The sequence below is a fragment of the Pseudomonas sp. LjRoot71 genome (assembly GCF_964253255.1).
GTDB lineage: Bacteria > Pseudomonadota > Gammaproteobacteria > Pseudomonadales > Pseudomonadaceae > Aquipseudomonas.
On sequence record NZ_CAXURA020000001.1, the window covers coordinates 1,478,529 to 1,530,000 of the forward strand.

Sequence of the window (51,472 nt, forward strand, 5' to 3'; positions counted from 1 at the left end):
GGTTACCGCGCCGGTCATCGGCCAGCAACAGCGGTTCATCATGCGCAGCGCGGGTGAGAAAACGCCCGAGCAGGCCGTTGGCGCTGTCATCCAGCAACCAGCCGAAGCGCAGCAGCACATGCCGCGGACAGGTCGCCCGCACCCGCTGCTCAAAGCGCCACAACGCCTGCCCACGCACACCCAGCGGCAGCGGCTCTTCCTTCTCGCTGTAGGCCGTTGCCCGCACACCATCGAAGACGCGGTAGCTGGACGGCTGCAACAAGCGGATCTGGTGGTGCTGGCAAAGCTCGGCCAGGCGTTCAACGGCACGCTCCTGAGCAGCAAACTGCGCCTCGCTGACCACTTCGGCCTGGAACCAGTCGAAATAGTAGGCAAGGTTGATCAGGGCATCGGGACGGGTGTCATCGAGCAGCTGGGTCAGGCTGGCGGGATCCCAGCCTGACTCCGGCGGTTTCGGCGCGAGAAAACCAATGTCTTCTTCGGCGCCGAGGCGGATCAGGGCCTGCCCCAACGCATTACCGCCACCCAGCAGCATCAGCCGCATACGCATGATAGAGCGCTAACTCAGCGAGTCAGAACGGGATATCGTCGTCAAAGCTGTCGAAATCCGGCGCAGGCTGAGCCGCCTGCTGCGGAGCCGGACGCGGGGCCGACTGCTGCTCACGCTGCGGCGCAGGGCGTTGTTGACGAGGCGCGGAATCGCCACCGGCGTTATCCGGACGACCGCCGAGCAGCTGCATGGTGCCCTGCATGTCGACAATGATTTCGGTGGTGTAGCGCTTGATGCCGTCTTTTTCCCACTCGCGGGTTTGCAGTTTGCCTTCGATGTACACCTGCGAACCTTTACGCAGGTATTCGCCGGCAATCTCGGCGACCTTGCCGAACAGCGACACACGGTGCCACTCGGTTTTTTCGACCTTCTGGCCGGTCTGTTTGTCAGTCCACTGCTCGCTGGTCGCCAGGCTCAGGTTGGTAACCGCGTTGCCGCTCGGCAGGTAGCGGGTTTCCGGGTCCTGTCCGCAGGTACCGACCAGAATGACTTTGTTAACCCCACGGGCCATAACGTTCTCCTAGGCTTTCAGCACGCCACCGGCGCCGACTCTATGAGGCGCTCAAGGGACGTGCGGTCCAATTGTTGGGTATCCACTTTGATATAGATGGCCGCTTCATCGCGCACCACTACGGCATCCGCCACTCCGGGCACAGCCTGTAAACGCTCGGCCAACCCCGTCTCTTGCAAGGCCGCAGCTGAAAGCGGCAGACGCAGGCTGGTGACATACGGCGGTTCGCGCATAGTAACAGCAAAGGCCAGCCAAAAAAGCGCCAGCAGGGCACAGCCCGCAAACACACCCGACAGGCTGTAGTGCTGATACAGCCAGCCGCCGAGGATGCCACCGACGGCCGCGCCGAGGAACTGACTGGTGGAATACACCCCCATTGCCGTGCCCTTGCCGCCGGCCGGCGCGACCTTGCTGACCAGCGATGGCAACGAAGCCTCCAGCAGGTTGAAGGCGGTAAAAAACACCACAGTACCGAGCACCAGAGCACGCAGGCTGCTGCCGAACCACCAGAAGAACAGCTCACAGAGCAGCAGCACGCTGACCGCACCCAGCAGCACCTGTTTCATCCGCCGCTTTTTCTCGCCGTAGATGATAAACGGCACCATGCCGAAGAAACCCACCAACAGCGCCGTCAGGTAGACCCACCAATGCTCTTCCTTGGCCAGCCCGCCCTGCTCCACCAGCGCCAACGGCAAGGCAATAAAGCTGGCCATCAGAATCGCGTGCAGCACCAGAATGCCGAAATCCAGGCGTAACAGATCCGCATGCCTGAGCGTTGGCCACAACGCCTGCCGGGCCACACCCGACTCGCGATGCTGCAACGGCCCAGCAGCGCGCGGCACCAGGCCGGCAACGATAACAATCCCCAGCAACGCCATGGCTGCCGTGGCGAGAAACAGCCCGGACAACCCGAACGCACGGGTCAGCAGCGGACCGACCACCATCGCCACGGCAAAGGACAAACCAATACTCATGCCGATCATCGCCATGGCCTTGGTGCGATGCTGCTCGCGGGTCAGGTCGGAGAGCAGCGCCATCACCGCCGCAGAAATCGCCCCAGCACCTTGCAGAATGCGCCCGGCAATCACCCCGTAGATGGAGTCGGCGTTGGCTGCCAGCAGGCTGCCGGCGGCGAAGATCAGCAGCCCGACATAGATCACCGGACGCCGGCCGATGCGGTCACTGAGCATGCCAAACGGAATCTGCAGAAACGCCTGGGTCAGGCCATAGGCCCCAATGGCCAGGCCGATCAGCGCGGGCGTGCTGCCTTGCAGGTCCATGCCATAGGTCGCCAGTACCGGCAGCACCATAAACATACCGAGCATGCGGAACGCGAACACCAGCGCCAAGCCACCGGCCGCACGGGTTTCACTGCCGCTCATGCGCTCGCTGTGCGGATCATGCATGGGAAAGGCCCTGTCGAAATAGGCGGCGATTCTAGCAGCACTCAAACCATGCGGCACAGCAGTGACGCTTTGCCGCGCCCGCCTCCAGAGCCGTATACTCGGTGGTTTTCCGCCCGCCATGCGAGGCCGTTGTTAGGGAGCCTCTAAAAGCGTTGGCGAGGCCGCCAGCGCGAGGCGCAACGACCAACGGGAGTAACAGCCGGAGGCTGGCCCGAAGGGTGAGCGCCAGCGAATCAAGCAGGCGAAGAAGCGCAGTTTACAAGTAGTAAATGAGCATTTGAGCCTGTTTTTAACGAAGCGATGGCAACGCAGACAGCTATTAGAGGTTCCCTAAGTGGACAAGATTCTGATTCGGGGGGCTCGTACCCATAACCTGAAAAACATCGACCTGACCCTGCCGCGCGACAAGCTGATCGTGATCACCGGCCTGTCCGGTTCCGGCAAGTCATCCCTGGCCTTCGACACCCTCTACGCCGAGGGTCAGCGCCGCTACGTGGAGTCGCTGTCGGCCTATGCCCGGCAGTTCCTGTCGATGATGGAAAAGCCCGATGTCGACACCATCGAGGGCCTGTCGCCGGCGATTTCCATCGAACAGAAATCCACCTCGCACAACCCGCGCTCCACCGTCGGCACGATCACCGAGATCTACGACTACCTGCGTCTGCTCTACGCCCGCGCCGGTATTCCACGCTGCCCGGATCATGACCTGCCGCTGGAAGCGCAAACCGTCAGCCAGATGGTTGATCAGGTACTGGCCTTGCCTGAGGGCAGCAAACTGATGCTGCTGGCCCCGGTGATTCGTGAACGCAAAGGCGAACACCTGGCGATCTTCGATGAGCTACGCGCCCAGGGTTTTGTCCGTGTGCGAGTCAACGGCAAACTCTACGAGCTGGACGAACTGCCGAAGCTCGACAAGCAGAAGAAACACAGCATCGACGCCGTAGTCGACCGCTTCAAAGCGCGCGGAGACTTGCAGCAGCGCCTGGCCGAATCCTTCGAGACCGCCCTCAAGTTGGCCGACGGCCTGGCTCTGATCGCCCCCATGGAAGGTGAGGAAGGCGAAGAAATCATCTTCTCCGCGCGCTTTGCCTGCCCGACTTGCGGCCACTCGATCAGCGAGCTGGAACCCAAGCTGTTCTCCTTCAACAACCCGGCCGGTGCCTGCCCGACCTGCGACGGCTTGGGTGTTAAGCAGTTCTTCGACACCAAGCGCCTGGTCAATGGCGAGCTGACCCTGGCCGAGGGCGCGATCCGCGGCTGGGACCGGCGCAACGTCTATTACTTCCAGATGCTTGGCTCCCTCGCCGCACATTACGGCTTCAGCCTGGAAGTGCCATTCGATGAGCTCAGCGCCGAACACCAGAAATGCATCCTGTTTGGCAGCGGTACGCAGAACGTCGACTTCAAATACCTCAACGACCGTGGCGATATCGTCAAACGCTCGCACCCCTTCGAAGGCATCGTGCCGAACCTAGAGCGGCGCTACCGCGAAACCGAATCCACCAGCGTGCGTGAAGAGCTGGCCAAGTTCCTCAGCACCCAGGCTTGCCAGGATTGCCGCGGCACCCGCCTGCGCCGGGAAGCGCGGCACGTCTGGGTTGGTGAGAAAACCTTGCCGGCGGTCAGCGGCCTACCGATTGGCGACGCTACCGAGTATTTCGGCAGCCTCAACCTGCCCGGGCGCCGCGGTGAAATCGCCGAGAAGATCCTCAAGGAAATCCGCGAGCGCCTGCAGTTCCTGGTCAACGTCGGCCTCGACTACCTGACCCTGGACCGCAGCGCCGACACCCTGTCCGGCGGTGAGGCCCAGCGCATTCGCCTGGCCAGCCAGATCGGCGCTGGCCTGGTCGGTGTCATGTACATCCTCGACGAACCGAGCATCGGCCTTCATCAACGCGACAATGAACGCCTGCTCGGCACCCTGAAACACCTGCGTGACATCGGCAACACGGTGATAGTGGTGGAGCACGACGAGGATGCCATCCGTCTGGCCGACTATGTAGTGGATATCGGTCCGGGTGCCGGCGTGCATGGCGGACAGATCGTCGCCCAGGGCACTGCAGCCGAGGTCATGGCTCACCCGGACTCGCTGACCGGCAAGTACCTGTCTGGCCGGGTGAAGATCGCTGTACCTGCCAAGCGCACGCCACGCGACAAGAAGCTCTCGCTGAAAATCAAAGGGGCGCGTGGCAACAACCTGCGCAATGTCGACCTGGAAATTCCGATTGGTCTGCTCACCTGCGTCACCGGCGTGTCCGGCTCGGGCAAGTCGACGCTGATCAACAACACCCTGTTCCCGCTCAGCGCCACAGCACTGAATGGCGCGACCACCCTGGAAGCCGCTGCTCACGACAGCATCGACGGCCTGCAACACCTGGATAAGGTGGTCGATATCGACCAGAGCCCGATTGGCCGCACACCGCGCTCGAATCCGGCGACCTACACCGGGCTGTTCACCCCGATCCGCGAGCTGTTTGCCGGCGTGCCGGAAGCACGCTCGCGCGGTTATGGCCCGGGGCGCTTTAGCTTCAACGTCAAGGGCGGTCGCTGCGAAGCCTGCCAGGGCGACGGCCTGATCAAGGTGGAAATGCACTTCCTGCCGGACATCTACGTGCCCTGCGACGTGTGCAAGAGCAAACGCTATAACCGCGAAACCCTGGAAGTGAAGTACAAGGGAAAGAGCATCACCGAAGTGCTCGACATGACCATCGAAGAAGCCCGCACCTTCTTCGATGCCGTACCAGCCCTGGCGCGCAAGCTGCAAACGCTAATGGACGTAGGCCTGTCCTATATCAAGCTCGGCCAAAGTGCTACCACCCTGTCCGGTGGCGAGGCGCAACGGGTAAAGCTAAGCCGTGAGCTGAGCAAGCGCGACACCGGCAAGACCCTGTATATCCTCGACGAGCCGACCACAGGCCTGCACTTCGCCGATATCCAGCAACTGCTCGAGGTGCTGCACCGCCTACGTGACCATGGCAACACCGTGGTGGTAATCGAGCACAACTTGGACGTGATCAAGACCGCTGACTGGCTGGTGGACCTCGGCCCTGAGGGCGGCTCCAAAGGTGGCCAGATCATCGCCTTTGGCACACCGGAAGAAGTCGCCGAGATGCCGCAATCGCATACCGGTTACTTCCTCAAGCCGCTGCTGGAACGTGATCGGGCTTAATCGCTCGCGCAATAAAAAGCCCCGCACATGCGGGGCTTTTTATGACAGCAGGCTGACTTACATCTGCGTCTGCAGGTAATTTTCCAGCCCCAGCTTGTCGATCAGGCCCAGCTGAATCTCCAGCCAGTAGGCGTGATCCTCTTCGGTATCCTTCAGCTGTACCAGCAGAATGTCGCGGGTCTGGTAATCCTGATGCTGCTCGCACAGGGCAATGCCTTTGCTCAGCGCTGCACGTACGTGATACTCCAGCGCCAGATCAAGCTTGAGCATTTCCGGCACGCTTTGGCCAAAGCGGAAACTGTCGGGCACCATATCGGGCGTGCCTTCCAGAAACAGAATGCGCTTTAGGATCGCATCAGCGTGTTGCGTCTCCTCTTCCATCTCGTGATTGATCCGAGTGTAGAGCTTGCTGAAGCCCCAGTCTTCATACAGACGCGAATGCACGAAGTACTGATCACGCGCGGCCAGCTCGCCCTTGAGCAGAACCTTCAGGTAATCGATGACTTCTACATGGCCTTTCATGGGCATTTTCCTTGGCAAGCGACAAACAAGCGCTAATGCTGGCTGGCTGTAGCCAATGGGTCAAGCGCAGCGAATACAGCCATCGAGCAGGCATAGATGAACGGTGTTGCAGGCATAAAAAAACCGGGCCAAGGCCCGGTTTTTTCATACAACCTACGACTTACTCAGCGTCTACAGCTGCACCAGCGACCGGACGGTCAACCAGTTCAACATAGGCCATTGGAGCATTGTCGCCAGCGCGGAAACCGCACTTGAGGATACGCAGGTAACCGCCCTGACGGGTGGCGTAGCGCTTGCCCAGGTCGTTGAACAGCTTGCCGACGATGGCTTTCGAACGAGTACGGTCGAAGGCCAGACGACGGTTGGCAACGCTGTCTTCTTTAGCCAGAGTGATCAGCGGCTCGGCAACGCGACGCAGTTCTTTGGCTTTCGGCAGAGTAGTTTTGATCAGCTCATGCTCGAACAGCGATACCGCCATGTTCTGGAACATGGCCTTGCGGTGTGCGCTGGTGCGGCTGAGGTGACGGCCACTTTTACGATGACGCATGGTTCAATTCCTTACCAAACTCACGTTCGGTGATGATGACGATCAGGCAGTCGCCTTATCGTCTTTCTTCAGACTTGCCGGCGGCCAGTTGTCGAGGCGCATACCGAGGGACAGACCGCGAGAAGCCAGAACATCCTTGATTTCGGTCAGGGATTTCTTGCCCAGGTTCGGGGTTTTCAACAGTTCTACTTCGGTGCGCTGAATCAGATCACCGATGTAGTAAATGTTTTCTGCCTTGAGGCAGTTAGCCGAACGTACAGTCAGTTCCAGGTCATCAACCGGACGCAACAGGATCGGATCGATCTCGTCTTCCTGCTCGATAACAACAGGCTCACTGTCACCTTTGAGGTCGACGAACGCAGCCAACTGCTGTTGCAGGATGGTTGCGGCGCGGCGAATAGCCTCTTCAGGGTCCAGAGTACCGTTGGTCTCCAGGTCGATAACCAGTTTGTCCAGGTTGGTACGCTGCTCAACACGAGCGTTTTCCACCACGTACGACACACGGCGTACCGGGCTGAACGAAGCGTCAAGCTGCAAGCGACCAATGCTGCGGCTTTCGTCTTCATCGCTCTGACGAGCGTCAGCCGGCTCATAGCCGCGACCACGAGCTATGGTGAGCTTCATGTTCAGCGCGCCAGTGGACGCCAGGTTGGCGATTACGTGGTCGCCATTGACGATTTCGACATCGTGATCCAGCTGAATATCGGCAGCGGTAACTACGCCCGAGCCATTCTTCGCCAGAGTCAGAGTCACTTCGTCACGACCGTGCAGTTTGACAGCCAGACCTTTCAGGTTGAGCAGGATTTCAATGACGTCTTCCTGAACACCTTCGATGGCGGAGTACTCATGGAGTACACCATCAATCTCGGCCTCGACTACTGCACAGCCAGGCATGGAGGACAACAAGATGCGACGCAGCGCGTTGCCCAGGGTATGGCCAAAACCACGCTCGAGAGGCTCGAGAGTGATCTTCGCACGGGTCGAACTGACCACCTGCACATCAATGTGACGGGGGGTCAGGAACTCATTTACCGAAATCTGCATGGATGCACCTATTTTCTAGCCCTTACTTGGAGTAGAGCTCGACAATCAGGCTTTCGTTGATGTCAGCGGAGAGATCACTGCGCGCCGGGACGTTTTTGAACACGCCAGACTTTTTCTCAGTGTCTACATCTACCCATTCAACGCGGCCACGCTGGGCACACAGCTCAAGAGCTTGAACAATGCGCAGCTGATTCTTCGATTTCTCGCGGACTGCAACCACGTCACCAGCTTTAACCTGGTAGGACGGTACGTTGACAGTTTTACCGTTTACGCTGATCGACTTGTGCGATACCAGCTGACGGGATTCAGCGCGGGTAGCACCGAAGCCCATGCGATAAACCACGTTATCCAGACGGCACTCGAGCAGTTGCAGCAGGTTCTCACCAGTAGCGCCTTTCTTGCCGGCAGCTTCTTTGTAATAACCACTGAATTGACGCTCAAGCACACCGTAGATACGACGAACTTTTTGCTTTTCACGCAGCTGGGTGCCGTAGTCGGACTGACGGCCACGGCGCTGACCGTGAATACCTGGGGCTGCTTCGATGTTGCACTTCGATTCCAGAGCGCGAACGCCGCTTTTCAGGAAAAGATCAGTGCCTTCACGACGAGACAGTTTGCATTTGGGACCAATGTAACGAGCCATTTCTCACTGTCTCCTGATTACACGCGACGCTTCTTCGAAGGACGGCACCCGTTGTGCGGGATTGGCGTCACATCGGTGATGCTGGCGATCTTGTAACCGCAGCCGTTCAAAGCACGGACAGCGGACTCACGACCCGGACCGGGACCCTTGACGTTAACGTCGAGGTTCTTCAGGCCGTATTCCAGCGCAGCTTGACCAGCACGCTCAGCAGCCACCTGGGCAGCGAACGGGGTGCTTTTACGCGAGCCGCGGAAACCCGAACCACCCGAGGTAGCCCAGGACAAAGCATTGCCCTGACGGTCAGTAATGGTCACGATTGTGTTGTTGAAAGAAGCGTGGATGTGGGCGATGCCATCAACCACCGTCTTTTTGACTTTCTTACGAGTACGAGCAGCAGGTTTTGCCATGACTAGATTCCTGTCGATGCGCGAATGCGATTACTTGCGGATCGGCTTACGCGGGCCCTTACGGGTACGCGCGTTGGTCTTGGTACGCTGACCGCGAACCGGCAGACCACGACGATGACGCAGGCCGCGGTAGCAACCCAGGTCCATCAAGCGCTTGATTTTCATGTTCACTTCACGACGCAGGTCGCCTTCGGTATTCACCTTGGCCACTTCGCCACGCAGCTGCTCGATCTGCTCATCAGAGAGATCTTTGATTTTTGCTGCCGGATTTACACCGGTAGCAGCACAGATTTTCTGTGCAGTGGTGCGACCAACACCGAAGATGTAGGTCAGCGAGATAACAGTGTGCTTGTTATCCGGAATGTTAACGCCTGCAATACGGGCCATTCAGTGGAACTCCAATTGACAGCTACCTACGCCCCGGAAGCCAAGAAATAGGGCGCGAGATATTAACGCTGTAATAACAAATAATCAACCCGGCAGCGCACTAGCTGCCGGGCTTGTAACGCTCAATCACACTCAGCCTTGGCGCTGTTTGTGACGCGGTTCCGCGCTGCAAATCACTCGCACAACACCTTCACGGCGAATAATTTTGCAGTTACGGCACAGCTTTTTCACCGATGCACGAACTTTCATCACCAACTCCTCGAACCTTATGGACTTCAGCGCAGCATGCCGCTGCCGTAGCCCTTCAGGTTGGCTTTCTTCATCAGGGATTCGTACTGGTGCGAAACGAGGTGCGATTGTACTTGCGACATAAAGTCCATAACAACCACGACCACGATCAGCAACGAGGTCCCGCCAAGATAGAACGGTACGTTGGCAGCCACCACCAGGAACTGGGGCAACAAGCATACGGCCGTCATGTACAGAGCACCGAACATGGTCAAGCGGGTCAACACGCCATCGATATAGCGCGCCGATTGCTCGCCGGGACGGATACCCGGAATAAAGGCACCGGACTTCTTCAGGTTTTCCGCTACGTCTTTCGGGTTGAACATCAGCGCTGTGTAGAAGAAGCAGAAGAAAACGATCCCTGCACTAAACAGCAAAATGTTCAACGGCTGACCAGGAGCGATAGCCTGTGAAATATCCTGCAGCCAGCCCATACCTTCGGACTGACCAAACCAGGCACCCAGCGAAGCCGGGAATAACAGAAGGCTGCTGGCGAAAATAGCCGGGATAACCCCTGCCATGTTCACCTTCAACGGCAAGTGGCTGGTCTGCGCCGCGAAGACCTTACGGCCCTGCTGACGCTTGGCGTAGTGCACCGCAATGCGACGCTGACCACGCTCAATGAACACCACGAAACCGATAATCGCTACTGCCAGCAAACCGATGGCGATCAGGGCAAAGATATTGATATCACCCTGGCGAGCAGACTCGAAAGACTGCCCGATCGCCGACGGCAGACCGGCCACGATGCCTGCAAAGATCAGCATCGAAATACCGTTGCCAACACCACGCTCGGTGATTTGCTCGCCCAGCCACATCATAAACATCGCACCCGCCACAAACGTGGTGACTGCAACGAAGTGGAAGCCGAAATCGACCGAAAACGCTACGCCCTGACTGGCCAGACCGACGGACATGCCGACAGCTTGGACAATAGCCAGGACGAGGGTGCCGTAGCGGGTGTACTGGCTAATCTTGCGACGGCCAGCCTCACCTTCCTTCTTCAACTGCTCCAGCTGCGGGCTGACAGCGGTCATGAGCTGCATGATGATCGACGCCGAGATGTACGGCATGATCCCCAGTGCAAAAATACTCATACGCTCCAGCGCGCCGCCGGAAAACATGTTGAACAAGCTAAGAATGGTCCCCTCATTCTGTCGAAACAGGTCCGCCAGCCGATCCGGGTTGATGCCAGGAACCGGGATGTGTGCACCTATCCGATAGACGATGATCGCCATGAACAGAAAGCGCAAACGAGCCCAGAGCTCGGATAACCCGCCATTGCTGAGCGCTGAGAGAGCACCTTGCTTAGCCATTTATTCCTCGAACTTACCGCCAGCTGCTTCGATAGCCGCGCGCGCACCCTTGGTGGCGGCGATACCTTTAAGGGTGACCGCTTGAGTAACCTCACCGGACAGCATGACTTTCACACGCTGCACGTTTTGGTTAATCAGGTTGGCATCCTTCAGCGACTGCAGAGTAACAATGCCGCCTTCGATTTTATTCAGCTCGGAAGTACGCACTTCTGCGCGATCCATAGCCTTCAAAGAAACGAAACCGAACTTAGGCAGACGACGGTGCAGAGGCTGCTGGCCGCCCTCGAAACCCGGAGCAATGGTGCCACCGGAACGGGAGGTCTGACCTTTGTGGCCACGGCCACCAGTCTTACCCAAACCGCTACCGATACCACGGCCCGGACGGTGCTTCTCGCGACGGGAACCCGGCGCAGGACTCAAATCGTTCAGGTACATGTATTAACCCTCCACACGGAGAAGGTAGTAAGCCTTGTTGATCATGCCGCGGTTTTCCGGAGTATCCAGAACTTCCACGGTGTGATTGATGCGACGCAGGCCGAGACCCTTGACGCAGGCTTTATGGTTGGCCAGACGGCCATTGGTGCTCTTGATCAGAGTCACTTTGACGGTATTAGCCATGATTAGAGAATCTCCTCGACGCTCTTGCCACGCTTGGCCGCAACAGACACTGGGGATTGCATGGCTTTCAAACCTTTGAAGGTGGCATAAACCACGTTCACCGGGTTAGTCGAGCCGTAGCATTTAGCCAGAACGTTCTGAACGCCAGCCACTTCCAGAACAGCACGCATGGCGCCGCCGGCGATGATACCGGTACCTTCGGAAGCAGGCTGCATGTACACCTTGGAAGCGCCGTGAGCGGACTTCATTGCGTACTGCAGAGTAGTGCCATTGAGATCAACCTGGATCATGTTGCGACGTGCAGCTTCCATCGCTTTCTGGATGGCCGCAGGCACTTCACGGGACTTACCACGGCCGAAACCGACGCGACCCTTACCATCACCTACCACGGTCAACGCGGTGAAAGTGAAGATACGGCCACCCTTAACGGTCTTGGCAACGCGGTTAACCTGTACCAGCTTCTCGATATAGCCTTCGTCGCGCTTTTGGTCGTTATTTGCCATAACTTAGAACTCCAGCCCGCCTTCACGAGCAGCATCAGCCAGCGCCTTGACGCGGCCGTGGTACTTGAAGCCAGAACGGTCGAATGCAACCTGAGTTACACCAGCGGCTTTCGCACGCTCGGCAACCAGCTCACCAACTTTCTTGGCCGCGTCGACATTGCCAGTGGCGCCGTCACGCAGTGCTTTGTCCAAGGTAGAGGCGCTGGCCAGAACCTTGCTGCCGTCGGCCGAAATGACCTGGGCATAGATGTGCTGCGAAGAGCGGTACACGCACAGACGCACGGCTTCGAGCTCGTGCATTTTCAGGCGTGCTTTGCGAGCGCGACGCAGTCGAGTAACTTTTTTGTCGGTCATTTGCTATGCCCTACTTCTTCTTGGCTTCTTTACGGCGGACGACTTCGTCTGCGTAACGAACACCTTTGCCCTTGTAAGGTTCAGGACGACGGAAATCACGAATTTCCGCAGCGACCTGACCAACCAGTTGCTTGTCGACACCCTTGATCAGGATCTCGGTCTGGTTCGGGGTTTCAGCCACTACACCTTCCGGCAACTCATAGTCGATCGGATGGGAGAAGCCGAGAGCGAGGTTCAGCACCTGACCTTTGGCTTGCGCTTTGTAACCAACACCAACCAGCTGCAGCTTACGCTCGAAGCCTGCGCTAACACCGATCACCATGTTGTTGACCAGGGCGCGAGTGGTACCGGCCATTGCACGAGTCTGCTGATCGCCATTGCGAGCAGCGAAACGCAGCTCACCGGCTTCTTGCAGGACTTCAACGGACGAGTGAACGTTCAGTTCGAGAGTGCCCTTGGCACCCTTTACCGAAAGCTGTTGGCCGGCGAGTTTGACCTCAACACCAGCTGGCAGCTTAACGGGGTTCTTAGCAACGCGAGACATGCTTATCCCCCCTTAGAACACTGTGCAGAGCACTTCGCCGCCGACACCGGCAGCGCGCGCAGCGCGGTCCGTCATCACACCCTTGTTGGTGGAGACGATGGATACACCGAGACCGCCACGAACTTTCGGCAGATCATCGACGGATTTGTACTGGCGAAGGCCTGGACGGCTCACGCGCTTAACTTCTTCGATAACCGGACGGCCTTCGAAGTATTTCAGCTCGATGGACAGCTGCGGCTTAACTTCACCGCTGATCTGATAACCCGCAATATAACCTTCGTCTTTCAGAACTTTGGCTACAGCCACCTTCAACGTGGAAGACGGCATGCTTACGACGGACTTTTCAGCCATCTGGGCATTACGGATACGAGTTAGCATGTCCGCTAACGGGTCCTGCATACTCATGGGCTAGACGCTCCTGATACAAAAAGAATTAGCCTTGCGGCTACAGTCGCTGAGAATTCCGGGAAATTTGACCCAGGCTCAGGCGAGCCGAGCATTCTAGAGACTGATCAAAAATGAATCAAGCCCCAAAGGGGCCTGATTCACACATAAGACAAAGCCGGCACTAGGCCGGCTTTGTTTTTACCAGCTGGCTTTAACCAGCCCTGGTACATCACCACGCATTGCAGCTTCACGCAGCTTGATACGCGACAGACCGAACTTGCGATAAACGCCGTGCGGACGACCGGTAATGCGGCAACGGTTACGCAGGCGCGAAGCGCTGGCGTCGCGAGGCTGCTTCTGCAGAGCAACTTGAGCTTCCCAACGCGCTTCCGGACTGGTGTTCGGATTGGCGATGGTAGCTTTCAGCTCGGCACGCTTTTTAGCGTACTTAGCTACCGTTTGCTGACGCTTCAGCTCGCGGTTTTTCATGCTGGTTTTGGCCATGATCCAACTCCAATCAGTTACGGAACGGGAAGTTGAAAGCACGCAGCAGAGCGCGGCCTTCATCATCGTTACGGGCAGTGGTAGTCAGGGTAATGTCCAGACCACGCAGGGCATCGATCTTGTCGTAGTCGATTTCCGGGAAGATGATCTGCTCTTTAACGCCCATGCTGTAGTTGCCACGACCATCGAAGGACTTGGCATTCAGGCCGCGGAAGTCACGCACGCGCGGCAGGGAGATGGACAGCAGACGATCCAGGAACTCGTACATACGCTCACGGCGCAGAGTCACTTTAACGCCAATCGGCCAGCCCTCACGAACCTTGAAGCCTGCAATCGACTTACGGGCATGAGTCACGACGACTTTCTGACCGGTGATCTTTTCCAGGTCGGCAACAGCGTGCTCGATGACTTTTTTGTCACCGATCGCTTCGCCCAGGCCCATGTTCAGGGTGATCTTGGTGATGCGCGGAACTTCCATCACGTTGGCGAGCTTAAGTTCTTCCTTAAGCTTCGGCGCGATTTCTTTCCGGTAAATCTCTTTTAGTCGTGCCATGGTCTTCTACCTAGCAGTGTTCAAGCATCAACCGCTTTTTGGGTCGACTTGAAGACACGAATTTTTTTACCGTCTTCGATTTTGAAACCAACGCGATCAGCCTTGTTGGTTTCGCCATTGAAGATGGCCACGTTAGAAGCGTGCAGAGGCGCTTCTTTCTCGACGATACCGCCCTGAACGCCCGACATCGGGTTCGGCTTGGTATGGCGCTTCACCAGGTTGATCCCACCAACGACCAGACGGTCGTCAGCGAGAACCTTGAGCACCTTGCCACGCTTACCTTTGTCTTTGCCGGCGATCACGATGATCTCGTCGTCACGACGAATCTTTTGCATGTCGGATCTCCTTAGAGCACTTCAGGTGCGAGCGAGACGATCTTCATGAACTTCTCAGAGCGAAGTTCACGAGTCACTGGCCCAAAAATACGGGTGCCGATCGGCTCTTGCTTGTTGTTCAGCAGAACAGCAGCGTTGCCATCGAAGCGGATGATCGAGCCATCAGGGCGACGAACGCCGTGACGCGTGCGGACTACAACAGCAGTCATCACTTGGCCTTTCTTCACCTTGCCGCGCGGAATTGCTTCCTTGACGGTCACTTTGATGATGTCGCCGATGCCAGCGTAGCGGCGATGCGAGCCACCCAGCACCTTGATGCACATAACGCGACGAGCACCGCTGTTGTCAGCGACGTCGAGCATGGATTGAGTCTGAATCATATAATTTCTCCGACCCTTAGCCCTTAGACTTCCACTGCGCGTTCGAGGATCTCAACCAGCGCCCAAGACTTGGTCTTGGCAACGGGACGAGTTTCGCGAATGGAAACTTTGTCACCGATCTTGCTCTGGTTGGTTTCGTCGTGCGCGTGCAGCTTGGTCGAACGCTTGACATATTTGCCGTAGATCGGGTGCTTAACGCGACGCTCGATCAGTACGGTGATGGTCTTGTCCATCTTGTCGCTGACGACACGGCCGGTCAGCGTACGGACTGTTTTTTCGGCTTCAGCCATGATCACTTACCTGCCTGCTGGTTGAGCACAGTTTTCACACGAGCGATGTCGCGCTTAACTTGCGAGAGCAGGTGAGACTGCCCCAACTGGCCAGTTGCTTTCTGCATACGCAGATTGAACTGGTCGCGCAGCAGGCCGAGCAGTTGCTCGTTCAGCTGCTGTGCTGATTTTTCACGAAGTTCATTCGCTTTCATCACATCACCGTCCGCTTAACAAAAGTGGTGGCGAGCGGCAGCTTTGCAGCAGCCAGGGCAAAAGCCTCACGCGCCAACTCTTCGGAAACGCCTTCGATCTCGTACAGGACTTTGCCTGGCTGGATCTGGGCTACCCAATATTCAACGCTACCCTTCCCTTTACCCATCCGCACTTCAAGAGGCTTCTTGGAGATCGGCTTGTCCGGGAAAACGCGAATCCAGATTTTCCCGCCACGCTTAACGTGACGAGTCAGAGCACGACGAGCGGACTCAATCTGACGGGCGGTGAGACGACCGCGGGCAACAGACTTCAGCGCAAACTCGCCGAAGCTGACTTTGCTACCGCGCTGAGCCAGACCACGGTTGTGGCCGGTCATCTGCTTGCGGAACTTCGTACGCTTTGGTTGCAACATTTTGCGTACTCCTTACTTAGCAGCTTTTTTACGAGGCGCAGGCGCTTGAGGTTTCAGTTCTTCTTTCAGGCCACCAATCACTTCGCCTTTGAAGATCCAAACCTTGACACCGATCACACCGTAAGTGGTGTGCGCTTCGTACGTGGCATAGTCGATATCGGCACGCAGGGTGTGCAACGGCACACGACCTTCGCGATACCATTCGGTACGTGCAATTTCAGCACCGCCGAGACGACCGCTCACTTGGATTTTGATGCCCTTGGCACCAATACGCATGGCGTTCTGTACAGCGCGCTTCATGGCGCGACGGAACATCACACGACGCTCCAGCTGCTGAGCTACGCTCTGCGCAACCAGCATACCGTCGAGCTCCGGCTTGCGGATCTCTTCGATATTGATGTGCACCGGCACACCCATTTGCTTGGTCAGGTCCTGACGCAGCTTCTCAACATCCTCACCTTTCTTCCCGATAACGATACCTGGACGAGCGGTGTGAATGGTGATGCGTGCGGTTTGAGCCGGGCGAGCAATGTCGATACGGCTTACGGACGCGCTTTTTAGTTTGTCTTGGAGATACTCACGCACCTTCAGATCAGCGAACAAATAGTCCGCATAAGTCCGACCGTCTGCGTACCAGACGGAGGTGTGCTCCTTGACGATTCCCAGGCGGATGCCAACGGGATGTACTTTCTGACCCATCTGATCGACTCCGTTACTTGTCCGCAACCTTGACAGTGATATGGCAAGACCGCTTGACGATGCGATCAGCGCGGCCTTTGGCACGCGGCATGATGCGCTTAAGCGAACGCCCCTCGTTGACGAAAACAGTGCTGACTTTCAGGTCATCAACGTCTGCGCCTTCGTTGTGCTCGGCGTTGGCTACAGCCGACTCCAGCACTTTCTTCATGATTTCCGCGGCTTTCTTGCTGCTGAAAGCCAGCAGGTTGAGCGCTTCGCCCACCTTCTTCCCGCGGATCTGGTCGGCGACCAAGCGGGCTTTCTGGGCGGAGATGCGAGCGCCCGACAACTTAGCGGCTACTTCCATTTCCTTACCCCTTAACGCTTGGCTTTCTTGTCAGCCACGTGCCCACGATAGGTACGAGTGCCGGCAAATTCGCCCAGTTTGTGGCCGACCATGTCTTCGTTCACCAGAACTGGGACATGTTGACGACCGTTGTGTACAGCGATGGTCAGACCGACCATTTGTGGCAGGATCATCGAACGGCGCGACCAGGTTTTCACTGGTTTGCGATCGTTCTTTTCCACCGCCACTTCGATCTTCTTCAGTAGGTGAAGATCAATAAAAGGACCTTTTTTCAGAGAACGTGGCACTGTCGTATCCCTCTATTTACTTGCGACGACGGACGATCATGTTGTCGGTGCGTTTGTTACCACGAGTCTTCGCGCCCTTCGTCGGGAAGCCCCATGGAGACACCGGATGACGACCACCAGAGGTACGACCTTCACCACCACCGTGTGGGTGATCAACCGGGTTCATGGCTACACCACGAACGGTTGGGCGAACGCCACGCCAGCGTTTGGCACCGGCCTTACCCAGCGAACGCAGGCTGTGCTCGGAGTTCGAGACTTCGCCCAGGGTCGCACGGCACTCAGCCAGCACTTTACGCATTTCACCGGAACGCAGACGCAGGGTCACGTAGACACCTTCACGCGCAATCAGCTGAGCCGAAGCACCAGCGGAACGAGCGATCTGAGCACCTTTACCCGGCTTCAGTTCGATACCGTGAACAGTGCTACCAACTGGAATGTTGCGCAGTTGCAGACTGTTGCCCGGCTTGATCGGAGCCATGATGCCAGCTACCAGCTGATCGCCAGCACTCACGCCTTTAGGGGCGATGATGTAGCGACGCTCGCCGTCTGCATACATCAGCAGAGCGATGTGTGCGGTACGGTTCGGATCGTATTCGATACGCTCGACAGTGGCTGGAATGCCATCTTTGTCGTTGCGTCGAAAATCGACCAGACGGTAATGCTGCTTGTGGCCACCACCGATATGACGGGTGGTGATACGACCATTGTTGTTACGACCGCCAGTCTTCGACTTTTTCTCGAGCAGCGGAGCGTAAGGAGCGCCTTTGTGCAGCTCCTGATTGACCACCTTGACCACAAAACGGCGGCCAGCGGAAGTCGGTTTGCATTTAACGATTGCCATGATGCACCCCTTCCTTACTCAGCACTGCTGGCGAAATCGAGATCTTGGCCTGGCTGAAGGGAGATGATCGCCTTCTTCCAGTCGTTACGCTTGCCCAGGCCGCGAGCGTTGCGCTTGGTCTTACCGAGAACATTCACGGTATTAACAGCAGCAACATTCACGTTGAACAGGCTTTCGACGGCCTTCTTGATTTCCAGCTTGGTTGCATCGGTTGCAACCTTGAAAACGAACTGACTTTTCTTGTCAGCGAGAACCGTGGCCTTCTCGGAGATGTGCGGGCCAAGCAGCACTTTAAATACGCGTTCCTGGTTCATCCCAGCAGCTCCTCGAATTTCTTCACGGCAGAAACGGTGACCAGCACCTTTTCGTACGCGATCAGACTGACCGGGTCGGAACCTTGCACGTCACGAACATCAACGTGTGGCAGGTTGCGCGCAGCCAGGTACAGATTCTCATCAATAGCATCAGACACGATGAGCACATCGGTCAGACCCATGCCATTCAACTTGCCCAACAGTTCTTTAGTCTTCGGCGCTTCAACGCTGAAGTCTTCGACAACGATCAGACGGTCAGTACGGACCAGCTCAGCAAGAATCGAACGGATAGCCGCGCGATACATCTTCTTGTTCAGCTTTTGATCGTGATTCTGCGGGCGAGCCGCGAAGGTCACACCACCGCCACGCCAGATCGGACCACGAGTGGTACCAGCACGAGCACGACCAGTGCCTTTCTGACGCCATGGGCGCTTACCGCCACCGGATACGTCGGAACGGGTCTTTTGTTGCTTGCTGCCCTGACGGCCGCCGGCCATGTAGGCCACAACAGCTTGGTGAACCAGGGTCTCGTTGTATGCGCCGCCAAAAGTGGCTTCGGATACTTCGATCGCTTGAGCGCCATTTACATTTAATTGCATGTCAGCTTCCCCTTAACCGCGAGCCTTGGCTGCCGGACGGACAACCAGGTTGCCGCCAGTAGCGCCAGGAACGGCACCCTTGACCAGCAGCAGGTTGCGTTCAGCATCGACGCGCACTACTTCCAGGGACTGCACAGTCACGCGCTCAGCACCCATGTGACCGGACATTTTCTTGCCCTTGAATACGCGACCCGGAGTCTGGCACTGGCCAATCGAACCCGGAACACGGTGGGACACGGAGTTACCGTGAGTATTGTCTTGGCCGCGGAAGTTCCAACGCTTGATGGTACCGGCAAAGCCTTTACCCTTGGACTGACCGGTCACATCGACCAGTTGACCAGCTTGGAAAATTTCAGCGTTGATCAGATCACCAGCCTGGTATTCGCCGTCTTCGAGACGGAACTCCAGAACGGTACGACCTGCCGCGACATTCGCCTTAGCGAAGTGACCGGCTTGCGCCTTGCTGACACGAGAAGCACGACGCTCACCGACAGTGACTTGCACTGCACGATAGCCATCGGACTCTTCAGTTTTGAACTGAGTGACGCGATTCGGCTCGATCTCAATGACCGTAACCGGAATGGAGACACCTTCTTCGGTGAAAATACGGGTCATGCCCGCTTTCCGACCGACTACACCAATAGTCATGTTGTAACCTCATGAGTGTACGGGGCTTTCACCCGCTATGGCCGCCCATTTCAGAGCGTTACACGACTAAAACCTAAACGGTCTTAGCCGAGGCTGATCTGCACTTCCACGCCAGCCGCAAGGTCGAGCTTCATCAGCGCGTCAACGGTTTTATCCGTTGGCTGGACGATGTCCAGAACACGCTTATGAGTACGGATCTCGTACTGATCACGCGCGTCTTTGTTGACGTGCGGGGAAGTCAGTACAGTGAACCGCTCTTTGCGGGTAGGCAGAGGAATCGGACCACGCACCTGAGCACCAGTACGTTTCGCGGTTTCCACGATTTCCTGGGTTGATTGATCGATCAGGCGATGGTCAAAAGCCTTCAACCGAATACGGATTTGTTGGTTTTGCATTTTGACCTCAGATTCCAAGCTGCTATTCCCAACGGACGCAATACGCCCGTTAAAAGGAGGCGTGATTCTATAGACGCCCCTAGCAGGTGTCAACCCAATAAAAAAGCCCCCGCAAGCGGGGGCTTTTTCTCAAACCATCACTTACGCGATGATTTTGGCTACGACGCCAGCGCCGACGGTACGACCGCCTTCACGGATGGCGAAACGCAGGCCTTCTTCCATTGCGATGGTTTTGATCAGAGTGACAGTCATCTGGATGTTGTCACCTGGCATTACCATCTCAACGCCTTCCGGCAGTTCGCAGTTACCAGTTACGTCAGTAGTACGGAAGTAGAACTGAGGACGGTAGCCTTTGAAGAACGGAGTGTGACGACCGCCTTCTTCTTTGCTCAGCACATACACTTCTGCAGTGAAGGTGGTGTGCGGCTTAACCGAACCCGGCTTGACCAGAACCTGGCCACGCTCAACGTCGTCACGCTTAGTGCCGCGCAGCAGAACGCCGCAGTTCTCGCCCGCACGACCTTCGTCGAGCAGCTTGCGGAACATTTCAACACCGGTGCAGGTGGTCTTGGTGGTGTCACGCAGACCAACGATCTCGATTTCTTCCTGGATCTTGACGATACCGCGCTCGATACGACCAGTTACCACGGTGCCACGGCCGGAGATCGAGAATACGTCTTCGATTGGCATCAGGAACGGCTTGTCGATAGCACGAACCGGCTCTGGGATGTAGCTGTCCAGAGTTTCAACCAGCTTCTTAACAGCGCTGGTGCCCATTTCGTTGTCGTCTTGGCCGTTCAGAGCCATCAGCGCGGAGCCGATGATGATCGGAGTGTCGTCGCCCGGGAAATCGTAAGTGCTGAGCAGGTCACGCACTTCCATTTCAACCAGCTCCAGCAGCTCAGCGTCGTCAACCATGTCGGCCTTGTTCAGGAACACGACGATGTACGGAACGCCTACCTGACGGGACAGCAGGATGTGCTCACGGGTTTGCGGCATCGGACCATCAGCGGCCGAGCAAACCAGGATAGCACCGTCCATCTGCGCAGCACCGGTGATCATGTTTTTTACGTAGTCGGCGTGACCTGGGCAGTCAACGTGTGCGTAGTGACGCACGGACGAATCGTATTCAACGTGAGCGGTGTTGATGGTGATACCGCGAGCTTTTTCTTCTGGGGCGCTGTCGATCTTGTCGAAGTCAACCTTGGCCGAACCGAATACTTCGGAGCAGACGCGGGTCAGAGCAGCAGTCAGAGTGGTTTTACCGTGGTCAACGTGACCGATAGTGCCTACGTTGACGTGCGGTTTGTTACGTTCAAATTTTTCTTTAGCCACGACAATTAACTCCTTGCCTAAAGGGCTGAATCAGCCTTGTTTTTTAACCAGAGCTTCGACGATGTTCGCCGGAGCCTCGGAGTATTTGGAGAATTCCATGGAGTAGCTTGCGCGACCCTGAGACATGGAACGGACGTCGGTCGCGTAACCGAACATCTCACCCAGCGGAACCTCAGCACGGATCACTTTGCCCGATACCGAATCTTCCATACCCTGGATCAGACCACGACGACGGTTCAGGTCACCCATCACGTCACCCATGTAGTCCTCAGGGGTTACTACTTCCACCTTCATGATCGGCTCAAGCACAACACCGCCACCCTTCTGGGCCAGCTGCTTGGTCGCCATGGAAGCCGCCACCTTGAACGCCATCTCATTGGAGTCGACGTCGTGGTAGGAACCATCGAACACGGTTGCCTTCAGGCCGATCAGCGGATAGCCGGCAACAACGCCGTTCTTCATCTGCTCTTCGATACCCTTCTGGATCGCCGGGATGTATTCCTTCGGAACCACACCACCTACGACCTCGTTGACGAAGACCAGACCTTCCTGACCTTCATCAGCAGGTGCGAAGCGAATCCAGCAATGACCAAACTGGCCACGACCACCGGATTGACGCACGAACTTGCCTTCGATTTCGCAGTTCTTGGTGATTTTCTCGCGGTAGGAAACCTGAGGCTTACCAATGTTGGCCTCAACGTTGAACTCGCGCTTCATGCGGTCAACGAGGATGTCCAGGTGCAGCTCACCCATACCGGAGATGATGGTCTGACCGGTTTCTTCGTCAGTCTTGACGCGGAACGACGGGTCTTCCTGAGCCAGTTTGCCCAGAGCAATACCCATCTTCTCCTGGTCAGCCTTGGTTTTCGGCTCTACCGCCACCGAAATTACCGGCTCCGGGAAGTCCATACGCTCAAGAATGATCGGCTTCTCGATCGAGCACAGGGTGTCACCAGTGGTGACGTCCTTCATGCCAATCAGAGCAGCGATGTCGCCTGCACGTACTTCCTTGATTTCGTCACGCTGGTTGGCGTGCATCTGCACCATACGACCAACGCGCTCTTTCTTGCCCTTGACCGAGTTGATCACGGAGTCACCGGAACTGAGGAAGCCCGAGTACACGCGAACGAAGGTCAGAGTACCCACGAATGGGTCAGTGGCGATTTTGAAGGCCAGCGCCGAGAACGGCTCTGCATCGTCAGCGTGACGCTCATCGTAGTCAGCATCGACCAGCGTCTCTTTCGGCTTGTCGATGATGTCCGGATGGATACCCTTGATTGCAGGGATCTCGGTCGGAGCCGGCAGGTAGTCGATAACAGCATCGAGCACCAGCGGAACGCCCTTGTTCTTGAACGAGGAACCGCAAACAGCAGGAACAATTTCACCAGCCAGGGTACGCGAACGCAGGCCTGCCTTGATTTCCTCGACAGTCAGCTCACCGCCTTCGAGGTACTTGTTCATCAGCTCTTCGCTGGCTTCGGCAGCCGCCTCGATCATGTTCGAGCGCCACTCGTCAGCCAGATCCTGCAGCTCAGCCGGGATCTCCTCCTCGCGGTAGGTAGTACCCTTGTCGTCATCGTTCCAGTAGATGGCCTTCATCTTGATCAGATCGATCTGACCTTCGAAGTTCTCTTCGGAGCCGATAGCCAGCTGAACCGGAACCGGGGTGTGACCCAGGCGGTTTTTGATCTGACCGACAACGCGCAGGAAGTTGGCGCCAGCACGGTCCATCTTGTTCACGTAGACAACACGTGGAACGCCGTACTTGTTGGCTTGACGCCATACGGTTTCGGACTGCGGCTCAACGCCGGAAGTACCACAGAACACCACGACAGCGCCGTCGAGTACGCGCAGCGAACGCTCTACTTCAATGGTGAAGTCTACGTGACCGGGGGTATCGATAACGTTTACACGGTAGTTGTCGTACTGACCACGCGAACCTTTCCAGAAGGTGGTTACAGCAGCGGAGGTAATGGTGATACCACGCTCCTGCTCCTGCACCATCCAGTCGGTAGTTGCCGCGCCGTCATGCACCTCACCCATTTTGTGGCTGAGACCTGTGTAGAACAGGATCCGCTCGGTAGTGGTGGTCTTGCCCGCATCAACGTGCGCGCAGATACCAATATTACGGTAGCGGTTAATCGGTGTAGTACGAGCCATAAAGCCCTCGCAAATATTGAGATGCCAGATTTAGAAGCGGTAGTGCGAGAAAGCCTTGTTGGCTTCTGCCATGCGGTGCACGTCTTCACGCTTCTTAACTGCAGCACCTTTGCCTTCTGCAGCATCCAACAGCTCGCCAGCCAAACGCAGGGCCATGGATTTCTCGCCACGCTTACGGGCGAAATCTACCAGCCAGCGCATGGCAAGAGCGTTACGACGGGACGGGCGAACTTCGACCGGAACCTGGTAAGTAGCACCGCCTACACGGCGCGACTTCACTTCGACCAGCGGAGCGATGGCGTCGAGAGCTTTCTCGAAGATTTCCAGGGGATCGCTGTTCTTACGCTCTTTAACCTTATCCAGGGCGCCATAAACGATACGTTCGGCAACGGCTTTCTTACCGCTTTCCATTACGTGGTTCATGAACTTGGCCAGGATTTGGCTTCCGTATTTTGGATCGTCAAGCACTTCGCGCTTGGCTGCTACACGACGTCTTGGCATTTGATAAGCCCTCAAACGGTCTTCAGGTTAGCCCGGGACTGCACCCTGAGGTGGATGCCCGACCTTACTCTTATCGACTCAGAAAAATAGAAACTCGCAATTCAGTACAGAGCGCCGATTACTTCGGACGCTTAGTACCGTACTTCGAACGACCCTGCTTACGGTCTTTAACGCCGGAGGTATCCAGCGAACCGCGCACGGTGTGATAACGCACACCTGGCAAGTCTTTTACACGGCCGCCACGAATCAGAACGACGCTGTGCTCTTGCAGGTTGTGGCCTTCACCGCCGATGTACGAGGAAACCTCGAAACCGTTGGTCAGGCGTACACGGCAAACTTTACGCAGTGCCGAGTTAGGTTTTTTCGGCGTAGTGGTATACACGCGAGTGCACACACCACGACGCTGCGGGCAGTTCTGCAGCGCAGGCACGTCGGATTTCTCGACGATACGCTTACGCGGCTGACGTACCAGCTGGTTGATAGTTGCCATCTTAAGCTCCACTGTTGTCTTGCGACGCTATTGCCCTACAAACAAAATGACAGAGCACGTGCCCTGCCAAATTTAGGGGTGCATGAGTCTAAAGAGACTCACCGCCCCAGTCAAGGCAAAGCCCCGCTACCGGAATAGCGAGGCCCTACACTTAATTACCGCTGGAGTTCAGCGCTTCGGTCAGTGCGGCTTCCACTTCACTGGCGCTGACACGTACTGGTTGGGCAGCTTCACGCTTGCGCTTGCGCTCGCTGTGATAGGCCAGACCGGTACCGGCCGGGATCAGACGACCCACGACCACGTTTTCTTTCAGACCACGCAGGTAGTCGCGCTTGCCAGTAACCGCCGCCTCGGTAAGAACGCGAGTGGTTTCCTGGAAGGAGGCCGCCGAGATGAACGACTCGGTGGACAGCGACGCCTTGGTGATACCCAGCAACACGCGGGTGTACTTGGCGACGAACTTGTCTTCTGCCGCCAGACGCTCGTTTTCACCCAGTACTGCGGTCAGTTCCATCTGGTCGCCCTTGATGAAGCTGGAATCACCCGACTCAGCCACTTCAACCTTACGCAGCATCTGGCGCAGGATGGTTTCGATGTGCTTGTCGTTGATCTTCACGCCCTGCAGGCGGTAAACGTCCTGAATCTCGTTGACGATGTACTTGGCCAGCGCGCTGACGCCCAGCAGACGCAGGATGTCGTGCGGATCGCTCGGACCGTCGGAGATAACCTCACCCTTGTTGACCTGCTCACCCTCGAACACGTTCAGGTGACGCCATTTCGGGATCAGCTCTTCGTACGGGTCGCTACCATCGGTCGGCGTGATGACCAGACGGCGCTTGCCTTTGGTCTCCTTACCGAACGAGATGGTGCCGCTGATTTCCGCTAGGATCGACGCTTCTTTCGGACGACGGGCTTCGAACAAGTCGGCAACGCGCGGCAGACCACCGGTGATGTCGCGAGTCTTCGAGGTTTCTTGCGGGATACGGGCAATAACATCACCCACGCCCACCTGAGCACCATTCGCCACACCCACCAGGGCGTTGGCTGGCAGGAAGTACTGAGCCGGTACGTCGGTACCTGGCAGCAGCAGATCCTTGCCATCTTCGCCCACCATCTTAACGGCAGGACGAATTTCCTTGCCGGCAGCCGGACGATCTTTCGGATCGAGGACTTCGATGTTGGTCAGACCGGTCAGTTCGTCGGTCTGGCGCTTGATGGTGATGCCTTCTTCCATGCCCACATAGGTCACGGTACCTTTCATTTCGGTCACGATCGGGTGGGTGTGCGGGTCCCACTTGGCAACGATGGCGCCAGCGTCGACCTTGTCACCTTCCTTCACGGAGATAACAGCACCGTAAGGCAGCTTGTAGCGCTCACGCTCACGACCGAACTCGTCAGCAATCGCCAGCTCGCCGGAACGCGATACCGCGACCAGGTTGCCGTCCAGACGCTCGACGTGCTTCAGGTTGTGCAGACGCACCGCGCCGCCGTTCTTCACCTGGACGCTGTCGGCAGCCGAAGTACGGCTTGCCGCACCACCGATGTGGAACGTACGCATGGTCAGCTGGGTACCCGGCTCACCGATCGACTGGGCAGCGATAACGCCGACTGCTTCACCGATGTTGATCTGGTGACCACGAGCCAGGTCGCGACCGTAGCACTTGGCGCAGATGCCGTAACGGGTTTCGCAGGTGATCGGCGAACGCACGATCACTTCGTCGATGCTGTTGCGCTCGATGAACTCAACCCACTGCTCGTCAACCAGGGTACCGGCCGGAACGATGATTTCATCGCTGCCTGGCTTCGGTACATCCTTGGCGATAACACGACCCAGTACGCGCTCACCCAGCGGCTCTACCACGTCACCGCCTTCAATGTGCGGCGTCATCAGCAGACCATGCTCGGTACCGCAATCGATTGCAGTCACGACCAGATCCTGCGCCACGTCCACCAGACGACGCGTCAGGTAACCGGAGTTCGCGGTCTTCAGTGCGGTATCCGCCAGACCTTTACGCGCACCGTGAGTGGAGATGAAGTACTGCAGAACCGACAGACCTTCGCGGAAGTTCGCGGTGATCGGCGTTTCGATGATCGAGCCGTCCGGCTTGGCCATCAGACCACGCATACCGGCGAGCTGACGGATCTGCGCAGCAGAACCCCGCGCACCGGAGTCGGCCATCATGTACATCGAGTTGAAGGACTCTTGCTCGACAGTCTTGCCTTCGCGATCAACAACCGCCTCTTTCGAGAGGTTGGCCATCATCGCCTTGGAGACTTCATCGTTGGCCTTGGACCAGAGGTCGATCACCTTGTTGTACTTCTCGCCCTGGGTGACCAGGCCGGAGGCGTACTGCGATTCGATCTCTTTAACTTCGTCGGTGGCGGCGTCAATGATGCGCGCCTTCTCATCCGGGATAACGAAGTCGTTCACACCGATCGACACACCCGAGATGGTCGAATAGGCAAAACCGGTGTACATCAGTTGGTCAGCGAAGATCACGGTGTCTTTCAAGCCAACGGTGCGGTAGCACTGGTTGATCAGCTTGGAGATAGCCTTCTTCTTCATCGACTGGTTGACCACGTCATACGACAGGCCGGCCGGTACGATCTGGAACAGCAGCGCGCGGCCGACAGTGGTGTCGACGATGCGGGTGTTCTTGGTGATCGAGCCGTCTTTTTCCTTGATGGTTTCGTTGATGCGCACTTTTACCCGCGCATGCAGCGAGGCTTCACCGCCACGGAACACCCGGTCAACTTCCTGCAGGTCAGCAAATACACGACCTTCGCCCTTGGCGTTCACGGCTTCACGGGTCATGTAGTACAGACCCAGAACCACGTCCTGGGACGGTACGATGATCGGCTCACCGTTGGCAGGCGAAAGGATGTTGTTGGTCGACATCATCAGCGCGCGTGCTTCCAGCTGAGCCTCGAGGGTCAGCGGAACGTGCACGGCCATCTGGTCACCGTCGAAGTCGGCGTTGTACGCGGCGCAGACCAGCGGGTGCAGCTGAATCGCTTTACCTTCGATCAGAACCGGCTCAAACGCCTGGATGCCCAGACGGTGCAGAGTGGGTGCACGGTTGAGCAGTACGGGGTGTTCGCGAATCACTTCGGCGAGAACGTCCCAAACCTCTGGCAGCTCGCGCTCGACCATCTTCTTGGCAGCCTTGATGGTGGTCGCCAGACCACGCATTTCCAGCTTGCCGAAAATGAACGGCTTGAACAGCTCGAGAGCCATCTTCTTCGGCAGACCGCACTGGTGCAGACGCAGGGTCGGACCCACAGTAATAACGGAACGACCGGAGTAGTCCACGCGCTTACCGAGCAGGTTCTGACGGAAGCGACCTTGCTTACCTTTGATCATGTCGGCCAGCGACTTCAGCGGACGCTTGTTCGAGCCAGTGATGGCGCGACCGCGACGGCCGTTGTCGAGCAGGGCGTCGACCGCTTCCTGAAGCATGCGCTTTTCGTTGCGCACGATGATGTCCGGCGCGGACAGATCGAGCAGGCGCTTGAGGCGGTTGTTACGGTTGATCACGCGGCGATACAGATCGTTCAGATCCGAAGTCGCGAAGCGGCCGCCGTCGAGCGGAACCAGCGGACGCAGGTCTGGCGGCAGAACCGGCAGAACGGTCAACACCATCCACTCAGGCAGGTTGCCGGAGCCGAGGAAAGCTTCCATCAGCTTCAGACGCTTGGACAGCTTCTTGATCTTGGTTTCCGAGTTGGTTTGCGGAATTTCTTCGCGCAGACGGCCAATCTCGTGCTCCAGGTCGATCGCGTGCAGCAGTTCGCGAACGGCTTCAGCACCCATGCGGGCGTCGAAGTCATCACCGAACTCTTCGAGGGCTTCGAAGTACTGCTCGTCGTTAAGCAGTTGGCCTTTTTCCAGGGTGGTCATGCCTGGATCGATAACGACATAGCTCTCGAAGTAGAGAACGCGTTCGATATCACGCAGGGTCATGTCCATCAGCAAACCGATACGGCTCGGCAGCGATTTCAGGAACCAGATGTGGGCAACCGGCGAAGCCAGTTCGATGTGCGCCATGCGCTCACGACGAACCTTAGCCAGTGCTACTTCAACGCCGCACTTCTCGCAGATCACGCCGCGATGCTTCAAGCGCTTGTACTTACCGCACAGGCACTCGTAATCCTTAACCGGGCCAAAGATCTTGGCGCAGAACAGGCCGTCACGCTCAGGTTTGAACGTACGGTAGTTGATGGTTTCCGGCTTTTTAACTTCACCGAACGACCACGAACGGATCATCTCAGGCGAAGCCAGACCGATGCGAATGGCATCGAACTCTTCGACTTGACCCTGGTTTTTCAGCAAATTCAGTAGGTCTTTCAAGGCCTTTCCTCCTGGCGGAGCAGAGAGCGGGCTAGGCAGCCCCGCTCTCGATTCGCGTCACGTGTTATTCGGTTTCCAGATCGATATCGATACCCAGCGAACGGATCTCTTTGATCAGTACGTTGAAGGACTCGGGCATGCCCGGCTCCATACGGTGATCACCGTCCACGATGTTTTTGTACATCTTGGTACGGCCGTTCACGTCGTCCGACTTCACGGTCAGCATTTCCTGCAGGGTGTAGGCGGCGCCGTAGGCTTCCAGTGCCCAGACCTCCATCTCACCGAAGCGCTGACCACCGAACTGCGCCTTACCACCCAGCGGCTGCTGGGTAACCAGGCTGTAGGAACCCGTGGAACGCGCGTGCATCTTGTCGTCCACCAGGTGGTTCAGTTTCAGCATGTACATGTAGCCAACGGTAGTCGGGCGCTCGAACTGGTTGCCGGTACGGCCGTCGATCAGGCGCATCTGGCCGCTTTCTGGCAAGTCTGCCAGTTTCAGCATGGCCTTGATTTCGCTTTCCTTGGCACCGTCGAACACCGGGGTGGCCATCGGCACACCGCCTTTGAGGTTGTGCGCCAGTTTCAGGATTTCCTGATCGCTCAGCTCATCCAGGCTTTCCTGACGACCACCGATCTCGTTGTAGATCTGCTGCATGAACTTGCGCAGCTCGGCGACCTTGCGCTGCTCTTCGAGCATGCGGTTGATCTTCTCGCCCAGACCTTTGGCCGCGAGGCCCAGATGGGTTTCAAGGATCTGACCGACGTTCATACGCGACGGTACGCCCAGCGGGTTGAGAACGATGTCGACCGGCGTGCCGTTGACGTCGTGCGGCATATCTTCAACCGGCATGATCACCGAGACCACACCCTTGTTACCGTGACGACCGGCCATCTTGTCACCCGGCTGGATGCGACGGCGGATGGCCAGGTAAACCTTGACGATCTTCAGTACGCCTGGAGCCAGGTCATCGCCCTGCTGCAGCTTGCGCTTCTTGTCTTCGAACTTGTCGTCGAGCAGCTGACGGCGGTCGGAGATATAGGCCTGGGCCTTTTCCAACTGCTCGTTCAGTGCATCGTCCGCCATGCGCAGCTTGAACCACTGACCGCGCTCGAGGCCGTCGAGGAACTCGTCGGTAACTTCCGCACCTTTCTTCAGGCCAGCGCCGCCTTCGGCTTTCTTACCAACCAGGGCGGAACGCAGACGCTCGAAGGTTGCACCTTCAACGATACGGAACTCTTCGTTGAGGTCCTTACGGATCTCGTCGAGCTGGCTCTTCTCGATCGACAGGGCACGCGCATCGCGCTCCACGCCATCGCGAGTGAAGACCTGTACGTCGATAACGGTACCTTTGGTGCCAGTCGGCACACGCAGGGAGGTGTCCTTAACGTCGGACGCCTTCTCACCGAAGATCGCACGCAGCAGCTTCTCTTCCGGAGTCAGTTGGGTCTCGCCTTTTGGCGTGACTTTACCCACCAGGATGTCGCCAGGGCCGACTTCAGCGCCGACATACACGATGCCCGCTTCGTCCAGCTTGTTCAGTGCCGATTCACCGACGTTCGGGATGTCGGAAGTGATTTCTTCCGAACCGAGCTTGGTGTCACGCGCCACACAGGTCAGTTCCTGAATGTGGATAGTGGTGAAACGGTCTTCTTGCACCACGCGCTCGGAGAGGCAGATGGAGTCTTCGAAGTTGAAACCGTTCCACGGCATGAACGCCACGCGCATGTTCTGGCCCAGTGCCAGTTCACCCATGTCGGTGGACGGGCCGTCAGCCAGGATGTCGCTGCGCTCAACCTTGTCACCCTTGCTCACCAGAGGACGCTGGTTGATGCAGGTGTTCTGGTTGGAACGGGTGTATTTGGTCAGGTTGTAGATGTCGACACCGGCTTCGCCAGTTTCAACTTCGTCATCGTTGACCCGTACCACGATGCGGCTGGCATCGACGGAATCGATCACACCGCCACGACGCGCCACGACGCAAACGCCGGAGTCGCGTGCCACGTTGCGCTCCATGCCGGTACCGACCAGCGGCTTGTCGGCGCGCAGGGTTGGTACAGCCTGACGCTGCATGTTCGAACCCATCAACGCACGGTTGGCGTCGTCGTGCTCGAGGAACGGAATCAACGAAGCAGCAACCGAAACTACCTGCTTGGGCGATACGTCCATCAGGGTGACGTCTTCAGGCGCTTTAACGGTGAATTCGTTGAGGTGACGCACGGCCACCAACTCATCAACCAGCTGACCTTTGTCGTTCATGGTCGCCGAAGCCTGGGCGATCACGTGATCAGCCTCTTCAATGGCGGACAGGAAGACGATCTCATCGGTGACCAGGGTGTCCTTCACCACACGGTACGGGCTTTCCAGGAAGCCATACTGGTTGGTGCGGGCATAGGCCGCAAGGGAGTTGATCAGACCGATGTTCGGACCTTCAGGGGTCTCGATCGGGCACACGCGGCCGTAGTGGGTCGGGTGTACGTCACGGACTTCGAAGCCGGCGCGCTCACGGGTCAGACCACCTGGGCCAAGAGCCGAAACACGGCGCTTGTGGGTAATCTCGGAGAGCGGGTTGTTCTGGTCCATGAACTGCGAGAGCTGGCTGGAACCGAAGAACTCTTTCACCGCCGCCGCAACCGGCTTGGCGTTGATCAGGTCTTGCGGCATCAGGCCTTCGCTTTCAGCCATCGACAGACGCTCTTTGACCGCACGCTCAACACGTACCAGGCCAACGCGGAACTGGTTCTCGGCCATTTCGCCTACGCAGCGAACACGACGGTTACCCAGGTGGTCGATGTCGTCGACGATGCCTTTGCCGTTACGGATGTCGACGAGGGTCTTGAGGACCTCGACGATATCTTCCTTGCTCAGCACGCCCGAACCTTCGATCTCGGTGCGACCGATACGACGGTTGAACTTCATGCGGCCGACGGCCGACAGGTCGTAACGCTCGGCGCTGAAGAACAGGTTGTTGAACAGGGTCTCGGCAGCATCCTTGGTTGGCGGCTCGCCAGGACGCATCATGCGGTAGATCTCGACCAGCGCTTCCAACTGATTGGTGGTGCTGTCGATCTTCAGGGTATCAGAGATGAACGGGCCGCAGTCGATGTCGTTGGTGTACAGCGTCTCGATGCGCACGACCTGAGCCTTGACCACTTTGGCCAGAATCTCGACGTTCAACTCGGTGTTGCATTCGGCGATGATTTCGCCAGTAGCCGGGTGCACGATGGCCTTGGCCGTGGTACGACCGATCAGGTAGTCGATCGGCACTTCCAGCTCTTTGATACCAGCTTTGTCCAACTGGTTGATGTGGCGCGCGGTAATCCGACGGCCCTGCTCAACGATGACCTTGCCTTTCTCGTCCTTGATGTCGAGGACGGCAATTTCACCACGCAGACGCTGTGGTACCAGCTCCAGGTTGAGGGACTCGCCCTTCACATGGAATACGTTGGTCGCATAGAAGGCGTCCAACACTTCTTCAGTGCTGTAGCCCAGCGCGCGCAGCAGTACGGAAGCCGGCAGTTTGCGGCGACGGTCGATACGCACGAATACCGCGTCCTTCGGGTCGAACTCGAAGTCCAGCCAGGAGCCGCGGTAAGGAATGATGCGAGCCGAGTACAGCAGCTTGCCCGAGCTGTGGGTCTTGCCCCGGTCGTGGTCGAAGAACACACCTGGGGAACGGTGCAGCTGGGACACGATAACGCGCTCGGTACCGTTGATAACGAAGGTACCGTTCTCGGTCATGAGCGGAATTTCGCCCATGTACACTTCTTGCTCTTTGATGTCCTTGATCGCTTTGTTCGACGACTCTTTGTCGAAAATGATCAGACGGACTTTGACTCGCAGCGGCACGGCGAAAGTAACGCCACGCAGTACGCATTCTTTGACATCAAAAGCCGGCTCGCCCAGGCGATAACCGACATACTCCAGAGCAGCATTGCCGGAATAGCTGATAATCGGGAAAACAGACTTGAAGGCCGCATGCAGGCCAATGTCGCGGAACTGGTCCTTGGTCGCTCCTGCCTGCAGGAATTCGCGATACGAATCCAGCTGGATGGCCAGGAGATACGGCACATCCATGACATCCGGCAACTTGCTAAAGTCCTTGCGGATACGTTTTTTCTCAGTGTATGAGTAAGCCATCAGCGTTCCCCAGCTTGGTCACCTGCTTATTTGGCCCCTCCGACGGGAGTTGCCAGAAACTCTTGCAAACCCTAGGTTTGCGCCGCCACTTCGGGCGGGACTTTCGCGCCCCAGACCAGCCAATGATTCGCCGACCTAGAACGGAAAAAGGCCGGTGGCAAAAGCCACCAGCCATCAGCCTTTCGCTCAACGCTTGGGCTGTAGACGCAAGGTCGTCGCTTACTTGAGCTCGACTTTGGCGCCAGCTTCTTCCAAAGCAGCTTTGGCTTTGTCAGCTGCATCTTTCGCAACAGCTTCCAGAACCATGGCAGGAGCGCCGTCAACTACAGCCTTGGCTTCTTTCAGGCCCAGACCGGTCAGTTCACGAACTGCCTTGATCACGTTAACTTTCTTCTCGCCAGCTTCGGTCAGCATGACGTTGAATTCAGTTTGCTCTTCAACAACAGCGGCAGCAGCAGCTGGGCCAGCAGCGGCAACAGCAGCGGTAACGCCGAAGGTTTCTTCCATTGCTTTGATCAGTTCAACAACTTCCAGAACGGTTTTCTGGCCGATTGCTTCGATGATTTGTTCGTTAGTCAGAGACATGACTTTAAATCCTGTATTGGGGTGACAGCCTACGCAGCCATCAAATTAAACATATGATTTTGAAAGGAACTACGCAGCCTTAAGCAGCGGAAGCTTCTTTCTGGTCGCGAATGGCCGCCAGAGTACGAGCCAGCTTGCTGGTAGCGCCTTGAATCACGCTCATCAGTTTCGCAATGGCTTCGTCGCGAGTTGGCAGCGAAGCCAACACATCGATCTCGTTTGCTGCGAGGAACTTGCCCTCGAACGCAGCTGCCTTGATCTCGAACTTGTCCTGACCCTTGGCGAACTCTTTGAAAATACGGGCAGCAGCGCCCGGATGTTCCTTAGAGAATGCAATCAGGGTCGGGCCTTTGAACACGTCGTTGAGGACCGAGTACTCGGTGCCTTCAACAGCGCGCTTGAGCAGGGTATTACGTACAACACGTACGTATACGCCAGCTTCGCGGGCCTCTTTACGGAGTCCGGTCATAGCGCCTACTGTCACACCACGGGCATCAGCCACGACAGCGGACAGGGCACCTTTGGCAGCCTCGTTGACTTCAGCGACGATGGCCTTCTTGTCTTCGAGTTTAATTGCCACGGGTTTAACTCCTGCTTGTTACCGTTTCATCCGCCCGAGGGTGGATGTCGTTTTGGTGTCTGATTCGGTAAGAATCGGGAGCACCATCTGCGTAGGCTGTTGGTTTAAGGCTTGCGCCACCTACGGTCTTGGATAGCCCCCGCAAAGCAGGGACCCCAAACCTTCAAAGCGGCGCAATCACTGCGCCGCCTCATTTATTACGCGTCCAGCGAGCTCTGGTCGATGATCAGACCTGGGCCCATGGTGGTGCTCAGGGTAACGCGCTTGACGTAGACGCCTTTCGAGGTCGACGGCTTCAGGCGCTTCAGATCAGAGATCAGGGCTTCAACGTTCTGCTTCAGCTTCTCGGCATCAAAACCGACCTTGCCGACGGAACCGTGGATGATGCCGTTCTTGTCAGTACGGAAACGTACTTGACCAGCCTTGGCATTTTTCACAGCGGTAGCGACGTCAGGAGTCACGGTGCCGACTTTCGGGTTAGGCATCAGGCCACGTGGGCCGAGCACTTGACCCAGCTGACCAACAACGCGCATTGCATCCGGGGAAGCAATAACCACGTCATAGTTCAGGTCGCCGCCTTTCATTTCAGCAGCCAGTTCGTCCATGCCTACGCGATCAGCGCCGGCAGCCAGAGCGGCTTCAGCAGCCGGGCCCTGGGTGAACACGGCAACGCGAACGCTTTTGCCCGAGCCATTCGGCAGAACGGTAGCGCCACGAACAACCTGGTCGGATTTACGCGGATCAACACCGAGGTTGACGGCGATATCCACGGACTCAGAGAACTTGACTGCCGACAGCTCAGCCAGCAGAGCGGCCGCTTCAACGAAGTTGTAAGCCTTGCCAGCTTCAACCTTCTCAGCGATTGCCTTTTGACGCTTGGTCAACTTAGCCATTACACACCCTCCACGTTGAGGCCCATGCTACGAGCGGAGCCGGCGATAGTACGCACAGCTGCATCCATATCAGCGGCAGTCAGATCAGCCTGTTTGGTCTTGGCGATCTCTTCCAGCTGAGCACGAGTCACAGTGCCAACCTTGACGCTGTTCGGACGAGCCGAACCGCTGGTCAGGCCAGCAGCCTTCTTCAGCAGAACTGAAGCCGGGGTGCTTTTGGTTTCAAAAGTGAAGCTACGGTCGCTGTATACAGTGATGATCACTGGAGTCGGCAGACCAGGTTCCATGCCCTGGGTCTTGGCGTTGAACGCCTTGCAGAATTCCATGATGTTCACGCCGTGCTGACCCAGGGCCGGGCCGACGGGTGGCGACGGGTTGGCTTGCGCAGCCTTTACTTGCAGCTTGATGTAAGCCGTAATTTTCTTAGCCATGAGCTACTCCAGTTTTGGGTTCTAGCGCCTTACGGCTCCCCAGTTATTGCCTATTTATCCCAGTGACGACAAAACCCCGCAGCCCAGGACTGCGGGGTAAGGGATGCTTGTGTCAGTTATGCCTTTTCGACCTGACTGAACTCCAGCTCGACCGGCGTGGAGCGACCGAAGATGGTCACTGCAACCTGGATGCGGCTCTTTTCGTAGTTCACTTCTTCAACCACACCGCTGAAATCAGCAAACGGACCATCGGTCACGCGCACCATTTCACCCGGTTCAAACAATGTTTTCGGCTTGGGCTTGTCGCCGCTATCAGCAACACGACGCAGAATGGCATCAGCTTCTTTTTCGGTAATGGGTGCCGGCTTATCAGCCGTGCCACCGATGAAGCCCATAACGCGCGGCGTGTCCTTGATCAAGTGCCAAGTCGCCTCGCTCATTTCCATCTGCACCAGAACATAGCCTGGAAAGAACTTACGCTCGCTCTTGCGCTTTTGACCATTACGCATCTCTACCACTTCTTCGGTAGGGACCAGAATTTCACCAAAAACATCTTCCATACCAGCGAGCTTTACGCGCTCGATCAGCGAGCGCATAACATGCTTCTCGTAACCCGAGTAAGCATGCACAACGTACCAACGCTTAGCCACGGGACACCTTTAACCGACAATCAACGAAATAAGCCAACCAAGCAGGGAATCGAGCCCCCACAACAGCAGCGCCATCACCAAAACAACAGCCACAACAATCAGAGTTGTCTGCGTGGTTTCCTGGCGAGTTGGCCAAACGACCTTGCGAATCTCAACGCGAGCTTCTTTTGCCAGCAACCAAAAGGCTTGCCCCTTCGAAGTTTGCAGAGCAATCACACCAGCCACAGCGGCAATAACCAACAGGGCCATAACGCGATACAGAATTGGCTCAGCAGAGAAATACTGATTACCAACCACGCCAACAACTACCAGAGCAGCAACAGCCAGCCACTTAAGCAGATCAAAGCGGGATTCTTTGGCCTCAGCCTTAACATTCATCTACTAATATCCTGTGAAAAGACGCGCCAAATTCTAGGAAAATGGCAGGTCAGGAGGGAATCGAACCCCCAACCTACGGTTTTGGAGACCGTCGCTCTGCCAATTGAGCTACTGACCTAAAACAGAATCAGGCCGACCATTATGCCGGCCTGAACAAAGCAGATCAATCGATTAAGCGATGATCTTTGCAACTACGCCGGCGCCGACGGTACGACCGCCTTCACGGATGGCGAAACGCAGACCTTCTTCCATTGCGATGGTTTTGATCAGAGTGACAGTCATCTGGATGTTGTCACCTGGCATTACCATCTCAACGCCTTCCGGCAGTTCGCAGTTACCAGTTACGTCAGTAGTACGGAAGTAGAACTGAGGACGGTACCCTTTGAAGAACGGAGTGTGACGACCGCCTTCTTCTTTGCTCAGCACATACACTTCTGCAGTGAAGGTGGTGTGCGGCTTAACCGAACCCGGCTTGACCAGAACCTGGCCACGCTCAACGTCGTCACGCTTAGTGCCGCGCAGCAGAACGCCGCAGTTCTCGCCCGCACGGCCTTCGTCGAGCAGCTTGCGGAACATTTCAACACCGGTGCAGGTGGTCTTGGTGGTGTCACGCAGACCAACGATCTCGATTTCTTCCTGAATCTTGACGATACCGCGCTCGATACGACCGGTTACCACGGTGCCACGGCCGGAGATCGAGAATACGTCTTCGATTGGCATCAGGAACGGCTTGTCGATAGCACGAACCGGCTCCGGGATGTAGCTGTCCAGAGTTTCAACCAGCTTCTTAACAGCGCTGGTGCCCATTTCGTTGTCGTCTTGGCCGTTCAGAGCCATCAGCGCGGAGCCGATGATGATCGGAGTGTCGTCGCCCGGGAAATCGTAAGTGCTGAGCAGGTCACGCACTTCCATTTCAACCAGCTCCAGCAGCTCAGCGTCGTCAACCATGTCGGCCTTGTTCAGGAACACGACGATGTACGGAACGCCTACCTGACGGGACAGCAGGATGTGCTCACGGGTTTGCGGCATCGGACCATCAGCGGCCGAGCAAACCAGGATAGCACCGTCCATCTGCGCAGCACCGGTGATCATGTTTTTTACGTAGTCGGCGTGACCTGGGCAGTCAACGTGTGCGTAGTGACGCACGGACGAATCGTATTCAACGTGAGCGGTGTTGATGGTGATACCACGAGCTTTTTCTTCTGGGGCGCTGTCGATCTTGTCGAAGTCAACCTTGGCCGAACCGAACACTTCGGAGCAGACGCGGGTCAGAGCAGCAGTCAGAGTGGTTTTACCGTGGTCAACGTGACCGATGGTGCCGACGTTGACGTGCGGCTTGTTACGCTCAAACTTTTCTTTAGCCATTTTGACTGCCTCCCAGAGAAGAATCGACCTAGTATCAGCGCCATAAAACAAAGGCAGATACTTGCATATCTGCCTTTATCAAATGGAGCTCATGAGCGGACTTGAACCGCTGACCTCACCCTTACCAAGGGTGTGCTCTACCAACTGAGCTACATGAGCGAAACACATCGCAAGAACAACAATGCTGGAGCGGGTAGCGGGAATCGAACCCGCATCATCAGCTTGGAAGGCTGAGGTTCTACCACTGAACTATACCCGCGGAGCCTGCAGCTCTCGCTAAATCTGGTGGAGGGAGAAGGATTCGAACCTTCGAAGTCGATGACGTCAGATTTACAGTCTGATCCCTTTGGCCACTCGGGAATCCCTCCAAACGGGGCGGCATTCTCATTCTATGCCGACCTACTGTCAAGCAATTTCTCATTAAAAAACCTGAGGTTAGCTGCTTTGACAGTAACTTCGCAGATAACTTGTTAGCGCCACCCTGCGAAGCGGGCGCCATTCTATGCATTCTACTGAGGGCTTGCAACCCCCTCACACGGCATTAATTGATGTTGTAAGCCTTTGAAGTCAAAAGCTAAACGCTGCAGCAGGGCGTCATCCGCCAAACGCCGGCTTTGCGGAGCAATACGCACCCAGAAACTGCGGTGCGCCCGGGTCAACTCGCGCAAGGACGGCTCGTAACCCGCATCGCGCAGGCGCTGCATAACGCTGGCAGCCGAATCACTACGCGGAAAGATTCCCAAGGAAATGCCATTGGCCAGATCGCCCTGAGTAATGATGTAGCTATCGATCTTGCGCGCCTGCAGCTCGCGCAACTGTCGCAAGGAGGCCTGACGCGAGGCTAAAGGCGGCAGATACACCCAATAATCAACACCTGCCGCCGCATCCATACTCTGCACGCGCGACTGTATATCCAGACTCAGCAACCGCTGCTCAACCGAAGCAGCATCTCCGGCCGCTTCAAAACTACCCAGAAATAAGCAAACAGCCTCTGTTACGGTCGCTGGCACCGCAACCGCCTCACGCCGCACCGGCGCACTGGACTCACTGAGCAATCGAATATCGCGCTTGCTCTCCTGCGCCATGTTCAGCGGCGCAATCTCGGTGACCCGCAAGGGTGCCTGTTGCTGATGCCAGACGTAATAAAACAGATTCAAAACCACTAACCACAAAAACATCCAGCGCATGCATGACCTCAATCTACGGGGCAGGCGATCGCCAAGCCAACAAACACCAGATCTGGCACAACTTGCGCCCCAGGAATTTCATCAGCAACCAGAGCCGCATCGCCGCCAGTCAAAAATACATCGAATGAATCGCCCAGACATTCAGCCGCCACCGCCAGCTGGCCGCTGACAAAACCACGCAGCATCAACAGACAACCCCGCTCAACCGCCTCTGCCGTCGAACGCCCTGGCGAAAATCCCCTAAGCGCTTGAGCGGCCTCATCCGAGTCATATCGCGTTCTACGCGTATGGGTACGCAGCTGAGTTCGCATCAACGGCACACCAGGACAGATAAACCCACCCAGATGCTGCCCCCCAGCACTGACGAAGTCAGATGTGACAGCGGTGCCAAGATCAATCACCAGACAAGCACGTCGAGATAACTGATAAGCCCCGACCACTGCCAACCAGCGATCAAGCCCAAGACGCTCATACTGCTCATAGCCGTTACGCACCCCTGCCAGCTCAGTAGCCGGCCCTGCACGCAGACACACAACAGCAAAAGCCGTTTCGAGCGACGCCATTAAAGAGGTCGTTTCATCATCACTGCGCACACTCACCAAACGACAGGCACGTAGCCGCACATCTTGCTCTAGAACCGCCTGCAAAAGCGCTTGATCTGAGTCTACGACCCCGCCCGCAACAGCCAAATCATCCGCAAGCAAGCGCCATTTGATCAATGTATTACCGCAGTCGAGCTCAAGAATCATCACGCAACCTCAGACTAAGCTCGCCACCACTGAACACACGCTCAACCCCTTCGACCTGCAGCCGAATAGCGCCGGACTGATCAACGCCGAGCACCACACCCTCAACAGGCTCACCGCCTGCAGTTAGCGCAACAGGCCGCAATTGCCACAAATGGTTGCGCTGCCACTCATCCTGGAGCACTGAAAAACCATGGCTTAACTGGATTTCCAGGTAGTGAGACAACTGCCGATTGAGCGCACGCACCAGCTCATTGCGATCCAATTGATGCCCTAGCTGCGTACGCATCGAGGTCCAGGGCTGATCAATCGCCCCTGAATCGGCAGCCAGCATATTCACGTTCAAGCCGATGCCGATCACCACATGGCAAACATCTGCCGGATCACCGGACAACTCCAACAGGATACCTGCCAGCTTGCGCTCGCCGACTAGCACATCATTGGGCCACTTCAATCCAGCAGAAGAAACGCCGTAATCACGGACGACCTGCAGCAGCGCCAACCCCACAGCTAGACTCATACCCTCCAGCTGACGCATGCCACCTTCAATGCGCAACACAAGGCTGTAATAGATGTTTTCGCCGAATGGACTTACCCAGCTACGCCCACGCCGGCCGCGCCCACTGGTTTGCCGCTCTGCCAAAACATAGAACGGCAGCACTGGCGCTGAAGGCAAAAGCCGCAACGCTTCAGCATTGGTCGAGTCGAGGCTGGGCACAACATAGGCCCGCCATCCCGGAGCACCTTCCTGACCATTCAGCCACTGCGCATCCAACAACTGCAACGGTGCCTCCAGCCGATAACCGCGCCCACGAACCTTATGAACCGGCAAGCCCAGCTCAGCCTGCAAGGCCTGCAGCCTCTTCCATACCGCCGCACGACTAACACCCAGCGCAGCACCGAGCGCCTCGCCGGAATGAAAGCGCCCGTCCTGAAGGAGCCTTAACAATGAAAGCATGCGAGTCCTACCGGAAAATGAGGCACGCATAATAACGACGCGCCGTAGTGTTGCCTATCAACGGTGTAAGCGTCCGGGTAAGTCACCGTAAGCTCCTGACATCATCCGGTTCTAGCGTCCCGCGTGAGATCCCTACCGGCCCGGCCACCATCTGTCAGGTAGGCTTCCACCATTCCCTTCCGTAATTTTTTATTGACACCCCAAAAGCCTCTCAGTACCGTCCTTCCTCCCTCCTGTCAGGCTACCTCTGCCGTGAACCGCCCAGGCGTTAACTCGCGAAGCGGTCATACAAGTTGCCGCCACTTATACGGTCGCTATCTAGTAGCGCGCCTCATTTCCGATATCAAGTGTTAAGGATGATTCTATGATCATTCGTCAGGCTACTAACGCCGACCATCCGCAACTGCTCAACATTTGGCTGCGCTCCGTTCGCGCCACACATCACTTCCTGCAAGAATCCGATATTGAGGCATTGCTCCCTCAGCTCCGCGATATTTACCTACCCGCTGTTGAATTATGGGTTGCGGTAGATGCCGAGGACTGCCCGCTAGGGTTCATCGGGCTCAATGAAAACCACGTAGAGATGCTCTTCATCGAACCAGATCTGCGAGGGAAAGGGATTGGCCGCGCACTGCTGGATCATGCCCGCAGTTCGCGCAGTCAGATGAGTGTTGATGTGAACGAACAGAACCCCGAAGCGGTAGGGTTCTATTTACATTACGGGTTTGTTCAAACAGGTCGTTCTCCGCTGGATGGCGAGGGCCGCCCCTTCCCCTTGCTGCACCTGAGCCTGCCCGGCTAGCGCTGTAGTAGTGAATCGCTCCTAAGCTTCTGCTTCGGGGCGATTCATTATTCAGCAGGACGGCATCCATTGATTCGGTAGCAATTGCCCGATCTCACTGGCTCGCTGTGTCGGCAACCGTGTCAGCACATCTTTGAGATAGGCATACGGATCATGTCCATTCATACGCGCCGACTGGATCAGGCTCATGATCGCCGCTGCTCTTTTGCCGCTACGTAGCGATCCGGCAAACAACCAGTTCGAGCGCCCCAGTGCCCATGGCCGGATCTGGTTCTCGACCTGGTTGTTATCGATGGGTACGGCTCCATCTTCCAGGTAGCGCGTCAGCGCTACCCAGCGTTTGAGGCTGTAATCCAAGGCTTTCGCCGTTGCTGATCCATTGGGCACAAGATCACGCTGGGCCAGCATCCAGTCATGCAGCGCGCCGAGTATCGGTGATGCCTTTTCCTGCCGTATTCGCCAGCGTTCTTCATCGCTCATGTCCCGTGCTTGCCGTTCGATTTCGTACAAGCCGCCAATCGCGTGCAATGCCTGTTCAGCCAGTTGGCTTTTGTTCGCCGCATGAAGATCGAAGAACTTGCGACGGGCGTGGGCCATGCAGCCAATTTCGGTGATGCCCTGCTCGAAACTGGCCTTGTAGCCTGCGAAGTCGTCGCAGACTAGCTTGCCATTCCACTGGCCCAGAAAGTTGCGCGCATGTTCGCCGGCACGACTGGGGCTGAAGTCGTACACCACCGCTTTTAGATCGGCAAAGGGCGTGGTGCTGTAGGCCCAGACATAAGCCCGATGGGTTTTCTTCTCGCCCGGGGCGAGCATTTGCACTGGCGTTTCATCTGCGTGGATCACGCGTTGGGCCAACACGGCTTCGCGCAGGGCATCGACCAGCGGCTGGAGCTGCACGCCGGTTTGTCCGACCCACTGCGCCAGTGTCGAACGCGCGATGGCCAGGCCGGCACGGCCAAAGATTTTCTCTTGCCGGTACAGTGGCAAGTGGTCGGCGAATTTGGCCACCATCACGTGAGCCAGGAGGCCGGCGGTGGGGATGCCCTTGTCGATCACCTGGGCCGGCACGGGGGCCTGGATAAGTGTTTCGCACTGACGACAGGCCCATTTGCCACGCACGTGCTGTTCGACGGTGAACACGCCCGGCGTGTAATCCAGCTTTTCGCTGATGTCTTCGCCAATACGTTGCAGCTGGCAGCCGCAGGTACACTGGGTGTTCTCCGGCTCATGACGGATCACGGTGCGCGGAAATTGCGCTGGCAGCGCTGTGCGCTTGGGCTGTTGGCGGGGCTCGGCTGGAACAGGCGGAGGATTAACAGCTTTCAACTCCGCCTCAATAGCGGCGATGTCGGTGTCGAGCAGGTCATCAAGCAGGCTGCCCTGATCAGGGCTTAGCTGCTCGCTGCGCTTGGCGAACTTGTGCCGTTTGAACCAGGCGATTTCGTGGGTGAGCTGCTCGATGACTGTTTGATCGCGGTGGATCTTTTTGCCCATCGCATCGACTTGTGTGAGCAACTGCGCGGCCAGTGCGCGCAGCTGGTCAGGTGTCAGTTGGTCGAGATTGGGCGAGGAAGTCATGCCGCTGATTGTGCCAGAACAGCCGGTCAGCGGAGATAAACCGATGGGCTAATGGCAGGTGCTACAGCACTGTGATCGCGCCGGCTGCGCCGACCCGCTGCCAGGGCAACCCCAGTACCAAAGCCTGAAGTTGCTCGGTGTCGAGTTCGACTTCCGAGCCGTGCCGGATGCCTGGCCAGTGAAACTTGCCCTGATTCAATCGCCGCGCTGCCAGCCAGATACCCACGCCGTCATGCACCAGTACCTTCATTCGGTTGGCGCGGCGGTTGGCGAAGAGATAAGCGCAGTGCGGCTTCGCCGCACCGAACACCGCGATCACGCGGGCCAGCGCGGTTTCAGTGCCAGCACGCATGTCCATCGGCTCGGTGGCGAGCCAGATGGTATCGATGCGGATCACTGGGCAAGCCCACGGACAAAGCGGGCGCATCCCTCAGGATCGGAAGCTGGCCATTTCACCGTGACCGATTCCTTGCCAAGCGGTAGCTCGATAATCACCGCTGCTTCAGTCGGTCGTTTGGGCGTCACCCTCACCGGAACGAACCCCGGCAACGCAGCGGGCAGTTGATCTCGGTAAAGCGGTAACCACTTGCGAATGACGTTGGCGTTGATGCCGTGGCGAATGGCAACGCTGGAGACGGTTGCACCGGGTTGCAGGCATTCCTGAACAACCTGGGCTTTGAACGGTTTAGGGTAAGAGCTTCGTTGGTGCATGGGAATCCCGGCGATAAGGGCTATCGCGTCCGCCTAAAAATACGCGGACACCATCGCCCTTAAAGCTGGAGTTCGGAAGGTGAGTTCGCCGGACGCTTACTCAACGGTTACGTGTGCGCGCGTTGTTTTCGCGGCACAAAGTAAAACCCCCGATCAGTTACCTGATCGGGGGTTTTGGTGTAGGTGCTTGACGATGACCTACTCTCACATGGGGAAACCCCACACTACCATCGGCGATGCATCGTTTCACTACTGAGTTCGGGATGGGATCAGGTGGTTCCAATGCTCTATGGTCGTCAAGCGATTCAGCTGGGATGTCGTCGTGAGACGCTATCCCGAATTGGGTATGTGATGTCTTGGTTTGTAGTCTTGCAGATTTTCGGCTGTTGCAGTCTTCATAGAGACACGCAAACATCAAATTGTTTGGGTGTTATATGGTCAAGCCTCACGGGCAATTAGTATTGGTTAGCTCAACGCCTCACAGCGCTTACACACCCAACCTATCAACGTCGTAGTCTTCGACGGCCCTTTAGGGAACTCAAGGTTCCAGTGAGATCTCATCTTGAGGCAAGTTTCCCGCTTAGATGCTTTCAGCGGTTATCTTTTCCGAACATAGCTACCCGGCAATGCCACTGGCGTGACAACCGGAACACCAGAGGTTCGTCCACTCCGGTCCTCTCGTACTAGGAGCAGCCCCTCTCAAATCTCAAACGTCCACGGCAGATAGGGACCGAACTGTCTCACGACGTTCTAAACCCAGCTCGCGTACCACTTTAAATGGCGAACAGCCATACCCTTGGGACCGGCTTCAGCCCCAGGATGTGATGAGCCGACATCGAGGTGCCAAACACCGCCGTCGATATGAACTCTTGGGCGGTATCAGCCTGTTATCCCCGGAGTACCTTTTATCCGTTGAGCGATGGCCCTTCCATACAGAACCACCGGATCACTAAGACCTACTTTCGTACCTGCTCGACGTGTCTGTCTCGCAGTCAAGCGCGCTTTTGCCTTTATACTCTACGACCGATTTCCGACCGGTCTGAGCGCACCTTCGTACTCCTCCGTTACTCTTTAGGAGGAGACCGCCCCAGTCAAACTACCCACCATACACTGTCCTCGATCCGGATAACGGACCAGAGTTAGAACCTCAAGGTTGCCAGGGTGGTATTTCAAGGATGGCTCCACGCGAACTGGCGTCCACGCTTCAAAGCCTCCCACCTATCCTACACAAGCAAACTCAAAGTCCAGTGCAAAGCTATAGTAAAGGTTCACGGGGTCTTTCCGTCTAGCCGCGGATACACTGCATCTTCACAGCGATTTCAATTTCACTGAGTCTCGGGTGGAGACAGCGCCGCCATCGTTACGCCATTCGTGCAGGTCGGAACTTACCCGACAAGGAATTTCGCTACCTTAGGACCGTTATAGTTACGGCCGCCGTTTACCGGGGCTTCGATCAAGAGCTTCGCGTTAGCTAACCCCATCAATTAACCTTCCGGCACCGGGCAGGCGTCACACCCTATACGTCCACTTTCGTGTTTGCAGAGTGCTGTGTTTTTAATAAACAGTCGCAGCGGCCTGGTATCTTCGACCGGCATGGGCTTACGTAGTAAATACTTCACCCTCACCGGCGCACCTTCTCCCGAAGTTACGGTGCCATTTTGCCTAGTTCCTTCACCCGAGTTCTCTCAAGCGCCTTGGTATTCTCTACCTAACCACCTGTGTCGGTTTGGGGTACGGTTCCTAATTACCTGAAGCTTAGAAGCTTTTCCTGGAAGCATGGCATCAACCACTTCGTCATCTAAAAGATAACTCGTCATCAGTTCTCGGCCTTGATTTCCCGGATTTACCTAAGAAATCAGCCTACCACCTTAAACACGGACAACCAACGCCGTGCTGGCCTAGCCTTCTCCGTCCCTCCATCGCAGTAATTAGAAGTACGGGAATATTAACCCGTTTCCCATCGACTACGCATTTCTGCCTCGCCTTAGGGGCCGACTCACCCTGCGTCGATTAACGTTGCGCAGGAAACCTTGGTCTTTCGGCGTGGGAGTTTTTCACTCCCATTGTCGTTACTCATGTCAGCATTCGCACTTCTGATACCTCCAGCAAGCTTCTCAACTCACCTTCACAGGCTTACAGAACGCTCCTCTACCGCTCAACTTACGTTGAACCCGTAGCTTCGGTGTATGGTTTGAGCCCCGTTACATCTTCCGCGCAGGCCGACTCGACTAGTGAGCTATTACGCTTTCTTTAAAGGGTGGCTGCTTCTAAGCCAACCTCCTAGCTGTCTAAGCCTTCCCACATCGTTTCCCACTTAACCATAACTTTGGGACCTTAGCTGACGGTCTGGGTTGTTTCCCTTTTCACGACGGACGTTAGCACCCGCCGTGTGTCTCCCGTGCTGACACTTGCTGGTATTCGGAGTTTGCATCGGTTTGGTAAGTCGGGATGACCCCCTAGCCGAAACAGTGCTCTACCCCCAGCAGTGATACACGAGGCGCTACCTAAATAGCTTTCGAGGAGAACCAGCTATCTCCGAGCTTGATTAGCCTTTCACTCCGATCCACAGGTCATCCGCTAACTTTTCAACGGTAGTCGGTTCGGTCCTCCAGTCAGTGTTACCTAACCTTCAACCTGCCCATGGATAGATCGCCCGGTTTCGGGTCTATACCCAGCGACTAAACGCCCTATTAAGACTCGCTTTCGCTACGCCTCCCCTATTCGGTTAAGCTTGCCACTGAATATAAGTCGCTGACCCATTATACAAAAGGTACGCAGTCACCCAACAAGTGGGCTCCCACTGCTTGTACGCATACGGTTTCAGGATCTATTTCACTCCCCTCTCCGGGGTTCTTTTCGCCTTTCCCTCACGGTACTAGTTCACTATCGGTCAGTCAGTAGTATTTAGCCTTGGAGGATGGTCCCCCCATATTCAGACAAAGTTTCTCGTGCTCCGTCCTACTCGATTTCATTAATAAGAGAATTTCGTGTACGGGGCTATCACCCACTACGGCGGCACTTTCCAGAGCCTTCCACTATTCTCAAATCAACTTAAGGGCTAGTCCCCGTTCGCTCGCCACTACTAAGGGAATCTCGGTTGATTTCTATTCCTCAGGGTACTTAGATGTTTCAGTTCCCCTGGTTCGCCTTACACACCTATGTATTCAGTGTGTAATAACCAGCTTATGCTGGCTGGGTTCCCCCATTCAGAGATCTCCGGATCAAAGTCTGTTTGCCGACTCCCCGGAGCTTATCGCAGGCTACAACGTCTTTCATCGCCTCTGACTGCCAAGGCATCCACCGTATGCGCTTCTTCACTTGACCATATAACCCCAAGCAATCTGGTTACTGTCTCTAACGTGAAGACGACATTCGCCGAAAATTTGCAATTGAGAACTACAAATTTTACCTTGACCAGATTAATTACCAGTGAAAGTAATTAATCAGTCACTTCTATCACATACCCAAATTTTTAAAGAACGATTTTCTTACTGGCCAAAGACCAGAAATCAACATTCATCTGCCTATGCAGGAACGTTCATTTCTGAACTCTAAACGAGGGTGTAAGTGGTGGAGCCAAGCGGGATCGAACCGCTGACCTCCTGCGTGCAAGGCAGGCGCTCTCCCAGCTGAGCTATGGCCCCAATTACATCTAAGGCCTCACCCCACAACAATTGGTGGGTCTGGGCAGATTCGAACTGCCGACCTCACCCTTATCAGGGGTGCGCTCTAACCAACTGAGCTACAGACCCAATCGTCTTTCGCAATGAATCAAGCAATTCGTGTGGGGACTTATGAAGAAGCTGAAGTCTTCGATTAAGGAGGTGATCCAGCCGCAGGTTCCCCTACGGCTACCTTGTTACGACTTCACCCCAGTCATGAATCACACCGTGGTAACCGTCCTCCCGAAGGTTAGACTAGCTACTTCTGGTGCAACCCACTCCCATGGTGTGACGGGCGGTGTGTACAAGGCCCGGGAACGTATTCACCGTGACATTCTGATTCACGATTACTAGCGATTCCGACTTCACGCAGTCGAGTTGCAGACTGCGATCCGGACTACGATCGGTTTTATGGGATTAGCTCCACCTCGCGGCTTGGCAACCCTTTGTACCGACCATTGTAGCACGTGTGTAGCCCTGGCCGTAAGGGCCATGATGACTTGACGTCATCCCCACCTTCCTCCGGTTTGTCACCGGCAGTCTCCTTAGAGTTCCCACCATAACGTGCTGGTAACTAAGGACAAGGGTTGCGCTCGTTACGGGACTTAACCCAACATCTCACGACACGAGCTGACGACAGCCATGCAGCACCTGTGTCTGAGTTCCCGAAGGCACCAATCCATCTCTGGAAAGTTCTCAGCATGTCAAGGCCAGGTAAGGTTCTTCGCGTTGCTTCGAATTAAACCACATGCTCCACCGCTTGTGCGGGCCCCCGTCAATTCATTTGAGTTTTAACCTTGCGGCCGTACTCCCCAGGCGGTCAACTTAATGCGTTAGCTGCGCCACTAAAATCTCAAGGATTCCAACGGCTAGTTGACATCGTTTACGGCGTGGACTACCAGGGTATCTAATCCTGTTTGCTCCCCACGCTTTCGCACCTCAGTGTCAGTATCAGTCCAGGTGGTCGCCTTCGCCACTGGTGTTCCTTCCTATATCTACGCATTTCACCGCTACACAGGAAATTCCACCACCCTCTACCGTACTCTAGCTCAGCAGTTTTGAAAGCAGTTCCCAGGTTGAGCCCGGGGATTTCACTTCCAACTTACTGAACCACCTACGCGCGCTTTACGCCCAGTAATTCCGATTAACGCTTGCACCCTTCGTATTACCGCGGCTGCTGGCACGAAGTTAGCCGGTGCTTATTCTGTCGGTAACGTCAAAGTAGCAACGTATTAGGTTACTACCCTTCCTCCCAACTTAAAGTGCTTTACAATCCGAAGACCTTCTTCACACACGCGGCATGGCTGGATCAGGCTTTCGCCCATTGTCCAATATTCCCCACTGCTGCCTCCCGTAGGAGTCTGGACCGTGTCTCAGTTCCAGTGTGACTGATCATCCTCTCAGACCAGTTACGGATCGTCGCCTTGGTGAGCCATTACCTCACCAACTAGCTAATCCGACCTAGGCTCATCTAATGGCGCGAGGTCCGAAGATCCCCCGCTTTCTCCCGTAGGACGTATGCGGTATTAGCGTCCGTTTCCGAACGTTATCCCCCACCACTAGGCAGATTCCTAGGCGTTACTCACCCGTCCGCCGCTCTCAAGAGAAGCAAGCTTCTCTCTACCGCTCGACTTGCATGTGTTAGGCCTGCCGCCAGCGTTCAATCTGAGCCATGATCAAACTCTTCAGTTCAATACTGCTTGGGTTTTGAGAAAACCCTAAACTTGGCTCAGCAATCGCAAAACTCTCAATTTAATGAGAGGTAACTCTCGAATTAACGAGTGTTGCTTTGTGATGCTGATAATCTTGCGACTAACAGTCTTACCTCACAAGCACCCACACGAATTGCTTGATTCAGTTGTTAAAGAGCGGCTGGTTAAGTCTTTCGTCTCAACCGAGGCGCGCATTCTACAGCAGCCTCATTCTGCGTCAAGCTATTTTTCAAAGAATTTCTCTTTCTACTCAACAACTTACAAGTGACGCTCAAGCATCAGGTTCTGCCTTTAGCAAAACTTAATCCTTGTACTAATAGTAAAACCCCCGATCAGTTACCTGATCGGGGGTTTTGGTGTAGGTGCTTGACGATGACCTACTCTCACATGGGGAAACCCCACACTACCATCGGCGATGCATCGTTTCACTACTGAGTTCGGGATGGGATCAGGTGGTTCCAATGCTCTATGGTCGTCAAGCGATTCAGCTGGGATGTCGTCGTGAGACGCTATCCCGAATTGGGTATGTGATGTCTTGGTTTGTAGTCTTGCAGATTTTCGGCTGTTGCAGTCTTCATAGAGACACGCAAACATCAAATTGTTTGGGTGTTATATGGTCAAGCCTCACGGGCAATTAGTATTGGTTAGCTCAACGCCTCACAGCGCTTACACACCCAACCTATCAACGTCGTAGTCTTCGACGGCCCTTTAGGGAACTCAAGGTTCCAGTGAGATCTCATCTTGAGGCAAGTTTCCCGCTTAGATGCTTTCAGCGGTTATCTTTTCCGAACATAGCTACCCGGCAATGCCACTGGCGTGACAACCGGAACACCAGAGGTTCGTCCACTCCGGTCCTCTCGTACTAGGAGCAGCCCCTCTCAAATCTCAAACGTCCACGGCAGATAGGGACCGAACTGTCTCACGACGTTCTAAACCCAGCTCGCGTACCACTTTAAATGGCGAACAGCCATACCCTTGGGACCGGCTTCAGCCCCAGGATGTGATGAGCCGACATCGAGGTGCCAAACACCGCCGTCGATATGAACTCTTGGGCGGTATCAGCCTGTTATCCCCGGAGTACCTTTTATCCGTTGAGCGATGGCCCTTCCATACAGAACCACCGGATCACTAAGACCTACTTTCGTACCTGCTCGACGTGTCTGTCTCGCAGTCAAGCGCGCTTTTGCCTTTATACTCTACGACCGATTTCCGACCGGTCTGAGCGCACCTTCGTACTCCTCCGTTACTCTTTAGGAGGAGACCGCCCCAGTCAAACTACCCACCATACACTGTCCTCGATCCGGATAACGGACCAGAGTTAGAACCTCAAGGTTGCCAGGGTGGTATTTCAAGGATGGCTCCACGCGAACTGGCGTCCACGCTTCAAAGCCTCCCACCTATCCTACACAAGCAAACTCAAAGTCCAGTGCAAAGCTATAGTAAAGGTTCACGGGGTCTTTCCGTCTAGCCGCGGATACACTGCATCTTCACAGCGATTTCAATTTCACTGAGTCTCGGGTGGAGACAGCGCCGCCATCGTTACGCCATTCGTGCAGGTCGGAACTTACCCGACAAGGAATTTCGCTACCTTAGGACCGTTATAGTTACGGCCGCCGTTTACCGGGGCTTCGATCAAGAGCTTCGCGTTAGCTAACCCCATCAATTAACCTTCCGGCACCGGGCAGGCGTCACACCCTATACGTCCACTTTCGTGTTTGCAGAGTGCTGTGTTTTTAATAAACAGTCGCAGCGGCCTGGTATCTTCGACCGGCATGGGCTTACGTAGTAAATACTTCACCCTCACCGGCGCACCTTCTCCCGAAGTTACGGTGCCATTTTGCCTAGTTCCTTCACCCGAGTTCTCTCAAGCGCCTTGGTATTCTCTACCTAACCACCTGTGTCGGTTTGGGGTACGGTTCCTAATTACCTGAAGCTTAGAAGCTTTTCCTGGAAGCATGGCATCAACCACTTCGTCATCTAAAAGATAACTCGTCATCAGTTCTCGGCCTTGATTTCCCGGATTTACCTAAGAAATCAGCCTACCACCTTAAACACGGACAACCAACGCCGTGCTGGCCTAGCCTTCTCCGTCCCTCCATCGCAGTAATTAGAAGTACGGGAATATTAACCCGTTTCCCATCGACTACGCATTTCTGCCTCGCCTTAGGGGCCGACTCACCCTGCGTCGATTAACGTTGCGCAGGAAACCTTGGTCTTTCGGCGTGGGAGTTTTTCACTCCCATTGTCGTTACTCATGTCAGC

Annotated in this window: 53 protein-coding genes, 6 tRNA genes and 5 rRNA genes (2 of these 64 only partly in view); 2 read left to right on the top strand and 62 right to left on the bottom strand. The window is 56.2% G+C overall.

Features of this window, described 5'->3' with window-relative positions:
* The 3 genes in view from ACSQ17_RS07040 to ACSQ17_RS07050 are tightly spaced (at most 22 nt apart) and all read right to left on the bottom strand, a layout consistent with a single transcriptional unit that may run on beyond the window.
* Positions 1 to 550, bottom strand: partial view of a sugar nucleotide-binding protein gene (locus ACSQ17_RS07040; protein ID WP_436068107.1) — the 5' portion only. Its footprint begins 335 nt before the window's first position; only the first 550 of its 885 coding nucleotides appear in the window; it begins with the start codon at positions 548 to 550; its stop codon lies off the left edge, out of view.
* Between the two features lie 22 nt (positions 551 to 572).
* Positions 573 to 1,061, bottom strand: a complete 489-nt coding sequence (locus ACSQ17_RS07045) for a single-stranded DNA-binding protein (protein ID WP_436068108.1) — start codon at positions 1,059 to 1,061, stop codon at positions 573 to 575.
* A 17-nt stretch (positions 1,062 to 1,078) separates the two neighbouring features.
* Positions 1,079 to 2,467: an MFS transporter gene (locus ACSQ17_RS07050; RefSeq protein ID WP_436068109.1), complete on the bottom strand. Its 1,389-nt coding sequence runs from the start codon at positions 2,465 to 2,467 to the stop codon at positions 1,079 to 1,081.
* Positions 2,468 to 2,801: 334 nt separating this feature from the next.
* Here ACSQ17_RS07050 and uvrA point away from each other — a divergent pair, with 334 nt between their 5' ends.
* Positions 2,802 to 5,636: an excinuclease ABC subunit UvrA gene (uvrA, locus tag ACSQ17_RS07055; RefSeq protein WP_436068110.1), complete on the top strand. Its 2,835-nt coding sequence runs from the start codon at positions 2,802 to 2,804 to the stop codon at positions 5,634 to 5,636.
* Positions 5,637 to 5,693: 57 nt separating this feature from the next.
* Here uvrA and bfr read toward each other — a convergent pair whose 3' ends face one another.
* The 49 genes from bfr to birA form a co-directional block, all read right to left on the bottom strand.
* Positions 5,694 to 6,158, bottom strand: a complete 465-nt coding sequence (gene bfr / locus ACSQ17_RS07060; protein WP_436068111.1) for a bacterioferritin — start codon at positions 6,156 to 6,158, stop codon at positions 5,694 to 5,696.
* 160 nt (positions 6,159 to 6,318) lie between these two features.
* Positions 6,319 to 6,705, bottom strand: coding sequence for a 50S ribosomal protein L17 (gene rplQ / locus ACSQ17_RS07065; protein WP_160347644.1), 387 nt, complete (start codon positions 6,703 to 6,705; stop codon positions 6,319 to 6,321).
* A 42-nt stretch (positions 6,706 to 6,747) separates the two neighbouring features.
* The gene (locus ACSQ17_RS07070) at positions 6,748 to 7,749 is read right to left on the bottom strand and encodes a DNA-directed RNA polymerase subunit alpha (protein WP_436068112.1); all 1,002 of its coding nucleotides are present in this window, start codon (positions 7,747 to 7,749) and stop codon (positions 6,748 to 6,750) included.
* Positions 7,750 to 7,771: 22 nt separating this feature from the next.
* Entirely contained in the window at positions 7,772 to 8,392 is a 621-nt protein-coding gene (gene rpsD, locus ACSQ17_RS07075) for a 30S ribosomal protein S4 (RefSeq protein ID WP_108487737.1), read from the bottom strand.
* 17 nt (positions 8,393 to 8,409) lie between these two features.
* Positions 8,410 to 8,799: a 30S ribosomal protein S11 gene (gene rpsK, locus ACSQ17_RS07080; protein WP_013789773.1), complete on the bottom strand. Its 390-nt coding sequence runs from the start codon at positions 8,797 to 8,799 to the stop codon at positions 8,410 to 8,412.
* 30 nt (positions 8,800 to 8,829) lie between these two features.
* Complete coding sequence (gene rpsM, locus ACSQ17_RS07085; protein WP_010487012.1) at positions 8,830 to 9,186, bottom strand: 30S ribosomal protein S13; 357 nt, start codon at positions 9,184 to 9,186, stop codon at positions 8,830 to 8,832.
* 132 nt (positions 9,187 to 9,318) lie between these two features.
* A complete protein-coding gene (gene rpmJ, locus ACSQ17_RS07090; RefSeq protein ID WP_002555468.1) occupies positions 9,319 to 9,435 on the bottom strand; it encodes a 50S ribosomal protein L36 in 117 nt (38 codons plus the stop codon).
* Positions 9,436 to 9,461: 26 nt separating this feature from the next.
* Entirely contained in the window at positions 9,462 to 10,790 is a 1,329-nt protein-coding gene (secY, locus tag ACSQ17_RS07095; protein ID WP_233686010.1) for a preprotein translocase subunit SecY, read from the bottom strand.
* Complete coding sequence (gene rplO, locus ACSQ17_RS07100) at positions 10,791 to 11,225, bottom strand: 50S ribosomal protein L15 (RefSeq protein WP_160016247.1); 435 nt, start codon at positions 11,223 to 11,225, stop codon at positions 10,791 to 10,793.
* A gap of 3 nt (positions 11,226 to 11,228) precedes the next feature.
* The gene (gene rpmD, locus ACSQ17_RS07105) at positions 11,229 to 11,408 is read right to left on the bottom strand and encodes a 50S ribosomal protein L30 (RefSeq protein ID WP_013789769.1); all 180 of its coding nucleotides are present in this window, start codon (positions 11,406 to 11,408) and stop codon (positions 11,229 to 11,231) included.
* 2 nt (positions 11,409 to 11,410) lie between these two features.
* Positions 11,411 to 11,911 (bottom strand): 30S ribosomal protein S5, encoded by a 501-nt coding sequence (rpsE, locus tag ACSQ17_RS07110; RefSeq protein ID WP_233686011.1) that lies wholly within the window; start codon positions 11,909 to 11,911, stop codon positions 11,411 to 11,413.
* A 3-nt stretch (positions 11,912 to 11,914) separates the two neighbouring features.
* The gene (rplR, locus tag ACSQ17_RS07115; protein ID WP_003293038.1) at positions 11,915 to 12,265 is read right to left on the bottom strand and encodes a 50S ribosomal protein L18; all 351 of its coding nucleotides are present in this window, start codon (positions 12,263 to 12,265) and stop codon (positions 11,915 to 11,917) included.
* 10 nt (positions 12,266 to 12,275) lie between these two features.
* On the bottom strand, positions 12,276 to 12,809 hold the full coding sequence (rplF, locus tag ACSQ17_RS07120) for a 50S ribosomal protein L6 (protein WP_296218085.1): 534 nt from the start codon (positions 12,807 to 12,809) through the stop codon (positions 12,276 to 12,278).
* A 12-nt stretch (positions 12,810 to 12,821) separates the two neighbouring features.
* Positions 12,822 to 13,214: a 30S ribosomal protein S8 gene (gene rpsH, locus ACSQ17_RS07125; protein ID WP_069519903.1), complete on the bottom strand. Its 393-nt coding sequence runs from the start codon at positions 13,212 to 13,214 to the stop codon at positions 12,822 to 12,824.
* Between the two features lie 180 nt (positions 13,215 to 13,394).
* Complete coding sequence (rpsN, locus tag ACSQ17_RS07130) at positions 13,395 to 13,700, bottom strand: 30S ribosomal protein S14 (RefSeq protein ID WP_305623299.1); 306 nt, start codon at positions 13,698 to 13,700, stop codon at positions 13,395 to 13,397.
* 13 nt (positions 13,701 to 13,713) lie between these two features.
* Positions 13,714 to 14,253, bottom strand: coding sequence for a 50S ribosomal protein L5 (gene rplE / locus ACSQ17_RS07135; protein WP_159973765.1), 540 nt, complete (start codon positions 14,251 to 14,253; stop codon positions 13,714 to 13,716).
* A 20-nt stretch (positions 14,254 to 14,273) separates the two neighbouring features.
* The gene (rplX, locus tag ACSQ17_RS07140) at positions 14,274 to 14,588 is read right to left on the bottom strand and encodes a 50S ribosomal protein L24 (protein WP_131175042.1); all 315 of its coding nucleotides are present in this window, start codon (positions 14,586 to 14,588) and stop codon (positions 14,274 to 14,276) included.
* A gap of 11 nt (positions 14,589 to 14,599) precedes the next feature.
* Entirely contained in the window at positions 14,600 to 14,968 is a 369-nt protein-coding gene (gene rplN / locus ACSQ17_RS07145; protein ID WP_003289207.1) for a 50S ribosomal protein L14, read from the bottom strand.
* A gap of 23 nt (positions 14,969 to 14,991) precedes the next feature.
* A complete protein-coding gene (rpsQ, locus tag ACSQ17_RS07150) occupies positions 14,992 to 15,258 on the bottom strand; it encodes a 30S ribosomal protein S17 (protein WP_090243097.1) in 267 nt (88 codons plus the stop codon).
* 2 nt (positions 15,259 to 15,260) lie between these two features.
* Positions 15,261 to 15,452 (bottom strand): 50S ribosomal protein L29, encoded by a 192-nt coding sequence (gene rpmC / locus ACSQ17_RS07155; RefSeq protein ID WP_002555481.1) that lies wholly within the window; start codon positions 15,450 to 15,452, stop codon positions 15,261 to 15,263.
* Positions 15,452 to 15,865 (bottom strand): 50S ribosomal protein L16, encoded by a 414-nt coding sequence (gene rplP / locus ACSQ17_RS07160; RefSeq protein WP_090255798.1) that lies wholly within the window; start codon positions 15,863 to 15,865, stop codon positions 15,452 to 15,454. The genes rpmC and rplP overlap by 1 nt, the downstream gene beginning before the upstream one ends.
* Positions 15,866 to 15,877: 12 nt before the next feature.
* On the bottom strand, positions 15,878 to 16,564 hold the full coding sequence (rpsC, locus tag ACSQ17_RS07165) for a 30S ribosomal protein S3 (RefSeq protein WP_233686013.1): 687 nt from the start codon (positions 16,562 to 16,564) through the stop codon (positions 15,878 to 15,880).
* 13 nt (positions 16,565 to 16,577) lie between these two features.
* The gene (gene rplV / locus ACSQ17_RS07170; RefSeq protein WP_003103908.1) at positions 16,578 to 16,910 is read right to left on the bottom strand and encodes a 50S ribosomal protein L22; all 333 of its coding nucleotides are present in this window, start codon (positions 16,908 to 16,910) and stop codon (positions 16,578 to 16,580) included.
* 11 nt (positions 16,911 to 16,921) lie between these two features.
* Positions 16,922 to 17,197, bottom strand: a complete 276-nt coding sequence (rpsS, locus tag ACSQ17_RS07175) for a 30S ribosomal protein S19 (RefSeq protein WP_010486981.1) — start codon at positions 17,195 to 17,197, stop codon at positions 16,922 to 16,924.
* A gap of 16 nt (positions 17,198 to 17,213) precedes the next feature.
* A complete protein-coding gene (gene rplB / locus ACSQ17_RS07180) occupies positions 17,214 to 18,038 on the bottom strand; it encodes a 50S ribosomal protein L2 (protein WP_069519908.1) in 825 nt (274 codons plus the stop codon).
* Positions 18,039 to 18,052: 14 nt separating this feature from the next.
* On the bottom strand, positions 18,053 to 18,352 hold the full coding sequence (rplW, locus tag ACSQ17_RS07185; RefSeq protein ID WP_090255803.1) for a 50S ribosomal protein L23: 300 nt from the start codon (positions 18,350 to 18,352) through the stop codon (positions 18,053 to 18,055).
* A complete protein-coding gene (rplD, locus tag ACSQ17_RS07190; RefSeq protein ID WP_311090430.1) occupies positions 18,349 to 18,951 on the bottom strand; it encodes a 50S ribosomal protein L4 in 603 nt (200 codons plus the stop codon). The genes rplW and rplD overlap by 4 nt, the downstream gene beginning before the upstream one ends.
* Before the next feature lie 12 nt (positions 18,952 to 18,963).
* Positions 18,964 to 19,599, bottom strand: a complete 636-nt coding sequence (rplC, locus tag ACSQ17_RS07195; RefSeq protein ID WP_233686015.1) for a 50S ribosomal protein L3 — start codon at positions 19,597 to 19,599, stop codon at positions 18,964 to 18,966.
* Positions 19,600 to 19,682: 83 nt separating this feature from the next.
* Positions 19,683 to 19,994, bottom strand: coding sequence for a 30S ribosomal protein S10 (gene rpsJ / locus ACSQ17_RS07200; RefSeq protein WP_013789756.1), 312 nt, complete (start codon positions 19,992 to 19,994; stop codon positions 19,683 to 19,685).
* A gap of 141 nt (positions 19,995 to 20,135) precedes the next feature.
* On the bottom strand, positions 20,136 to 21,329 hold the full coding sequence (gene tuf / locus ACSQ17_RS07205; RefSeq protein WP_090377379.1) for an elongation factor Tu: 1,194 nt from the start codon (positions 21,327 to 21,329) through the stop codon (positions 20,136 to 20,138).
* Between the two features lie 30 nt (positions 21,330 to 21,359).
* Positions 21,360 to 23,489, bottom strand: coding sequence for an elongation factor G (gene fusA, locus ACSQ17_RS07210; protein WP_436068113.1), 2,130 nt, complete (start codon positions 23,487 to 23,489; stop codon positions 21,360 to 21,362).
* A 30-nt stretch (positions 23,490 to 23,519) separates the two neighbouring features.
* Positions 23,520 to 23,990 carry a 30S ribosomal protein S7 gene (gene rpsG, locus ACSQ17_RS07215; RefSeq protein ID WP_010490886.1) on the bottom strand — a complete coding sequence of 157 codons (471 nt, stop codon included), beginning with the start codon at positions 23,988 to 23,990 and terminating at the stop codon, positions 23,520 to 23,522.
* Positions 23,991 to 24,108: 118 nt separating this feature from the next.
* Positions 24,109 to 24,480, bottom strand: coding sequence for a 30S ribosomal protein S12 (gene rpsL, locus ACSQ17_RS07220; RefSeq protein ID WP_003463319.1), 372 nt, complete (start codon positions 24,478 to 24,480; stop codon positions 24,109 to 24,111).
* A gap of 151 nt (positions 24,481 to 24,631) precedes the next feature.
* Positions 24,632 to 28,831, bottom strand: a complete 4,200-nt coding sequence (rpoC, locus tag ACSQ17_RS07225) for a DNA-directed RNA polymerase subunit beta' (RefSeq protein WP_436068114.1) — start codon at positions 28,829 to 28,831, stop codon at positions 24,632 to 24,634.
* 64 nt (positions 28,832 to 28,895) lie between these two features.
* Complete coding sequence (rpoB, locus tag ACSQ17_RS07230; RefSeq protein WP_436068115.1) at positions 28,896 to 32,969, bottom strand: DNA-directed RNA polymerase subunit beta; 4,074 nt, start codon at positions 32,967 to 32,969, stop codon at positions 28,896 to 28,898.
* A 219-nt stretch (positions 32,970 to 33,188) separates the two neighbouring features.
* On the bottom strand, positions 33,189 to 33,554 hold the full coding sequence (gene rplL / locus ACSQ17_RS07235; protein WP_018925654.1) for a 50S ribosomal protein L7/L12: 366 nt from the start codon (positions 33,552 to 33,554) through the stop codon (positions 33,189 to 33,191).
* Between the two features lie 79 nt (positions 33,555 to 33,633).
* Complete coding sequence (gene rplJ, locus ACSQ17_RS07240) at positions 33,634 to 34,134, bottom strand: 50S ribosomal protein L10 (RefSeq protein ID WP_257777841.1); 501 nt, start codon at positions 34,132 to 34,134, stop codon at positions 33,634 to 33,636.
* 197 nt (positions 34,135 to 34,331) lie between these two features.
* Positions 34,332 to 35,027: a 50S ribosomal protein L1 gene (gene rplA / locus ACSQ17_RS07245; protein WP_436068116.1), complete on the bottom strand. Its 696-nt coding sequence runs from the start codon at positions 35,025 to 35,027 to the stop codon at positions 34,332 to 34,334.
* On the bottom strand, positions 35,027 to 35,458 hold the full coding sequence (rplK, locus tag ACSQ17_RS07250) for a 50S ribosomal protein L11 (protein ID WP_108096542.1): 432 nt from the start codon (positions 35,456 to 35,458) through the stop codon (positions 35,027 to 35,029). Before rplK ends, rplA begins: the two co-directional genes overlap by 1 nt.
* A 116-nt stretch (positions 35,459 to 35,574) precedes the next feature.
* Positions 35,575 to 36,108, bottom strand: a complete 534-nt coding sequence (gene nusG, locus ACSQ17_RS07255; RefSeq protein ID WP_108489519.1) for a transcription termination/antitermination protein NusG — start codon at positions 36,106 to 36,108, stop codon at positions 35,575 to 35,577.
* A 9-nt stretch (positions 36,109 to 36,117) separates the two neighbouring features.
* A complete protein-coding gene (gene secE / locus ACSQ17_RS07260) occupies positions 36,118 to 36,486 on the bottom strand; it encodes a preprotein translocase subunit SecE (protein ID WP_436068117.1) in 369 nt (122 codons plus the stop codon).
* A 42-nt stretch (positions 36,487 to 36,528) separates the two neighbouring features.
* A tRNA-Trp gene (locus tag ACSQ17_RS07265) sits at positions 36,529 to 36,604 on the bottom strand.
* Positions 36,605 to 36,657: 53 nt separating this feature from the next.
* The gene (tuf, locus tag ACSQ17_RS07270) at positions 36,658 to 37,851 is read right to left on the bottom strand and encodes an elongation factor Tu (RefSeq protein ID WP_090377379.1); all 1,194 of its coding nucleotides are present in this window, start codon (positions 37,849 to 37,851) and stop codon (positions 36,658 to 36,660) included.
* 83 nt (positions 37,852 to 37,934) lie between these two features.
* A tRNA-Thr gene (locus ACSQ17_RS07275) sits at positions 37,935 to 38,010 on the bottom strand.
* Positions 38,011 to 38,036: 26 nt separating this feature from the next.
* Positions 38,037 to 38,110, bottom strand: a tRNA-Gly gene (locus ACSQ17_RS07280).
* Positions 38,111 to 38,134: 24 nt separating this feature from the next.
* Positions 38,135 to 38,219, bottom strand: a tRNA-Tyr gene (locus ACSQ17_RS07285).
* Positions 38,220 to 38,360: 141 nt separating this feature from the next.
* Positions 38,361 to 39,038 carry an SPOR domain-containing protein gene (locus ACSQ17_RS07290; protein WP_436068118.1) on the bottom strand — a complete coding sequence of 226 codons (678 nt, stop codon included), beginning with the start codon at positions 39,036 to 39,038 and terminating at the stop codon, positions 38,361 to 38,363.
* 8 nt (positions 39,039 to 39,046) lie between these two features.
* Positions 39,047 to 39,787 carry a pantothenate kinase gene (locus ACSQ17_RS07295; RefSeq protein WP_436068119.1) on the bottom strand — a complete coding sequence of 247 codons (741 nt, stop codon included), beginning with the start codon at positions 39,785 to 39,787 and terminating at the stop codon, positions 39,047 to 39,049.
* On the bottom strand, positions 39,777 to 40,742 hold the full coding sequence (gene birA, locus ACSQ17_RS07300; RefSeq protein ID WP_436068120.1) for a bifunctional biotin--[acetyl-CoA-carboxylase] ligase/biotin operon repressor BirA: 966 nt from the start codon (positions 40,740 to 40,742) through the stop codon (positions 39,777 to 39,779). The genes ACSQ17_RS07295 and birA overlap by 11 nt, the downstream gene beginning before the upstream one ends.
* Before the next feature lie 364 nt (positions 40,743 to 41,106).
* Between birA and ACSQ17_RS07305 the strand changes: the two genes are divergently transcribed.
* Complete coding sequence (locus tag ACSQ17_RS07305; RefSeq protein WP_014717580.1) at positions 41,107 to 41,544, top strand: acetyltransferase; 438 nt, start codon at positions 41,107 to 41,109, stop codon at positions 41,542 to 41,544.
* 51 nt (positions 41,545 to 41,595) lie between these two features.
* Here ACSQ17_RS07305 and tnpC read toward each other — a convergent pair whose 3' ends face one another.
* From tnpC to ACSQ17_RS07355, 10 genes are all read right to left on the bottom strand, one after another.
* Positions 41,596 to 43,125: an IS66 family transposase gene (gene tnpC / locus ACSQ17_RS07310; RefSeq protein ID WP_436067884.1), complete on the bottom strand. Its 1,530-nt coding sequence runs from the start codon at positions 43,123 to 43,125 to the stop codon at positions 41,596 to 41,598.
* 61 nt (positions 43,126 to 43,186) lie between these two features.
* Positions 43,187 to 43,522, bottom strand: a complete 336-nt coding sequence (tnpB, locus tag ACSQ17_RS07315; protein ID WP_436067885.1) for an IS66 family insertion sequence element accessory protein TnpB — start codon at positions 43,520 to 43,522, stop codon at positions 43,187 to 43,189.
* Positions 43,519 to 43,836 (bottom strand): IS66-like element accessory protein TnpA, encoded by a 318-nt coding sequence (tnpA, locus tag ACSQ17_RS07320; protein WP_436067886.1) that lies wholly within the window; start codon positions 43,834 to 43,836, stop codon positions 43,519 to 43,521. The genes tnpB and tnpA overlap by 4 nt, the downstream gene beginning before the upstream one ends.
* A 185-nt stretch (positions 43,837 to 44,021) precedes the next feature.
* Positions 44,022 to 44,137 (bottom strand): 5S ribosomal RNA (gene rrf / locus ACSQ17_RS07325).
* A 133-nt stretch (positions 44,138 to 44,270) separates the two neighbouring features.
* A 23S ribosomal RNA gene (locus ACSQ17_RS07330) occupies positions 44,271 to 47,160 on the bottom strand.
* 244 nt (positions 47,161 to 47,404) lie between these two features.
* Positions 47,405 to 47,480: transfer RNA gene (locus ACSQ17_RS07335), tRNA-Ala, on the bottom strand.
* 31 nt (positions 47,481 to 47,511) lie between these two features.
* Positions 47,512 to 47,588: transfer RNA gene (locus tag ACSQ17_RS07340), tRNA-Ile, on the bottom strand.
* A 65-nt stretch (positions 47,589 to 47,653) separates the two neighbouring features.
* A 16S ribosomal RNA gene (locus ACSQ17_RS07345) occupies positions 47,654 to 49,190 on the bottom strand.
* Between the two features lie 384 nt (positions 49,191 to 49,574).
* Positions 49,575 to 49,690, bottom strand: a 5S ribosomal RNA gene (rrf, locus tag ACSQ17_RS07350).
* Between the two features lie 133 nt (positions 49,691 to 49,823).
* Positions 49,824 to 51,472, bottom strand: a 23S ribosomal RNA gene (locus tag ACSQ17_RS07355) (it continues 1,241 nt past the right edge of the window).
* The 16S, 23S and 5S rRNA genes sit together here with 2 tRNA genes alongside, the layout of an rRNA operon.

Excerpts from the sequence above, each read along its gene's own strand:
- secE (WP_436068117.1), bottom strand. The coding sequence starts at position 36,486 with ATGAATGTTAAGGCTGAGGCCAAAGAATCCCGCTTTGATCTGCTTAAG.
- ACSQ17_RS07050 (WP_436068109.1), bottom strand. The coding sequence starts at position 2,467 with ATGCATGATCCGCACAGCGAGCGCATGAGCGGCAGTGAAACCCGTGCG.
- rplB (WP_069519908.1), bottom strand. The coding sequence starts at position 18,038 with ATGGCAATCGTTAAATGCAAACCGACTTCCGCTGGCCGCCGTTTTGTG.
- rplQ (WP_160347644.1), bottom strand. The coding sequence starts at position 6,705 with ATGCGTCATCGTAAAAGTGGCCGTCACCTCAGCCGCACCAGCGCACAC.
- rpmC (WP_002555481.1), bottom strand. The coding sequence starts at position 15,452 with ATGAAAGCGAATGAACTTCGTGAAAAATCAGCACAGCAGCTGAACGAG.
- rpsG (WP_010490886.1), bottom strand. The coding sequence starts at position 23,990 with ATGCCAAGACGTCGTGTAGCAGCCAAGCGCGAAGTGCTTGACGATCCA.
- rplW (WP_090255803.1), bottom strand. The coding sequence starts at position 18,352 with ATGAACCAGGAACGCGTATTTAAAGTGCTGCTTGGCCCGCACATCTCC.
- rplV (WP_003103908.1), bottom strand. The coding sequence starts at position 16,910 with ATGGAAGTAGCCGCTAAGTTGTCGGGCGCTCGCATCTCCGCCCAGAAA.
- rplC (WP_233686015.1), bottom strand. The coding sequence starts at position 19,599 with ATGACTATTGGTGTAGTCGGTCGGAAAGCGGGCATGACCCGTATTTTC.
- rplE (WP_159973765.1), bottom strand. The coding sequence starts at position 14,253 with ATGGCACGACTAAAAGAGATTTACCGGAAAGAAATCGCGCCGAAGCTT.
- tuf (WP_090377379.1), bottom strand. The coding sequence starts at position 37,851 with ATGGCTAAAGAAAAGTTTGAGCGTAACAAGCCGCACGTCAACGTCGGC.
- rpsL (WP_003463319.1), bottom strand. The coding sequence starts at position 24,480 with ATGGCAACTATCAACCAGCTGGTACGTCAGCCGCGTAAGCGTATCGTC.
- ACSQ17_RS07290 (WP_436068118.1), bottom strand. The coding sequence starts at position 39,038 with ATGCGCTGGATGTTTTTGTGGTTAGTGGTTTTGAATCTGTTTTATTAC.
- rpoB (WP_436068115.1), bottom strand. The coding sequence starts at position 32,969 with ATGGCTTACTCATACACTGAGAAAAAACGTATCCGCAAGGACTTTAGC.
- bfr (WP_436068111.1), bottom strand. The coding sequence starts at position 6,158 with ATGAAAGGCCATGTAGAAGTCATCGATTACCTGAAGGTTCTGCTCAAG.
- rpsK (WP_013789773.1), bottom strand. The coding sequence starts at position 8,799 with ATGGCAAAACCTGCTGCTCGTACTCGTAAGAAAGTCAAAAAGACGGTG.
- rplP (WP_090255798.1), bottom strand. The coding sequence starts at position 15,865 with ATGTTGCAACCAAAGCGTACGAAGTTCCGCAAGCAGATGACCGGCCAC.
- secY (WP_233686010.1), bottom strand. The coding sequence starts at position 10,790 with ATGGCTAAGCAAGGTGCTCTCTCAGCGCTCAGCAATGGCGGGTTATCC.
- ACSQ17_RS07295 (WP_436068119.1), bottom strand. The coding sequence starts at position 39,787 with ATGATTCTTGAGCTCGACTGCGGTAATACATTGATCAAATGGCGCTTG.
- rpsE (WP_233686011.1), bottom strand. The coding sequence starts at position 11,911 with ATGGCAAATAACGACCAAAAGCGCGACGAAGGCTATATCGAGAAGCTG.
- fusA (WP_436068113.1), bottom strand. The coding sequence starts at position 23,489 with ATGGCTCGTACTACACCGATTAACCGCTACCGTAATATTGGTATCTGC.
- rplA (WP_436068116.1), bottom strand. The coding sequence starts at position 35,027 with ATGGCTAAGTTGACCAAGCGTCAAAAGGCAATCGCTGAGAAGGTTGAA.
- tnpC (WP_436067884.1), bottom strand. The coding sequence starts at position 43,125 with ATGACTTCCTCGCCCAATCTCGACCAACTGACACCTGACCAGCTGCGC.
- rplN (WP_003289207.1), bottom strand. The coding sequence starts at position 14,968 with ATGATTCAGACTCAATCCATGCTCGACGTCGCTGACAACAGCGGTGCT.
- rpsQ (WP_090243097.1), bottom strand. The coding sequence starts at position 15,258 with ATGGCTGAAGCCGAAAAAACAGTCCGTACGCTGACCGGCCGTGTCGTC.
- rplL (WP_018925654.1), bottom strand. The coding sequence starts at position 33,554 with ATGTCTCTGACTAACGAACAAATCATCGAAGCAATCGGCCAGAAAACC.
- ACSQ17_RS07070 (WP_436068112.1), bottom strand. The coding sequence starts at position 7,749 with ATGCAGATTTCGGTAAATGAGTTCCTGACCCCCCGTCACATTGATGTG.
- rpmJ (WP_002555468.1), bottom strand. The coding sequence starts at position 9,435 with ATGAAAGTTCGTGCATCGGTGAAAAAGCTGTGCCGTAACTGCAAAATT.
- rplX (WP_131175042.1), bottom strand. The coding sequence starts at position 14,588 with ATGCAAAAGATTCGTCGTGACGACGAGATCATCGTGATCGCCGGCAAA.
- rpsM (WP_010487012.1), bottom strand. The coding sequence starts at position 9,186 with ATGGCCCGTATTGCAGGCGTTAACATTCCGGATAACAAGCACACTGTT.
- ACSQ17_RS07045 (WP_436068108.1), bottom strand. The coding sequence starts at position 1,061 with ATGGCCCGTGGGGTTAACAAAGTCATTCTGGTCGGTACCTGCGGACAG.
- rpsD (WP_108487737.1), bottom strand. The coding sequence starts at position 8,392 with ATGGCTCGTTACATTGGTCCCAAATGCAAACTGTCTCGTCGTGAAGGC.
- rpsC (WP_233686013.1), bottom strand. The coding sequence starts at position 16,564 with ATGGGTCAGAAAGTACATCCCGTTGGCATCCGCCTGGGAATCGTCAAG.
- rpsJ (WP_013789756.1), bottom strand. The coding sequence starts at position 19,994 with ATGCAAAACCAACAAATCCGTATTCGGTTGAAGGCTTTTGACCATCGC.
- rpsN (WP_305623299.1), bottom strand. The coding sequence starts at position 13,700 with ATGGCCAAAACCAGCATGAAAAACCGCGAGCTGAAGCGTCAGCAAACG.
- rplR (WP_003293038.1), bottom strand. The coding sequence starts at position 12,265 with ATGACCGACAAAAAAGTTACTCGACTGCGTCGCGCTCGCAAAGCACGC.
- tnpA (WP_436067886.1), bottom strand. The coding sequence starts at position 43,836 with ATGCACCAACGAAGCTCTTACCCTAAACCGTTCAAAGCCCAGGTTGTT.
- rpmD (WP_013789769.1), bottom strand. The coding sequence starts at position 11,408 with ATGGCTAATACCGTCAAAGTGACTCTGATCAAGAGCACCAATGGCCGT.
- rplF (WP_296218085.1), bottom strand. The coding sequence starts at position 12,809 with ATGTCTCGCGTTGCTAAGAACCCCGTTAAGCTGCCAGCTGGTGTTGAG.
- rplD (WP_311090430.1), bottom strand. The coding sequence starts at position 18,951 with ATGCAATTAAATGTAAATGGCGCTCAAGCGATCGAAGTATCCGAAGCC.
- rplK (WP_108096542.1), bottom strand. The coding sequence starts at position 35,458 with ATGGCTAAGAAAATTACGGCTTACATCAAGCTGCAAGTAAAGGCTGCG.
- ACSQ17_RS07305 (WP_014717580.1), top strand. The coding sequence starts at position 41,107 with ATGATCATTCGTCAGGCTACTAACGCCGACCATCCGCAACTGCTCAAC.
- rpsH (WP_069519903.1), bottom strand. The coding sequence starts at position 13,214 with ATGAGTATGCAGGACCCGTTAGCGGACATGCTAACTCGTATCCGTAAT.
- rplO (WP_160016247.1), bottom strand. The coding sequence starts at position 11,225 with ATGTACCTGAACGATTTGAGTCCTGCGCCGGGTTCCCGTCGCGAGAAG.
- birA (WP_436068120.1), bottom strand. The coding sequence starts at position 40,742 with ATGCTTTCATTGTTAAGGCTCCTTCAGGACGGGCGCTTTCATTCCGGC.